This window comes from Collinsella sp. AM43-1 (genome assembly GCF_003467925.1).
Lineage (GTDB): Bacteria > Actinomycetota > Coriobacteriia > Coriobacteriales > Coriobacteriaceae > Collinsella.
Map to the genome: position 1 here is coordinate 1 of NZ_QSFR01000013.1, position 51,862 is coordinate 51,862.

The window sequence follows — 51,862 nt, forward strand, 5'->3', positions numbered from 1 at the left end:
GATGAATATGGGAGGTGTTCGGATGAAGTTGCCAATCAAGGGAATTTTGAAAAGAGTTTTTCGAGACCATTTCGAGCATTTCCCACCGGTTTCATAGGAGTAAACTTGCCCCACTGCAAATGCTCGAAAGGACCGGCATGAAAGAACTCTCCAACCGCACGGCAACGTTTACCGATTCCGTCATCCGTCGCATGACGCGCATCTCCAACAAGTATGGCGCCGTCAACCTGTCACAGGGCTTCCCCGACTTTGATCCCCCGGCGCAGCTGCTCGATAGCCTCAGCACCATCGCCACCGATCCCAAGCCGCTCTACCACCAGTACTCCATCACCTGGGGCTCTCAGGCCATGCGCGAGGCGCTTGCCGCCAAGCAGGAGCACTTTATGGGCATGCCGATCAACCCCAACGAGAATATTGTAGTCACCTGCGGCTCCACCGAGGCCATGATGGCCGCCATGATGACGGTCACGAACCCCGGCGACAAGGTCGTCATTTTCTCGCCGTTCTACGAGAACTACGGCGCTGACACCATTCTCTCGGGCGCCGAGCCCATCTATGTGCCGCTCAACCCGCCCATCTTTGACTTCGACCGTGAGGTCCTCGAGGCGGCCTTCCGCGACAACGATCCCAAGGCGATCGTCCTATGCAACCCGTCCAACCCCTGTGGCAAGGTCTTTACGCGCGAGGAGCTCACTTTTATTGCCGACCTGTGCAAGAAGTACGACGCCTACTGCATCACCGACGAGGTGTACGAGCACATCGTCTACGCTCCCCACGAGCACGTCTATATGGCCACGCTGCCCGGCATGTTCGAGCGAACCATCAGCTGCAGCTCGCTGTCTAAGACGTACTCCATCACCGGCTGGCGCCTGGGCTACACCATTGCCCCAGCCCAGATCACCGAGCGTATCAAAAAGGTCCACGACTTCCTCACCGTCGGCGCCGCCGCGCCCCTGCAGGAAGCCGTCGTCACTGCCCTCAATTTCGACGACAGTTATTACCAGGAGGTCCTCGACCTCTACACCGCCAAGCGCGACCTATTCTGTCAGGGACTCGACAGCATCGGCCTCACGCACAACGTGCCGCAGGGCGCGTACTACGTGATGATGGACATCTCTGAGTTTGGCTATGACAGCGACCTCGACTTCTGCGAGGATCTGGCCTCCAAGGTGGGCGTGGGCTCCGTTCCGGGCTCCAGCTTCTTCCGCGAGCCCGTCAACCACCTCATCCGCTTCCACTTTGCCAAGCGAGACGAGACGCTCAACGCAGCACTGGAGAACCTCAAGTTCCTGCGTGATAAAATCAAACCGCGCGGGTAAGGACGGCCCGGCACTAAATGCACCCCGAGGCCGGCCACATCCTGGTCACGCGCGACCCGCGCGACACCATTGGCGAGCACAGCGGCTGCCCCTTCCACGACAACTGCCTCGAGGGCCTCATCGCCGGCCCCGGCGTTAAAAAGCGCTGGGGTGGCAAGAGCGCCGGAGAGATGGCCGATGACCCGGAGGCCATGGACCTGCTCGCCGGCTATCTTGCGCAGGCGCTCATGACCTACATCCTGTGCTACGCACCGCAGAAGATCGTCATCGGTGGCGGCGTGGCCGACCACACCCCCATCGCGCCGCTCGCACGCAAGAAGTGCGCCGAGATGCTCAACGGCTACATCGTCACGCCCGAGATGGCCGACATCGATAGCTACATCGTCAACAACAGCCTCGAGGGCAAGCAGGGCATCATGGGCTGCCTGGCCCTAGGCGCACAGGCGCTTCAGTAACAGACGCACCCACAGGGCGTGGCGCACCCGGCAAATCCGACCTATGGAACGACGCCGCCACACCTCATATAAGCCCTCCAATAAAAAAGGCCGCCTAGGACCAAACAATGCGTCCTTAGGCGGCCTTTTTGGCGCACATCAGCGACCGTAAGAGATATCGGAGCACAACGCCCGTTGCCGCTCCACAGCAGTCGATCATCACATCAGTGATCATGCCGGCGCGTCCCGGCACAAAGAGCTGAATCGTCTCGTCGATCGAGGGAATCAGCAGCAGGAACACTGCCGTGGGCAGCAGCACGTCAAAGGTGCGTCGGCCCTCAAAATCAAAGGCGTGCGTTGCCAGGATGCCGAGCACCAAATACTCGGTAAAATGCGCGCACTTACGAACAACAAAGTTGGTCACCCATTCATATGGAAGTCCCACGCCGTGCAGAAAACCGCGGATAGCTTCCATGACCGTTAGGCTCAGTGAGCCCGACCCCGAGCCGGGAACCAGCGAATTGCCCCAGATCAAGAGCGCCATCAGGCAGGTTACGACCGCCCATTTTCGATTGATCTTAACCATGCAGAAGTTATGCCTCCGCACGGAGCGGCGCGAAGCTGGCGGTACCGCCCTCGATAACGCTCAGATAAGCACGGCCCGTACGCTTGGCGGTAGAGGACTGAAGACGCTCGATCTCTTCCTCGAGGATCTGATTGACGCGCTCGTGACGACGATTTTCCATAATGCCGGCGGCAATAGCCTCGGCCCGCTCGATGCTCTCACGCGAGATACGGGCAGTATCCTCGGGGAACACAGCGCTGTGACGGCCGACATAGGCGGGGGCAGCAGGCTGAGGGGCAGCGACGGGAGCGGGGGCTGAAACAGGAGCAGGCTCGTCAATCTCATCCAGAATCGCGGTGGCGGCGGCCCACATACCCTCGTGGCCCGAGTAATCGGCCATGGGGACATCAACCTCGAGCGAGGCGTCCGGAAGGTCGCCGGTGTCGATGCGATCTTGGGCATCAATCGATGCGGTGATGGCTGCAGGCTCATCGAGGTCATCGAGATCGATGCCCGCGGCACCGGAGATGATAGGCATGCTGGCGAGGTTTGCATTGTACGGCGCAGCCTCGGCCGCCTGCTGCTGGGCAGGAGCGCCCCACAGCGAGCTTTCGGCGGCACGGCGGGCGGCAACGGCCTCCTCGTCCGCAGCCATGGCTTCATCAACGTACGAATTGTCGGCAGAAGCGTTCGCGTCCGCCGAGGTAGCGTTGTAGGCGTTATTGGCTGCCGCGTTGGCGACGAGTGCCACGAAAGCCGCCGTGCTGCCCGCAGGGGCGGCCTGGGAGCCAGACACGGCGCGTGCCGCGGCGGCGATGTCGTCGCGATTGAAGGAGCCGGTCTGCCCGCCGTTGGTGAGCTCGTCGATGGCGACTTGATAGACGTCGCGCGAGTGTGCAGGGTCGCAGCTCACCGGCGAATCGTCGTCGAGCATACTGTCGATCATGGACCAAGCCTCGTCCTCGTCCATAGCATCTGCGGCTCGAGCGATGGTAGGGACACCATCATCGGCATGACGGCGCTGGAACGCACCGGTCAGGCCGGAAAGGAATGCCGAGGTAGACTGCTCCGCCTGAGCCTGAGAAGCAGAAGCCGCAGCGTAAGGAGTCGCATCCTGCTGCTGAGCTGGAATCGAGGCGGTCTTGAACTCGCTTTGATGCTGATTGAGATTGGCGGCACCGCCCATGGCATCGGGCTGGAACAGACGCTCTTCACGCTGCGCACGATACTCGGAGATACCCAGCGAGGCGGCATAGATACCCACGCCCGCCACCGCGCCTACGGCGAAGGGAACCGCACCCGCCACGACCGTCTCGTTCACAGACGAAAACGGTAGCGTCGCGGCATACATAACCACGGGAGCGGCAAGGCCGATCCCGCACGAAAGTCCGGCAAGGACTGCTCGTTGTGTTGCATCAGAAGAAGCCATGAGCTCTCCCCATCTTCCAGCACCCAAATCGCATCATTCAGTTGGCTGCGCGAGAGAAGATGAAGCGGGGCTATGCCCCAAAGCAACGGTATATGGTTCGTTTCATCTGCGTTTTCCGTCGCGAAGCTTAAAAGCTATTATGCGAAACCGCCCCGTCGATTGCAAGCGACGATGTCGGATTGAAACGGGAAACCTGCTGCTCGTCGGTCTTATGGTTAAAAATAAGCGCGGAGCGGCGATATGGAAAAGGGCCGAGGCTCAAAGCCCCGACCCTTTATCGCATTGATGACTATCGCTGCGTGTGGATGACAACCTAGAACGTCTGCTCGTAGTCGCTGTGTTTTTTGGCCGAACGCACCAAGAATTCCTGGTTGGTGTTGGTGCCCTTAAGACCCTTGATAAACGATGCGGCTGCGCGCTCGGTGTTGTTCATGCCGGCAAGAATGCGACGCAGACCAAAGACAAACGGACGCATCTGCTCGTCGACCAACAGGTCCTCGTTACGCGTACCGGAGGCAACGGGGTCGATAGCCGGGAAGATGCGGCGGTCGGCCAGGTCGCGGTCGAGCTTAAGCTCCATGTTGCCGGTGCCCTTGAACTCCTCAAAGATGACCTCGTCCATCTTGGAACCGGTGTCGATGAGGGCAGAGGCCAGGATGGTGAGCGAGCCACCGTTCTCGATATTACGGGCTGCGCCCAGGAAGCGCTTGGGAGGATACAGTGCCGCCGAATCGACGCCGCCCGAAAGGATGCGGCCTGAGGCGGGCGCCGCCAAGTTGTAGGCGCGGGCAAGACGCGTGATGGAGTCGAGCACCACCACAACATCGCCGCCCAGCTCCACGATGCGCTTGGCGCGCTCGATAACGAGCTCTGCCACGCGAGTGTGGTTGTCGGCGGGCATATCGAAGGTCGACGCCACAACCTCGCCCTTGATGGAACGCTGCATATCGGTGACCTCTTCGGGGCGCTCGTCGACGAGCAGGCAGATGAGGTGCACCTCGGGGTTGTTAATCGAGATGGACTGGCAGATCTTCTTGAGGATCGTGGTCTTGCCGGCCTTGGGCGGGGACACGATCAGGCCACGCTGGCCCTTGCCGATCGGCGACACGATGTCGATGGCGCGACCGGTAATGGAGTCCTTGCCGTGCTCCATGCGCAGCGGCTCGTTGGGATAGACCGGGGTGAGGTCGCCGAACTTGGGGCGGTTGCGAATCTGCTCGGGGTCCAGACCGTTGACGGTCGTGATTTTGGCGAGGCCGGCGCGCTTGTCGCCGCCGCGCGAAGGACGCAGCGAGCCCTCGATGACGTCGCCCGTGCGCAGGCGCGCGGAGCGGATGAGGTAGGCGGGCACGAAGGCGTCGTCGTTGGACTTCATGTAGCCATGGGCGTGGATGATGCCGGAGCTGTCCGGGCGAATCTGCAGAATGCCCTTGATGTCGCGGAAGCCCTCGGCCTTCGCAGCGGTGACGTAGATTTCCTCGACGAGCTCGGCCTTCTTCTTGCCGGTCGTCTCGATCTCGAACTCCTTAGCCTTCTCGCGCAGCTCAGCGACCTTCATGGCCGCGAGTTCCTCGCGCGAAAGCGTGGGCTCGGTGGGAGCGGCATTACGCTCCTTGTTGCGCTGTTTGCGATCGCGCTGGCGGTTGCGACGGTCGTTGTTGCGGTCGTCCTTACGCTCGTTGCGCTCGTCGTTGCGCTTGTGCTGGCGACGGTTGGGACGAGTGCCGTCTTCGCCCTCAGCGGGGGCGGCACCATCGGTTGCGGCGGTGCCAACATTGGCCGCGGCGGCGTCATTGGCCTCGGCGCCAGAATCAACCTGCGCTTCGACATCCTGCTGCTCGGACGCCTTGGCCTTAACGGACTTCTTACGACCGCGCTTGGGCTTCTCGGATGCAGGCTGTTCGACGTCCTGGGCCTTGGCGACATCAGTCGACGCATCGGCGGTCGTCTCGGCAGAATCCTCGGACGCACCCTTCTTGGCAGCCTTGGCCTTGGACGTGCGCTTAGCAGCAGTACGACGGCTGCGACCGGGACGGACGTCGGCGGGCTCGGCATCGGCGGGAGCGGCCTCGGAAGTCGTAGCATCCTGGACGGGTGCATCGGCAGCGGTTGCAGACTCGGCGGTCGCCGCAGCATCCCGAGCGGCGGCGGCTGCTGCTGCGGCCTTCTCTGCCTCGACAAAGGCCTTGGGCTTGCGACCGCGACGGTGCGGGCGCAAAGCCGGATCGACAACGGGAACTTCGTTGGCCTCGACAGGCGCAGCGGGCTCAACAGGCAATGTGCCCTCCCCTGCCGCGGAACGGACCGAAGCCTCAGTGAGCTCGGGGGCTACCTGTTCCGCAACTTGCTCGGCCTTAGCAGCCGTGCGGCGGCGTGTGCGCGGTGCCGGCTTCTCGGTCGGCAGGTCGGCGGCAGGGGTCTCGATGGCGGCAGGCGTCTCGGGCACAGACGGAGCTGCAAGCTCGGTCAGAGCCGCGGCCTCGCGCTCGGCAGCACGACGGCGGGCGCGCACCACCTGAGCCTCGCTAATCTGCGCCAACGCACGTGCCTGCGCGACCTCATCGGAAATCGGCACCGAGGAGTCAGCTGCAACGGTGCGCTTGGCGCGCGTCGTGCGCGTGGTACGGCGCTTGGGCTTGGTGACCTCCTCGCCGTCAGCGGCAGGCTTGGCCGTGCGGCGCGCGAGCCTGGGCTTTGCCGGAGCAGCCTCCTCACCAGTTGCAGGCACGGCCTTCTCAGCCGCCACAGGCATAGGCGTCGAAGCAGCCTTAGGCGTCTCAGGAGCCGAGGCTTGCGCGGGCGCCGCGACCTGGTCCGACGCAACCGGTGCAGCGGGAGCGGCCTGCGTCGTCGTTATTTCGTTTTCTTGCTGTTGATCAGACACAGTGTTTGCTCAACTTTCTTTTCAAGCCCTGTAATCACATGCTCCCTGCATAAACCTTCAGGGCGGCTAAACAGTCTAGTTCCGTTCAAAACGACGGATATCATTGATCTGTATCGAGATGATTGCGTCATATATGCAGCGTTAGTGTAACACAACCGCAACCACCTGCAACTTAGTCATTGGACGTTCTTAAACGCCCAGTCATCAGGGACACTCCTCCTCAAAAGCGCCTTGAAATGTCGCGCCAGAGGAGTGAAGCCGTGGCACCCGGAATAGCCGCGCCACGAATCGCGCCCATCTACTACGTTTGCACCCGAGCCCCTGACCATACCCTTGTTTTTTTCATAAACAACGAGTCTGCTACCTGCGGTTTTAATATCGTACTTTTCGGCATGGTTCGGGATATGCGTCCAAACGTAGGAGATGAGCACGATTCGCGGCGGACGGTATCCCGCCACCCCTCCGCGAGACAAAAATGATCCATTTTCCTCCGTCCCCAAGGGACAATTTTCAAAACTACGCCGGATTACGGGGCCAGAATGCTGCAAGCCAACCATACCCTGCATTTTCAAGAAACAATAAACCGTCTAGCTGCGGTTTTATTTTCACTGCTGTCGCTATGGTCGCCAGGCAGCGATTCAGCCCCGTAAACCGGTATAGTTGCGATTTGGTAGCATTTTCCAACACGCCTAAAAGCCCCGCCAAACGAAAAAAGCCCGACCTCCGCATGGAGATCGGGCTTATAGGGTTCAGCAAAGCCGAACCTACACGGTCAAATGACCCGCAGATTACATCTGCTCGGGCGCGGAAACGCCAACGAGGGTAAGCACCAGGGCGAGCGTCACGCGGACGGCGTCGCAGGCGGCCAGACGGGCGCGCGAGAGCTCGGGGTCGACGGGACGGCCCTCGCTCGGCAGAACCTGGCAGGCGGCGTAGAAGCTGTGGAAGTCGCCGGCGAGCTCCTCGGCAAAGTGCGTCAGGCGGAACGGGGCGCGATCGCGAGCGCAGCTGGCAATCAGGTCGGTGAGCTCGTTGAGCTTACGCGACAGGGCGAGCTCGGTCGGGTCGGTCAGCAGCGAGTAATCGACGTTCTCACCGATGGCCTTGGCGGCGACGGCCTTCATGCCCATCTCGGCGGCCTGCTCGGCAGTAACGTCGGCGGCACGGCGCAGGATGGAGCACACGCGAGCGTGAGCGTACTGCACGTAGTACACCGGGTTGGAGTTGTCGCGCTTCTTGACGGCCTCGATGTCGAAGTCGACCATCTGGTTGGAGCTCTTGGAGATGAGCGTGTAGCGAGCGGCGTCGGAGCCGACCTCGTCGACGAGTTCCTGCAGGGTCACCATGGTGCCCTTGCGCTTGGACATACGGACGGGCTTGCCGTTGCGCAGCAGGTTGACGAGCTGGCCCAGCAGAACCTCAAACTTGCCGGGATAGCCAAGAGCGTCACAGACGCAGCGGACGCGCTCGATGTAGCCGTGGTGGTCGGCGCCCCAGATGTCGATGACGTGGTCGACGCGCTGGAACTTATCCCAGTGATAGGCAACATCGGAGGCGAAGTAGGTGTACTCGCCATCGGACTTGATCAGGACGCGGTCCTTGTCATCGCCCAGGTCGGTGGAGCGGAACCACAGGGCGCCGTCCTTGGTGTAGAGGTAGCCCATCTTGTCGAGCTTCTCAAAAGCGCGGTCGACGGCAGAGGTACCGGCGGTCTCGCCCTCGGTGTCCTTCACGTACAGCGAACGCTCGGAGTACCAACGATCGAAGTCGCAGTTGACGGCGTGGCAGAGGTCGCGCATGTTGTCGACCATCTTTACGTAGCCGCGCTCGCGGAAGCTCTCCATGCGCTCCTGCGGATCGGCGTCGACCCACTTGTCGCCGTCGGTGCGCCAGAACTCGGCGGCCTCGTCGATGATGTAGTCGCCGCCGTAGGAGTCCTTGCCCAGGGTCTCGGCAAAGTTGTCCTGATACGGATGGGTCTCGGGGTGCTCGTCGTTCTCGTCGGCAACAAAGGCGTCGCGGTCGGCAATCAGCAGCTTGTGAGCCTCGTCGATATCCACGCCCTGCTTGGCGATGATGTCGGCAAGCTGCATATAGCGCGTGCTGATGGAGTTGCCGAAGGTGTTCATCTGAGAGCCGTGGTCGTTGATGTAGAACTCACGCTGGATGTCGTAACCGGCGTGGTCCATAACACGGCAGAGCGAATCGCCCAGCGCGGCCCAGCGGCCGTGACCGATGTGCATGGGGCCGACGGGGTTGGCGGAAACGAACTCGACCTGGGTCTTCAGGCCACCACCGACGTTGGACTTAGCGAAGTCCATGCCCTTCTCGCGAGCCTCGCCAAAGATGGCATTCTTGACGGCAACGGAGAGGTAGAAGTTGATGAAGCCGGGGCCTGCGATCTCAACCTTCTCAATCGCGGGGTCCTCGGGCATATGGGCAACGATGGCCTCGGCGATCTTGCGCGGGGCGCAGTGAGCCAGCTTGGCGGACTTCAGGGCCATGGTGGAGGTCCACTCGCCATGAGAAGTGTCAGCCGGTCGCTCGATAGCGCAATCGTCAAGTTCAAATGCGGAAAGGTCGCCGGCCTCCTGGGCCGCAGCAAGCGCAGCGCGTACCAGCTCTTCAATCTTCTCGGGCATAGATCCTCCTTGTGTTAAAGCCCCCGAGCTCTTGGTCACTCGTAGGGCAAAAGCCAGAGTTTGTAGCACTCTATCACAAGCGACGGGCACTGTCGCAGGGTAAAGCTAATAGATATTGCATATGCACAAAAATGACTACAGCTTGCATGGAGTCACTCAAAGATGCCGGTCTGCCTGCAGATTATGCAGGCGTTGAAAATGCATAAAGGTGTGAATGAGCTGCGTCTGTTATCGAATACTCTTACCTATCAGAATTGTGTGCTTTTCCTGCATAAAGTAAGGGTTTGCGCACGTCAGCGTGTTATTCTAGACATACGTAAATTCGTATAAGTTGGAGGTAGCATGTTCTCAATCGGTCAACACGTCATTCATCCGGGTCAGGGAGTCTGCACCGTCGTCGGTTTTAGGGACGACACGCCGCAGCCCATGCTGTTGCTCGAGACCAAGCAGGGACATGCGCAGACGATCCTCATGTACCCCGTGGCGCAGGCCGATCGTTTGCATGCCGCCATCTCCCAGCAAGATGCCGAGCACCTGCTGAGCCACTATGACGAGCTGGAGTGCGACACCTTTACCGAGCGTAACAGCTCGCTTGAGGAGACGCACTTTAAGCAGCAGCTCAAGCTGGGCGCGCCCGAGACGGTCCGCGTGGCAAAGACCATGATGCACCGCATTCGCCAGGCCGAGGAAGCTGATAAAAAGCCCAGCTCTTACTACATGCGCGTACTCAAGGAGGCCAAGCGCCGCTCCATTGAGGAGTTCGCCGTGGCCCTGGGCGTCACCGAAGAGGACGCCGAAGCCCGCCTAGCCCAAGCCGCCCTCAACTAACCTGCCAAAAAGGGACAGGTTTATTTTGGCAGGTTCTATCTGGCCAAACATCAACAAACAATCAGTAAATGGTCGGGTGCTCCGTTTTGTTTAAGAGCGCCCGACCATTTTTCTATCGCCGCAAAAATGCGTGAAGCCCATTTGCGATGACATCACGCGAGGGCCGTCCAGATCGACGTAACCAACGCCCGCATCCACAACAAGCGCGCCCGTCTTACTCAATTACCATTAAAAAGCATCAATTTGAAAACGCAATTATATTTCGGCAGGTAGCAGCTATAGTCGGTGAACTGAATCTCGACAACCGAAGCCCCCGAATGAGGTATCTTCAGCCCATCCAAGCTAAAGGAGGGGCCATGCCGAGAAAACCTCGTTCAAAGTCACCAACCGGTTATTTCCACATCACGTTGCGTGGAAACGGAGGGCAATTGCTGTTTGACGATGCCGAGGACCGAATCGCCATGCTTCAGATCCTCGATGCGATCCTCCCCAAACACAATATCGAGCTTATCGCTTGGTGCCTTATGGGAAACCACATTCATCTGCTCATCGACGATCCGGACGACCGCAAGAGCGACGCGATGCATGCGATAGCCGTATCGTATGCGGGCAGGTACAATGCGCGGACGGGGCATATCGGCCACGTGTTTCAGGAGCGGTTTTGGGATTCGCCCATTAAGTCAGAAGTATATTTACTCGAGGCAATTCGATACATTCATTTGAATCCACAAAAAGCGGGACTGGCAGCATACGACGAATATCCCTGGAGCAGCCATCGCGAGTATCTCATGAGTGCCAGGTCACGGCCGCATGTTACCGGCAGCGTTGTCGGTGTTATATTCCCAACACCTCGCTCATACCTTCGGCTCATGGAAAGTACGCCGTCGCTTCCCTATCGCCCCAGCGCAACAGCCAAGGTTCGCGAGGAAGATCTATGCGAATTTGGCACGGCAATCGTGCAGAGTGTCGCAGGATGTGCTCCGACGGAACTCAAATCCGCCTCCAAGCCACTTCGCAATGAGGCGATTCTCGCGCTTCGAAAACAAGGGCTAACGATTAAGCAGGTTCAGCTGCTGACCGGACTGGGAACATGGATTATCAAGAACGCGTCGTAGCGTCGCGTTTGCCGAGTTACGGATACGGCGAAGCGCAGCTGTCTGCCGCGAGGCGCCGCCATTCGCCAGCTTCACCATGTCAAACAGAAAACGCTTCCGCTGAATAACATCCAACGGAAGCGTTTTCCCAGATAAAACCTACCAAAATAAACCTGTCCCTTTTTGGCAGGTTAGGCCTGGAAGGTGTCGCGGTCGGGCGCGAAGGACTGCATGGCCGCGATGGTGCGGTCAAAGAGCTCGGGGAGCTCCCAGCCGAGCATCAGGGCGCCCTGCGAAATCACGTCGCGCGAGCAGCCGGCGGCAAAGCGCTTGTCCTTGAACTTCTTCTTGAGCGACTTGGTCGTAAAGTCCATAACGCTCTTGCTCGGGCGCATGATGACGGCGGCGCCGATCAGGCCGGTGAGCTCATCGCAGGCAAACAGGATCTTTTCCATCTGCAGCTCGGGTTTGGGCAGCGAGGTGTTGAAGTCCGACGTGTGCGTCTGGATGGCGCGAATGAGCTCGGGAGACGCACCTTCACCCTTAAGAATCTCGGCAGTATAGATGGTGTGGTTCATGGGGTCGTCCTCATGCTCCTCCCAATCCAAGTCGTGCAGCAGGCCGACGATGCCCCAAAACTCCTCGTTCTCGGGGTCGAACTCGCGCGCAAAGTAGCGCATGGTGCCCTCAACCGTCTCGCCATGGGTAATGTGAAACGGGTCCTTGTTGTGCTCGTTGAGCAGTTCGAATGCGCGGTCGCGGGTGATTCCGGCGGTGAGCGTCTGGGACATGGCAATACCTCCAGGTGAGTCGATGTTAGGACACGGTGTCACTATCGTATATCGCCGCGGCTCAAGCCGAAAGGCAAAAAAGTTATGCGGAGAAAAAAGCCGGGCGAACGTGTCGCCCGGCAAAACCGCAGATAAAACCTGCCAAAATAAACCTGTCCCTTTTTGGTAGGTTTAGGGGCGGACCTGACCGGTGCCGCGAAGCTTGTATTTGTAGGTGGTGAGGGCCTCGGCGGCAAAGGGTCCGCGGGCGTGGAGCTTTTGGGTCGAGATGCCAATTTCGGCGCCCAGGCCAAACTCGCCGCCGTCGGTAAAGCGCGTGCTAGCGTTAGCGTACACGGCCGAGGCATCGACCTCATCCAAGAAGCGCTCGCAGGCGTCTGCGTCCTCGGCGATGATGGCCTCGGAATGCATGGTGCCATAGCGGTTGATGTGCGCGATGGCCTCTTCCTCGTTCGCCACGACCTTCACGCTCATCTCGAGGGCCAGATACTCGCGGCCCCAGTCCTCCTCGGTTGCGGCAATGTAAGCATCGCCCTCGGCAAGACCGGCGGCAACGCAAGCGGCACACGTGGCCTCATCGCCGTGAATCAGCACATCGTGGTCGTGCAGCACGGCAACGACCGCAGGCAAAAACACATTGGCCACAGCATGGTCGACCAGCAGCGACTCGGCGGCATTGCACACGCCTACACGCTGGGTCTTGGCATTAACGATAATGTTGAGCGCCTTATCAAAGTCGGCGGACTCATGCACGTAGATGTGACAGTTGCCCGTGCCCGTCTCGATCACCGGAACGAGCGACTCGCGCACGCAGCGCTGGATCAGGCCCGCACCGCCACGCGGAATGAGCACATCGACGACGCCGCGGAGCTTCATGAGCTCGCCGGTGGCCTCGCGGTCGGTAGACTCGATCATCGACACGGCCTCGCGCGGGAAGCCCTTGGCCTCGAGCGCATCGGCCAGCAGTTCGGCAATCATGGCACACGAGTGATAGGCCAGCGAGCCGCCGCGCAGAATGCAGGCGTTGCCGGTGCGGATGCAGATGCCCGCGGCGTCGGCCGTCACGTTGGGGCGCGCCTCGTACACCATGGCGACCAGGCCCAACGGCACGCTCACGCGGGTGAGGTCCACGCCGCTTGCGAGCACGCGGTGGTCGAGCACACGGCCGACAGGATCGGGCAGCTCGGCGAGCTTCTCCAGGCCGACGGCCATGCCCTCAACGCGCTCGGGCGTCAGCAGCAGACGATCGAGCAGTCCGGCCGAGGTACCCGCATCGCGCGCGGCGGACATATCGAGCTCGTTGGCGGCAACGATGGAGTCGATACCGTTGCGCAGCGCTGCGGCCATGGCGCGCACGGCCTCCTGGCGCTGTTCATCGCTCGCCGTGGCAAGCGAGGCCGACGCCGCCTTGGCGGCAACGGCAAGATCGTGGACATACGTGGCTATATCGACCGACATGGGCGGCCCTTTCTCCTAGAAGTTTGCAACCATGGTAGCCGATTTGCGCATGGCCTCGCCCACGGCGGTAGAATTGGTCAACCCGAAACACCGCAACGAACGGAAGACTCACATGGCCCTCATCACTTCGTACCACGTCCCCGGCCTTTACGTCGAGGACCACAGCATCGACGTCCCCCTTGACTGGCGCGGCCTGGAGCCGATGCTCCTGGCCGTCGGCAGCACCATGCGCCGCGGCGCCATGCCAGCGCCCATCGCCGGCGCGCCCGAGAGCATCAAGCTCTTCTACCGCGTGGTCTGCGCGCCCGACCGCATCAACGACGATCTGCCGCTGCTCCTGTTTTTGCAGGGTGGCCCCGGTGGCGAGAGCCCGCGTCCGCTGTCGCCCACGAGCGACGGCTGGATTGAGGAGGCCGTCAAGCACTTCCGCGTGGTCCTTCCCGACCAGCGCGGCACCGGACGCAGCAGCTGCGTGGACGGACGCACGATCGCGGCCTTGGGCGAGCGCGCCGAGGCAGCCGGCGCCGATGCGGCCCGCTCGCAGGCGGACTTCCTCAAGCGTCACCTCGCCAGCTCTATCGTGCGCGATTTTGAGTACCTGCGCCTGGTAGGCTTTGGCGGCAGGCCCTGGGTCACACTCGGGCAGAGCTACGGCGGCTTTTTGACGCTGAGCTATCTGTCGCTCTTCCCCGAGGGCGTGGCGGCAAGCTTTACCTGCGGCGGCATCCCCCACGTGCCGGCGAGCGCAAGCGAAGTCTACGCGCACACCTTCCCGCGCATGGTCGCCAAAACGCAGCAGTATTACGACCGCTACCCTGCCGACGTCGAGCGCGTGGCAGCCCTGGCCGATGCGCTCGAGGCTCAGAAGCCCGTGCTGCCCGACGGCTCGCCGATGACGGTCGAGCGCCTACAGCTCATGGGCAGCGACTTTGGCATGAAGCCGAGCTTTGAGCGCATGCATTGGATTATCGATCACGCTTTTGTTGACGGCGACGGTACGCTGAGCTGCGGCTCCTCAGTATCCGACAGCTTTTTGATGCGCGCCTTCGAGCGCACCAACACGCGCACGAATCCGCTGTACTGGACGCTGCAGGAGTTCATATACGCCGACGGTGACACCATGCCCATTGGCTGGACCGCGGCTGAAGAGAAGGCACACCGCGCCGAGTTTGACACCCTCGCGCGCCCGCTCATGTTTACCGGCGAGGCCATGTTCCCGTGGATGTTCGAGCAGATGCCCGAGCTCAAGCCCTTCAAGCCCGCCATGGACCTGCTGATGGAAGACACCAGCTGGGACAAGATCTACGACCCGCAGCGACTGGCGTGCAACGAGGTGCCCCTGCAGGCCGCGGTGTATTTCGACGACATGTACGTCGATTCGGGCATGCAGCTCGATACGCTCAGCCGCGTGGGTAACTCGCATGCCTGGGTGACCAACGAGTTCGAGCACGACGGTCTACACGGTAGCGTGGTGTTCAAGCACCTCTTCAACGAAGCCCTCAACCGCGGAGACCTGCGCCAAATCTTCTAGCAAAGGAGCGTCCCCACCTGCCGGCACAAAAGGAACGTCCCCAAGTGCCGGCACGAGAAAGACAGCGCCACGGGAAACGATCCGCAGCGCTGTCTTTCTTTATGCAAATACGATCAAGTTATCCCTGTGTATCGCGGGCTTCTCGGCCAGGTCTGCGAGCAGGCGGTTGCTGGCGATCTGGTCCTGGCGGCGACCGGCAGCAAGCTCCAGCACGTCCGAATCGGCCTCGGCGATACCGCGGGCGACGACCATACCGCTCGGATCGCACACATCGAGCACATCGCCCTCGGCAAACTGGCCATCGACCTCGCGAATACCCACCGCAAGCAGGGAAGAGCCACGGCTGACCAGCGCCTTCGCAGCACCATCATCGACCGTCACCGAGCCATGTGCCTTGTCGCCCAGCGCGATCCACAGCTTGCGGGGTGCGATGTCCAGACGCTCCGCCGGCGGATCGAACAGCGTGCCCACGCTCTCGCCGCGGGCGAGACGCACGAGCGCATCGGGCTCCTCGCCCGAGCAAATCACGCTCTGAATGCCCGCCGTCATCAGGATGCGGCTCGCGCGGATCTTGGTAATCATGCCGCCCGTGCCCACCGATGTGGAAGAATCGCCCGCCGAGGCAATAATCTTGGCATCGATCTTATGCACGACAGGAACAAACTCGGCCGTGGGGTCTTCATGCGGATTGGCAGTATAGAGACCATCGATGTCCGAGAGCGTCACGCACAGATCGGCAGAAACCAGGCAGCTCACAAGCGCCGCCAGCGTGTCGTTGTCGCCAAACTTGATCTCATCGACGGTGACGGTATCGTTCTCGTTGACGACCGGCACCACACCCAGCTCCACAAGGCGAAGCAGGGCGTCGCGCGCGTGCAGGTAGGACGTGCGGCGCGCCGTGTCGTGACGCGTGAGCAGCACGAGCGAGGTGAGCAGGTCGCGCGCATGGAACTCCTCGTCGTAGGCCGACGAGATGATGCACTGACCGGCCGAGGCGCAGGCCTGCAGGCTCGGCAGGTCGCCGACCGGCTTACGGTCGAAGCCCAGCACGGGATAGCCGCAGGCAATGGCGCCCGAGCTCACCACGATCAGGCGCCAGCCAAGCTCGCGCAGCGCTGCGGCCTGGTCGGCAAGCCCGCCGATAAAGGCGCGGTTGACCTTGCCGTCGGCGCCCACCACCGTGGACGAACCGATCTTTACCACCATCGTTTTATAAGAAGTCGTCATACGTCAAACCAATCAACTGTTCAGCGAACGGCCGAGGCGGTGGCCAGGGAAGCGTGACTCGCCCCTACCGCCCAAGGAATTAGTGAGCCCAGGGAAAGGCAGAGGCCGCGGCCATGTTCTTGCGCACGAGCTCGTCGCGCACCTGAGCCAGGCCCTGCTCCATACCCACCACATAGGTCTGCGGGTACAGGAAGCGCTTGAAAGCTGCGTCCAGATGGTCGAGCGCCCAAGCACAGCGCTCGCGCGCGTCCTGGATGCTCTCACGCGGAGCCACCGCACTGCCATCGCGCACGATCGGCACCAGCAGCTCGCGATACTCGAGTTCGGACACGTCGGTCACCAGGGCGGCATCGTTCACGGCCACAAGGGTATTGCCGCGCGCGGCGCCCTCCCCTGCCAGATGATCCTCGTCATAAATCATGTCGCAAACCGGGCCGCCAAAGCCGTCGTAATAGCGTCGTACGCGCTGCACGCCGGGGATCGTGCGCTTGTAGGGCTGCTCGGAAAGCTTCACCACCGGCGTCCACGGCTCCGCGTCGCTCGCACGACGGGCCGAAAGCTTGTACACGCCGCCCAGCGCAGGCTGATCGTAGCAGGTCGCGAGTTTGGTGCCCACGCCAAAGCTGTCGATGGGCGCGCCCTGGTCGAGCAGGGACTGAATCGTGTACTCATCCAAATCGTTAGAAACCGAGATCCCCACATAGGGCAGGCCCTCGGCATCAAAACGGCCGCGCACATACTTTGAGAGCTTGGCGAGGTCGCCGGAGTCGATGCGAATGGCCGACAGGCGCTCGCCCACCGCTTCCATCTCCTTGGCAACCGTAATGGCATGTTCACAGCCCTCGCGCACGTCATAGGTGTCGATGAGCAGCGTACAGTTCTTGGGGCTCGACTTGGCAAAGGCGCGGAAGGCCTCGAGCTCGGAATCGAAGCTCATCACCCAGCTGTGCGCATGCGTGCCAAAGACGGGAATACCGTAGCGGCGGCCGGCGAGCACATTGGACGTAGAGGAGCAGCCGGCAACGTAGCTCGCGCGCGCGACGGCCAAGCCGCCATCGGGACCCTGAGCGCGGCGCAGGCCAAACTCGGCAACGGGACGGCCGTCCGCCGCCAGCACCACGCGCGCCGTCTTGGTGGCGACAAGCGTCTGGAACCCAACGATGTTGAGCAGCGCCGTCTCGAGCAGCTGGCACTCCAGCGCGGGGCCGGTGACGCGAACCATGGGCTCGCGCGGAAAGACGAGCTCGCCCTCGGGCACGGCGTCGATGTTTACATGCGCACGAAAATCGCGCAGGTAGTCGAGGAATCCAGGCTTGAACATCGCGCCGCCGGCCGGGGCCTGGAGCGAGGCGAGGTAGTCGATGTCCTCGGGCGTAAAGCGCAGGTTCTCGACCAGCTCGGGCAGCTCGGCGGTACCGCACATGACGGCATAGGCGCTACCAAAGGGATGGTCGCGGTAAAACGCGGTAAAACAACCCTGCTCATTGGCCTTGCCGCTCTCCCACAGGCCCTGGGCCATAGTGAGCTCGTACAGATCGGTAAGCATTGCGATGTCGGTGGGATGAGAGATATCGGTCAAAGCCATGGGGCGACCTTTCGGATGCGTTGTGCAGAGGTTGAGGGTTGGACAAGGGCAGAGTGTTCGGACATGACGCCCGATGTAAATCGGTTAGAGCAGGCCCATGCTGGTCAGGATCGTGTAGCCCATAAAGATGACAAACGCGATGAGGGCAAGGACAATGATGATTTTTTGAGCCGGCGCCATGCCAGGGATCTCGTTCTCGCCCGTAGGCTCCTTGGAGGTAACCATGCGCTGGGCAAAGGTCATCTCGTCACGGCTCGGCTTGGGCTCGACGGACTTGGAACGAGCGGCCTTTTTAGGCTGAGGTTTGGGCGCGGCAGGTGCAGGCTTCGCGGCAGCGGGCTTGGGCGCGGGCGCCGGTGCGGGTGCGGCGTTCGCGGCGACCTCCTCGGCCTTCGCACGCTCGGCACGCAGGGCAGCCAGCTCCTCACGCTCGCGACGGGCCTCTTCCCGAGCCTCGCGGCGTGCCTTCTCAGCGCGGAGCTCTTCCAACTCAGCGCGCTCCTCGTCGGACAATGGTTGGGACTCAAGCTCGGCCATGGTACAGCCCTTTCTTTTAAAAAAAGCCGCCGACACAATGTCAGCGGCTTATCAAATCCAAGGGTGGAGACGAAGGGAGTCGAACCCTCGGCCTCTGCCATGCGACGGCAGCGCTCTCCCAACTGAGCTACGTCCCCAGGACAAGTCGATATTTTACCTACGGCTCGCCAACTGTCAACGCCCAATAACCAGTCTTTTTGGGGCGGGGCTATTTTAGCTACTTTCAGATGCCGGCTCGACCCCTGCCGAGAGTAGTCTTTTTGGGACGGGGCTTTTTAGCTGCCCCTGCCGTTAATCGGCCAAAACGTGTGCGCTCTCTGCTGGGGCTAAAAAAGCCCCGTCCCAAAAAGACTACTCAGCAGAGCTACTTTGCGCTGGTAAGAACACCGGTGGTGTCAAACGCCGGGGTAAAGCTCTCGTCTACCGCGCCGCCCTCTTGCCAAAACATCGTCGTAAAGCCCAGGTCGTCGGCATGGTCGAGCACCTGCTCGTACTCCTCGCGCGTTACGGCACGGGCCAACTCGCCGCCCTGCTCGCGCATGAGTGCATTGGGCGTGTACTGGTTCATAACCGAAATCGGCACGTCGCCCACCGTCTGCCACACCAGGTCCAGCACGCGGCACGAATCGTCCGCATGCCCCGGCAGCACCAGGTGGCGCACGATGATACCGCGCTTCATGAGCCCGTCCTCGTCCACCAGCTCTCCCCCGCGGCGCTCGATCTCGCACGCCATCTGTGCCAGGCCCGACACGGCCACGCGCGGGTAATCCTTAATATGAGAAAGCGACTGCGCAAGCCCGGCATCGGCATATTTAAAGTCGGTGAGCCACACATCGACCAGGTCACCCAGGGCAGCTACGGCACTCGCCCGCTCATAGCCGCTCGTGTTGTAAACGATCGGGATGTCCAGCCCGCGCTCCCTCGCTGCGGCAATCGCGGCCGGCAGCAGGTGAGCATAATGCGTCGCAGTCACCAGGTTGATGTTGTTGGCTCCCTGGTCCTGCAGTTCCAGCATAATCTCGACCAGACGCTCAGGCGAAATCTCAAGGCCAAAATTGCCGGTCGAGATCTCGTGGTTCTGGCAGTAGATACATTTAAGCGAGCAGCCGCTAAAGAAGATCGTGCCCGAACCGGCCTCGCCCGAGATAGGCGGCTCCTCCCACATATGAAGCGCCGCGCGGGCCACCCTGAGCGTGTCGTTAGCACCGCATACGCCGCGCACGCCCTCATCGCGCGCCGCACCGCAACGGCGGGGACACAAATGGCAGGCGGGCGAAAAAAGTTCGGTCAACGACGTCGGCATAAAAACATGCTCCAAAACAACGATTCAGCAGCTCAAACGTAAAGGGCCAGGCCGCGTAGACGGCTCGAGCCCCAAGGCGCCGTAATCGTCCGACACGATTTTTGTAATGTCAAGACTGGAATCGATAAAGTGCCGCTTTATGATGTAGGTATTCCGCCCCCCGCGGAGCAACTGGGTGAACCGTCGCGTTTATTTAGGGAGCCCACACAGTCGTACCTAGTACAGGTATCCTTCGTTGTTAAGGACGCTGGAACAGTCGATGAGGGCACCCACCTGTTTTAGGTGGGTTCATTTTCGTAACGTGGGGGGTGGTTTTCTTTTGCCGAAAATCACCATCACGGTTCATATGGATCCCCGTCGGCATCCCGACAAGCCATCGACAACATCCCAATATCTGGTAAGCGCGTGATTATCGCTGCGTGCAATTACATGCACCCCCCTTGGTCGAGTATTATGGTTCGGCTATGCCCTTTGCGCATGGCGTTCTTCTGACCTTTTCCTTCGACGCTTGGCGGTTTTTAGATTCATGGCTTCATCCCCGAGCTACATACCGTACCTATGCGTGGCAGCGGCGGCCTTTATCACGACCTTCCTCGCGGTGCCCCTGGTCAAGCGCTTGGCAATTAAGCTCGATGCCGTCGACTATCCTTCTAAGCGCCGCATCAACACAAAGCCCATCCCGCGTTTGGGCGGAACGGCGGTGTTTTTGGGCCTGGTCGTTGCCTGCATTGTGCAAATCCTAGGCACCTGGCACCTAGGCTGGCCACCCGTCCTGGTGCCGCACCCGCGCCTTCACATTAGCTATCCCATGCTGGCGCTCTCCTTTACCGTCATCTTTGCGACCGGCGCTATCGATGACGTCTTCCAACTCAAGCCCAAGCAAAAGCTGGCCGGGCAGGTCCTCGCCGCGCTCATCGCCTGTATCGGCGGCCTGCGGATCGGCGTCATCGTCAACCCGTTTGCCCCCGGCGAAATCATGCTCGGGTGGCTCGCCTACCCCATCACCGTAATCTATCTGGTGGCATTCACCAACATCATTAACCTCATCGACGGCCTCGACGGCTTGGCCACGGGCATCTGCGGCATCGCCTCGTTCACCATGTTTTCGATGGCCGTTCTCTCGGGCCGCATCGACGCCGCCGCGCTCTCCATTGCGCTCTTTGGCGCCTGCCTGGCCTTTTTGCGCTACAACTTCAACCCCGCGAGCATCTTCTTGGGCGACTCGGGGTCGCTGCTTCTGGGCTTTGCACTGGGCTCCATCTCGCTGCTCAACGTGAGCCGCACCGCCGCGCTCACCTCGCTTATCATCCCGCTCATCGTTGCCGGCGTGCCCATCATCGACACGTTTAGCGCCATCGTGCGCCGCAGGCGCGCCCACATTAGCATTGGGCAGGCCGACAAGGGCCACATCCACCACCGCCTAATCCAAGAAGGCTACAACCAAAAACAGGCCGTGCTGCTCATCTATGCCTGGTGCATCATGCTTTCGGCCGGCGCCGCCGCGATTAACCAGGTCGAAGTGCCCATGCGTGTGCTCATCTTTACCGTGCTCGCCATTGGCTCGGCGGCCTTCGCCAAGCACCTGCACCTGTTTGAACCCGTGCTACGCCACCATTACAACAAGCGCACGCACGAGGACGAGCTCGTCACCCCCGACGACCCCGCCTTTAAGCAGGAGGAGCAGGCAGCCGAGGAGCGCAAAGAAGAGCGCCACCACAAGCTCTAGGGCAAGCTGCCGAGGATGTGCCAAGGCACCGTTGGCCAAGCGCGGCCGCGCCGCGCCCATCGCACAAGCCGCACCACGCGCGTCCCTCTCCCGCCCTCGCCTACTTACGCACCGCCCCTCCAATAAACGCGTTATCATCTTGACCCATGAACATACGTTAGGAGCAATCATGCCAAACGAGAACAGCTACGAAGTCGCGCTGCAAAAGAGCAACGCCATTCGCGAGGGCCTGACCAAAACGCCCGAGAAGTTCACCATGCTCACCGGCGACCGCCCCACCGGCCGTCTGCACCTGGGCCACTACTTCGGTACCCTCAAGGGCCGTGTTGAGCTGCAGAACATGGGCGCCAAGACCAACGTGCTCATCGCCGACTACCAGGTCATCACTGACCGCGACACGACCGAGCACATCCAGGACAACGTGTACAACATGGTCATGGACTACCTTGCCTGCGGCATCGATCCCGACAAGACCATGATCTACGCGCACTCCGCCGTGCCCGCCGCCAACCAGCTCATGCTGCCGTTCCTGTCGCTGGTCTCCGAGGCCGAGCTGGCGCGCAACCCCACCGTCAAGGCCGAGATGGAGGCCTCGGGCCACGAGCTCACCGGCCTTCTGCTCACCTACCCGGTGCATCAGGCCTGCGACATCCTGTTCTGCAAGGGCAACGTCGTGCCCGTCGGCCGCGACCAGCTGCCGCACATCGAGCTCACCCGCACCATCGCCCGCCGCTTTAACAACCGCTACGGCAAGGTGTTCCCCGAGGTCGACGCGCTGCTGTCCGAGACCCCGCTGCTGCCGGGCCTGGACGGTCGCAAGATGAGCAAGAGCTACGGCAACGCCATCAACATCTCGATGACCGCCGAGGAAACGGCCAAACGCATCAAGAAGAGCCAGACCGACTCCGAGCGCATGATCACGTTCGATCCCGAGAACCGCCCCGGCGTGTCTGGCCTGCTTTCAACAGCCGCCATCTGCACCGGCCGTTCCGAAGTCGAGATTGCCGAGGAGATTGGCATGGGCGGCTCCGGCCAGCTCAAGAAGTACGTGACCGAGGCCGTCAACGAGTACTTCGCACCTATCCGCGAGCGTCGCCAGCGCTACGAGAACGATCTGGACTATGTGAAGGACGTCCTGCATGAGGGCAACCGTCGCGCCAATGAGATCGCCGAGCAGACCCTGGCCGAGGTTCAGGACGCCATGGGCATGGTGTACTAGACCGATTTGCTGGCTTGAGCTTTCGATTGCTTTAGGGCGGGCGCTACGGCGTCCGCCTTTTTTGGAGCCGGACCGCTTCAGCTCCATCCATCACACTCTCCCGACAAACAGGAACAGGCCCGCCGGCAGTTAGCTGCCAGCGGGCCTGTTCCCGAAGTACACCGTTGAATCGCACAGAGGGGAGGGATGCGAATCAAACTCAACAGGGCAGGCTTTTTCATCGCCTATTGCCTGCTCCGTTGCTGAAACCAATATAGTTCACCGTGGCTTACTTTCTAGCGTCAAACTACCCCAACATACCTTCTCCATAAGTTAGCCCAGGTAAACCTGCAACGGAAAGCCACCACAAAGGGGACAGGCACCTTTGTGGTGGCTTTGACCACGGCAGAGCTGTTAGAGTCCAGCAGGCCAACGACAGGCGGCCAGATCAACATGCATGGGATCGGCAAACGTCACGCCCTCCCCCATTAAGAGCTCGCGCTGAGCATCGGGGCCGCCAAAGGCAAAGCCCTCACAGATACGGCCGTCGGCAAACACCACGCGATGACAGGGAATTTGGCCAGGGCGCGGATTACTATGAAGGGCATACCCCACGTACCGCGCACTTCGTGGACGACCGGCAAGCAGTGCCACCTGACCATACGTGGCGACCATCCCCTCGGGGATCTGCTCGACCACCCCGTACACCCGATCAAAAAAGCCCTCAGACGCCATTGCTCGCTCCCTTCCACCCGGAAAAGCATAAACCATCACAAAGGGGACAGGCACCTTTGTGATGGTTTATGGCAGGTCGGTTAGTTGGCGGGCTGGAAGAAGGCTACTGCCACGGCGCCGGGGCCAACGTGGGTTCCGATGGTGGCGCCGATGGTGTGAACGGGCAGTTCGCCCTCGGTGTGACCAGCCCACAGTGCCGCGCTGTCCTCGATATACTTCTTGAGCACCGCATCCGAAAGGCCCGTATAGCCGAGCGCCAGCGGCATGGAAAAGTCGATGCCGCCCGCCTTTTCGACCTTTTGGTTCAGCAGGTTGCGGCCGTTCTTGGAACCGCGCGCCTTGCCCAGCTGCACGATCAGACCGTCCTCGACAGCCACCACGGGCTTCACGTTGAGCAGCGTGCCCACGGCGCCGGCCGCAGCAGACAGACGACCGCCGCGCACCAGGTACTCCAGCGTCTCGAGCAGGCCGATAACCACCACACGGTCGCGCACGGCCTCGACAGCCGCCGCGATCTGAGATGCACTGCGGCCCTCGTCCACCAAGCGCAGCGCATACTCGACCAGGACGCGCTCGCCCAGGGTGACGTTGTTGCTGTCTACCACGAACACGTCGCCACCTGGCGCCTCGGCAAGTGCGGTACGGGCACTCTGATTGGTGCCTGATAGCTTAGCGCCCACGGTAATAATCACTGCCTCGTCGCCGGCCTCACGTGCTTCGGCAATCGCCTGCGAAAACGCGTACGGGTTGACCTGGCCGGTCTTGGGCAGCTCGTCGCGCTCCACAAGCATCTCGTAAAAGCGCTGGTGATCGATGTCGACGCCATCCATATACACATCGGTGCCAAAGGTGACGGACAGCGGCAGAACACGCAGAGCGGGGTGCTCCGCCGGCGACATATCGCTGGCGGAATCGGTAATAATGCGGACGGACATAGCGAATCCTTTCTTGCGCAGGTCTCGCGCAGGGAATTTTGACAGCAATGTCCCGGCACGGCGTACGCGCTCAAACGGGACGATGCAGTTCTTGGCTGAAAGCTAGCTCCAGCGCGGCTCTAGATCTCGCGCAAGGTGTTGAGAATCGTGCGCAGCGACGCATACATCTGCTCGCGCTGCTCCACACCCATAGCCTTACCGGTGGTATCGAGCACCTCGCGAATGATGCGGTCCGCCTCGCTCATGCTCTCGCCGCCTAGAGCGGTCAGGCGCACCGGAGCACGATACTTAACGGCGGCATCGCCCGAATCATCGACCTCAACGTAGCCGCCCTCCTCCAGATGTGCCAGTGTGCGCGAAACGGCGGCACGGGTAACGCCGGCCATGCGGGCGAGGTCGGCGCCAGTCAGGCCGTCCTTGCTGCGCTCAAGATAGTACAGGCACATAACGTCGGAGCCCTTGAGGCCCAGCCTTGCGCCTTCGGACGTCTTGATACGCTGAATCTCCTTGTAGAGCCCGCTGATCAGTCCAACAAAGTCCTCGAAACGTGTCTCGTCGTTCTGCTGCATGGGAGACGACCGCCTTTCGCTTGCATAATGCTTACGGGTAAACATCTTAGTCGCATAAGCCGACACCCGTACCCAAATATCCCATTTGTTAACCCATCAACATAAAAACCACCACAAAGGGGACAGGCACCTTTGTGGTGGTTTGGGGCATCGAGTTTGATCCGCAGACTTCGCTACAGCCCCACGCAAGGATTGTCGCGGGTCACAAGCGTTTTAACGACAACCGTCGCTCCCAGATAGCGCTCGAGCAGCTCGGCTAAGCGATCGATCGCGGCCTGGCAATCCCCCATCCGCTCGGGCTCCACGCACTCAATCGCCAGGAAAGCATCGGCCGAATCATCGGACAACGCCGTTCGAACGCCATCGCGCCAGTTCCAGCAGCGGCATACGGCGCCCGCATCATCGATGTAGGCGAGCTCGCCGGGCAGCGTCGGGTCATCTGTCTCCTCGCCAAGCGGCAGAAATGAATCGCCACCGTCGGTCACCTTCAGGCAAAGGTCTCCCTCAATCGCGTGCAAATCCTCGCCGCCTACGGGCAGCGCGTAGGACAGCGACACCGTGTTGTAGATGTCCACCGCGGGCGTAATGTGGCCCACCGGCTTTCCTTTGAGCACGCGCTTGAGCAGGTTCTCAATTGAGCAACGCGTGCCCTTCTTGGTCTTGAATAGGCGATATGCCTCGCGCCATGCCTTAACCGGCGCATTCTCGCTGATGGTATCACTCGTCAGGTGACGCTCCGCATCGATATTGGCGCGGTCGAGCAACGCGGCAATCGCATCAACGTCCTCTTGAGGAATCTGAGCCGCGGGCTTCATGCCCTTTACGACCACAACACCGACAGCCGCCTGCGGAAATAGCTCCCAAAACGAATCCTCGGCAACGAAACTCTTCATGTGCTCTCCCTTCATAGCATGCGCCCGAGCCCGGGTGCCTAAACAAAAAGCGCCCTTACGACGGCCACCTTCAAAGTCCTACGGTGCCGCCACAAGAGCGCTTACGCTGCCCCCATCCGGAGAAGGGGGCGATATGTCAGGCGTATTGTAACCCGAGTCATTCGCCCAAGCAAAACCGCCACAAAGGTGCCTGTCCCCTTTGTGGCGGATATGGACTCGCGGCGACGCTAGTGTCGGAGTCCCAGCAGGCCGCGGCCGCGATGACGGGCGTCGGCGTGCACCTGAGCGTGCGGACCGGCGGCCTTCACGGACTCGGGCAGGTGCGAGTACTTCTTCTCGAAGTTCTCCTCGAACATCACGGCCAAGTTGTGCGCCGCCTCGTCGTAGCGCGCGGTGCTCTGCCAGTACTGGCGCGGCACCAGGATGCCGTCGGGCACGCCGTGGCACGTGGTGGGAATGTCAACGTTAAAGATATCGTCATGCACGAATTCGCTGTCCTCGATGGTACCGTCGAGGGCGCGGGCCACCAGGGCGCGCGTGTAGGCAAGCTCGATGCGATGGCCCACGCCGTAGCCGCCGCCAATCCAGCCGGTGTTGACCAGGTACACACGCGTGCGGCCGTCGGCGATGCGCTCACCGAGCATCTTGGCATAGACCATGGGGTCGAGCGGCATAAACGGCTCGCCAAACAGCGAAGAGAACGTGGGCGTGGGCTCGGTGACGCCGACCTCGGTGCCGGGGATCTTGGCCGTAAAGCCCGTCACAAAGTGATACATGGCGGCGTCGGCCGTCAGGCGCGAGATGGGCGGCAGCACGCCAAAGGCGTCGCAGGTCAAAAACAGCACGACGCTCGGAGTGGTGCCCATGCCCTTGGTCCACGCGTTGGGAATGTGCTCCACAGGGTAGGCCACGCGCGTGTTGTGCGTGACCGAGACGTCATCGTAGTTGGGCTTGCGGCTCTCGTCGAGCACCACGTTTTCGCAGATCGCGCCAAAGCGGACGGCGTTGAAGATCTCAGGCTCGTGGAACGCGTCCAGGCCCTCGCATTTGGCGTAGCAGCCACCCTCGATGTTGAAGATGCCCATGTCGGACCAACCGTGCTCGTCGTCGCCGATCAGCAGCCGCGTGGGGTTGGCCGAAAGCGTGGTCTTGCCGGTGCCCGACAGGCCAAAGAACACCGCGGTCTCGTGCGTGACGGGATCCATACTGGCCGAGCAATGCATGGGCAGCACGTCGTCCTCGACGGGCAGCAGGTAATTCATGACGCTGAAGATGGACTTTTTGATCTCGCCGGAGTAGCCGGTACCCGCGACCAAAATCACGCGCTCCTGGAAGTTGATGACCACGGCGGCGCTGGAGTTGAGGCCCTTGATGGCGGGATCGCACTGGTAGCCCGGCGCGGCGAGCACACAGAAGTCCGGCTCGCCGGTGCGCGCGATTTCGCGGGCAAGCGGGCGGGCGAGCATCTGCTTAATGAAGAGTGCCTGGCTGGCGCGCTCGCAGGCGACGAGCAGTCGGCGCGTGTGGTTGCGGTCGGCGCCGGCCATGCCGCGGGTGACGAACACGTCGCGCTCGTTGAGGTAGTCGACGATGCCGGCCTTGATGGTCTCGTAGCTCTCGATCGAAAGCGGTCGGTTGACGGCGCCCCAGGCGATCTTGTCGTGCACGTCGGGCGTGTCAACGATAAAGCGGTCATTGGGGGAACGACCAGTGCGCTCCCCCGTCTCGATCACCAGCGCGCCGTTGGATGCCATGCGGCCTTCTTCGCGGCGGATAGCGTGCTCGACGAGCTCCGCGGCGGGTAGATCGACCAGCAGACGGGGCTGATTCTCGGCGGGATCTTCGACCAGCGTAATACCAAAGTTGGACAAAACATCTGCAGGGGTAACACCAGGCATGGGGCCTCCTTTAAAAACGCGACACGAGGACACGACGCGCACTTTACTCACGTAAAGCCCGTTGTACCCGATATGCAAAAACGTTTTTGCGGCAAGGGCGGCAAGCCCGCCCAACGGTCAAAAATCGCAGGCAAGCGGCCTAGTCATTGGGGACGTTTTTAAACGACTAATCGTTGGGGACACTCTTGAACAGGCAACAACCAAGGAGCGTCCCCGGATGCCGGCACTCGGGGACGTTCCTAAAGTGCCGGCACATAAGGAACGTCCCCGAGTGCCGGCTACTGAATGGCGCCGCCGAAATTATCGAACAACCTGTTCAAAAACACGAACGAACACCGTCGCGTCTATACTAGAGCGCAGCAATAGAAAGGACTCCGCTTTGAGCATCACGCCCATCGATAGCATTCGCCGCGCCATCGCCCGCCGCAATGGCGTCGCCGACCCCACCGTATCGGACGGGGCGCACGGGCAGGGCGGACGCATCGAGAACGGCCTGTTCCCCGCATCGCACACCGCCGAGGAGCTCGCACGAATCCAAGAGCTAAGCCAGCGTAACGCCGGCGGTCCCGACAGCAGCCAGGCCACACGCCGTCGCCGCGAGCGCGATCGCCAGCCCGGCCCCATCCACCGCATGGTCAATGCCTGGTGGAACCGCCTGCTCGGAGCCGTCTACGGCGGCGGCTTCTCCACGCAAGAAGCCGAGTACGAAGATCACGCCACCCGTCGCGACTACCTTTGGAATACCCTGGGCACCGCCGTATGGGGCATGGCGTTTCCGTTGCTCACCATCGTGTCCACACAGCTCGTGGGCGCCGAGGAGGCTGGCAAATTCTCCATCGCCTTTGTCACCGGCACGCTCATCATGATCGCGTGCAACTACGGCGTGCGCAATTTCCAGGTCTCGGATATCGACGAAAAGACGTCCTTTGCCTCTTACCAGCTCAACCGCTGGATCTGCGGAGCGCTCGCGCTGGCATGCGGCCTGGTATACAGCAGCGCCCGCGGCTACGATGCGCAGATGGCCACAATCGGCCTGGGCGTCTACCTGTATAAGGTGATCGACGGCATTGCCGACGTGTACGAGGGCCGCCTGCAGCAGGCCGACAAACTCTACCTGGCCGGCATGAGCCAAACGCTACGATCCGTCGGCGTCATCGCGGTCTTTAGCGTGGCACTGTTCCTCACGCGCAGCATGCCCATCGCCGCCATGGCCATGGGTGTTACCGCGATCGCCTCGCTCGTGCTGGTCACCGCGCCGCTCGCCCTGCTCGAAACCGAAAAATCGCGCCGCGTGAGCCTGCGCGAGGTCGGTCACCTGTTTATCCAGTGCGCCCCGCTTTTTAGCGCGCTGTTCCTGTTCAACCTTATCGAGAGCATGCCCAAGTTCGTGATGGAAGGCACGCTGGCCTACAAGTATCAGCTGTACTTTAATGCCCTGTTCTTTCCAGCGCAGGCCATTTTGTTGAGCATCGGATTTGTCTATAAACCGCAGCTTCTGCGTCTGTCGAGCATTTGGACGAATCCGCGCAAGCGTCGCCGCTTTGACTTGATTATTATTGCCGTTATGGCACTGATCGTGGTCATCACCAGCGTGTGCGCCGCATTTATGGCAGGTCCCGGTATTCCCCTCATGAGCTTCATGTACGGCCTCAATTTTGAGCGCTACCGCACGCTGGCACCGCTGATGGTTGTCGCCGGCGGCGTCACCGCGGCCATCGACTTTATCTACGCCATCATCACGGTGCTGCGCCATGCCGGCGACGTCACCAAAATCTACCTGATCTGCTTCGCCGTAAGCGTAGTGCTGCCGGTGATCCTGATCAACCTGCTGGGTCTGATGGGCGCCGTGGTGAGCTACCTAGCCATCATGGCCCTACTCCTGGTGCTGCTGATTATCGAATACGCCCACATCCGCCAACGTATCGAACGCGACCGCAATCCGTACGGTGCCTAACCGGTGCAATGGGGGGTCTCGTTGCGGACGATTTGCGACACGCAAAACTAAGTGAGTAGACTTTTGCCGAATCCCTGACCACACCGGCAAAACACAAGTCAGTGACCTGCGGTTTTGTTGAGGCAAATTTGCCGGCTGCTCGGCATTTCCAAAAAAGTCTACTCACTTAGCCAGCGGGCAGTCAAAAAAGCTCCGTCCCAAATTAGCTACCCTTTGCACCGATTATTCGCCCGGGTTGATGTTCGCATAGAACTCGGCCCCGTCATCCAGGCGCAGGATGCCGACGCGGCCGAACTCGGAGCCGGTGGCGGCGGCGCAGTCGATATCGATGCGATCGGGCACGCCGGCGGTATCCTCGCCACCCAGGCGCACAATCTGCCCGCGGCCCGACTCCTCATCAAGCCCCGCCAGGCCGCCAACCTCGCAATAGCGCCCAAGCGACACCGTGGGCGTGTGGCCGCTCACCACGACCGGACCCTCGCCCTCGGCAGAAAGCAGTCCCGTCGGCGCATCCCAATAGCCGTGACGAATCCACAGCAGGTCATCGGACGACTGCACCGCGAGCATCTGCTGCAGCAGCTCGCGATCGGCACCCACCGCTCCGACGCCATCGGCACAATCGACGCCATGCTCAAGTAAAAACGCGCGCGCCGCCTTCATCTCGATTCCAGCATGTACCAGCAGATACGGGCGCTCCTCGGTCTCGGCCACCGCGTAGAGCGGCAGCGCGGCCATCCATCGCACGAGCTCCTCGTATGCCTCAAATTCCATGTCGTTGAGCTGCTCGCGCGTCGTCCAGCCACCGTTGATATCCCAGGTCTCGGCATCGAGCGGATCCTGGCCAATGATGGCATCGAGCATGATCTGCTCGTGATTGCCCTTGAGAACGCGGGCGTTAGGCAGCGAGCGCACGAGCTTAATAACGCCGACCGGATCGGGCCCGCGATCGATCATGTCGCCCAGCACGTACAGCGTGTCGTCGGACGTCAACGAGATCTTAGACAGGGCCTCGTCAAGCGCATGCACGTGTCCGTGAGCATCAGATGTCACATAGATCGCCATGGAACGCCTTTCCCTACCTTGCGACCGAAGCCCGGAACCGCAACTAAAACTTCAAGTTGAACTTAAACGTTACCCATTGTACTCCGTTGCAATAAAGCTGGAAAGGGTTTCCGAGCAGAGGCAAAGACGGCAGCCGTCTATGACGATATCGCGCACGCCCGCAATCTAACCCCATAAACCCACCATCTTTGGGTACAAATAACCGCAGGCAACTGACCGTGCCACGCCAACCACCCAGGAGCGGACACCATCCATGAACCAGATCCTTCTCTTTATCGGCCTCGTCATTATTCTGTGTCTGACCATCAAACCCGTCGGCAAAAAGCTCCCCTTCCCCACCCTGCTCATCTTTATCGCACTCGGCATGCTGCTGGGCGTCAACGGTCCGGCGCACATCGACTTTAGCGACTATGCGCTCACCGAAACCGTCTGCAGCACGGCGCTGCTGTTCATCATGTTCTACGGCGGCTTTAACACCAATATCGACCGTGCCAAACCCGTTGCCGTGCCCGCGGTACTGCTGAGCACGCTCGGCGTCGTCATCACTGCCGGCATTACGGGTGCGTTTGCGCACTTCGTGCTGGGTTTTGACTGGATTGGTGGCCTGCTGTTGGGATCGGTCGTGGCATCCACCGACGCGGCCAGCGTCTTTAGCGTGCTGCGCGAGCACAGCCTGTCGCTGAGGGGCGGCACCGACTCGCTGCTCGAGGTCGAATCGGGCTCCAACGACCCCGTCGCCTACATGCTCACCGCCGTGCTCGCCACACTCGCGGCCGGCGGCGACATTAACATCCCCGTGCTGCTGGCCAAGCAGATCATCCTAGGCGTGGGGTTGGGTCTTGCCATCGGCTGGGCATCCAGCCGCCTGATAGAGCGCGCACGCGCAACGGCCGAGGGCGCGCAGACCATCTTCTTGTTCGCGGTGGCCATCGTGGCCTACGCGCTGCCGAGTTACCTGGGCGGCAATGGCTTTTTGGCCGTGTACCTGGCCGGTATTGTGCTGGGAGCCAGCGACATTACCGGCAAGGTCGAGATGGCGCACTTCTTCGATACCCTCACCGAAATGGCCGAGATGACCATCTTCTTCTTGCTGGGCCTGCTCGTGACGCCCGCACGCCTGCCGCAAATGCTGCTACCGGGTCTGGCGCTCATGGCGTTTATGCTCTTCGTGAGCCGCCCCATCGCCGTTGGCGTGCTGCTGGCGCCCTTTAAGACGAACCCTCGCCAGGTAGCGCTCATAAGCTGGGCGGGTCTGCGCGGCGCGGCTTCGGTCGTATTTAGCCTCTTTGCCGTGGTGACCGGTATTCCCGGCGGTCACGACCTATTTGACCTGGTGTTTGTGATTGCTGTGTCGAGCATTGTGGTGCAGGGCTCGCTGCTGCCGGCGGTGGCAAAGAAGCTCGACATGATCGACGCGGAAGGCGATGTGCGCCGCACCTTTAACGATTACCGCGACGAGAACGGCATGTCGTTTGTCAAGCTCAAGGTGGGCGCGGGCCATCCATTTGCCGGACGCTCGCTCGCGGACATTGGCAGCGCGACGGACATGCTCGTGGTCCTGGTGCTGCGCGACGGGGCGCATCCGGTACTGCCCAATGGCGACACCGTGATCCAGGAAGGCGATCTGCTGGTGATGGCCGCCCCAACGTTCGAAGAGCGTGCCGAGGTTACGCTGCGCGAGATCACCGTGACTCCCCACGGTCGCCTGGCTGGTCAGCGCCTGCGCGATGTGCCGCAAGGCAAGCATCCGTTTATTGTAGTGATGCTCAAGCGCGACGGCCAAACGATCATTCCCGATGGCAACACCCTAATATACGCCGGCGACGAAGCCGTCATCGCCACGCTGGCATCGTAGCCATCCCCACCCATAAGTTGCGGTGAAATAGGGATTGAATAGGCCTCTGAACAGCCATTTCAGTCCCTATTTCACCGCAACTTATTAAGGGGATGGGGTTGAAGCTCAATCGCGGCTACCAGTCCTCATCCGTGTCACAGCCGTCGCCCTCATCGTCGACGGCAAAGTCGCGGAGGTCGAGGCCTTCGCGTTCGGCTCGGGCTAGGAGCTCTTGGGGCGACTCGTCCTCGATATCCATCACGTCGAGCATGGCAGCGGGAAAGCCCACGCCAGCCGCGCTCCCCGCGTAGTCGAGCAAGCCCTCGCGCAGCTGGTCTACATCAACTTCAATCTTCACGGTGAATCCTCCTACCGGGCAATCGCGACCGGACAAACCGCACGTCCCAACTGATGTGCAATAAACTCCAGATACGGCCATAATAAAATAATGAACATCAGGGAGGTTACGGACAATGGACAAGCTCACTGCCATGACGGAACAAGTCAGAGATTTTTGTGATGCGCGCGATTGGCGCAAATATCACACTCCAAAGGAACTTGCCATCGGCATAGCGACAGAGTCCTCCGAACTCCTTCAGCTTTTCCGCTTTATGAGCGACGAGCACATTGCAGAAATGTTCGATAACCCTGATCAGCGCCAAGCCATCGAAGACGAAGTCGCTGACACGCTCCTCTTTCTCCTGCGTTTCGCCGATCTAAACGGAATCGACCTCCCAAAGGCGCTCTCGTCCAAACTCAAACGCAACGGCGAGCGCTATCCCGTCGACACCAGCTCCAGCGAATACAGAAAGGCGGACCACCATGAGTAACGAGTTCGCCCTTCGGCAATACACGCTTCCCCTGCCCCAGCCCTTCGAGACAAGCGAATCGCTGCAAGACTTTGGCACACCAAATCCAGGGTCGCACCACGACGAAAGCTGGCCTGTTCTCTACATCCTGACCAACAGCAAAAACAAAACGGCGTACATCGGTCAAACGACCAATTATCGACGCCGCATGAAGCAACACGCCGCAAACGTGGACAAAGACTTCGACCGGACCCTTCTGATTGACAATCCGACCTTCAATCAGTCAGCAACATTTGAGTTTGAGAATCGACTTATCGAGCTGTTCTGCGCTGACGAAAAATACCAGGTAACCAATGCCAACAATGGCTATGCCCAGTTCGATTATTTTGAGCGACCCCAGTATCGCCAGAAGTTCAGAGACCTCTGGTCGAAACTTCGCGAAGAGAACTATGCGATCCACCCCATCGAAGAGCTCGAGAACACTGACCTGTTCAAATTCTCGCCCTTCAAAACGCTCACGCCCGATCAATACGAAACGATTGAGGCGATTTACAGGCGGCTCGAGCAAGAGCATGAAGACATTAAACACGGCGGGCCCAAGAAAGAGCGCATAACCGTCGTGAACGGCGCGCCAGGAACAGGCAAAACAATCCTCGCCATCAGTCTCATGTTCAAAATCAAAAATGAGCCGAACCTTTCCGGCCTGCGGGTCGGCTTTGTCACCCCCATGGATTCCCTAAAGAAGACCCTCAGGAAACTCACGCATTTCCTTCCAGGGTTAAAGCCTGGCGATATCTTGAGCCCCAGTGACGTCACAAAAAATGATCGTTATGACATCCTACTTGTCGACGAAGCACATCGACTGGGTAATTATCTAAGTATGGGCTCCGGCATCAAGGCCTTCTATAACACCTGCGATCGCCTCGGCCTTCCGCACACGAGCAACCAGGTTGACTGGATATACAAATGCTGCGACAAGGCGTACCTGTTCTATGACCCCAAGCAGCAAGTCAGGGCATCCGGCCTCAATCGAGACGGTCTTGAGCGGCGACTTAACCAACTCGAAGAAGCGAAAATTGAAACCGAAGAATTCAACTTGAGCACCCAAATGCGAGTACGCGGCGGCGATGAGTATCTCGACTTTGTATATGATCTACTCGACAACAAGGCATACATGCATGCCGGCATGAAGTTCGAAGAACTCTTTTCATCGGAGCCTTACGATTCGCGGGCCGGGGATCCGAACAGTGATGCTCCCAGATACCAGTTTGGAATCATCGACCGATTTGAGGAATTCTGTTCCCTGCAGCAAGCCAAGGAAGAAGAAGTTGGTCTATCCCGCATGACGGCAGGTTTTGCGTGGAAGTGGGAAACGAAGAAACACAAAGACGCGTTTGACATCGTCATCGAGGGTATCCCCAAACGTTGGAACTCGAGTCAAAAGGATTGGGTCAACTCCCCCAACGCCGTCAATGAGGTCGGATGCATCCACACGGTACAGGGCTACGACCTCAACTACGGCTTCGTCATTCTGGGACCAGACATTTACTACGACGCCGAAAAAGGAGCTGTCTGCGTTAACAAAGCGAATTTCAAAGATGCCGTCGCAAAGAAACAGGCAAGCGACGACGACCTACGAAAGATCATCGTCAACGCCTACTATGTCCTCATGACGCGTGGCATGCTGGGAACGTTTCTTTATGTATGTGACCCGGCGCTCAAGGAGTATTTGTCACGGTATATCCCGGTGATTTAGCTGCTGCCCGCGCATGGCATGAATAGCAACGGAAGCAGCAGCGAAGCTCCTAGGAAACAATCTCGGATTCACAAAGGGCGGCGGGGCGCGCTGGCGCCCTATCCAACCAATACTGCCCCCAGAACATTTGCGAGCTTCTTGGCGGGGCGCCTATTCGCTTTTTCGCCCATCGCCACGAGCGCGTGGTTGCAGGCGTCCTCATTCATGTCGCAAACAATTCTAAGCTCATGCCGCACCCTTGAAGCAGCCGTATAAAACAAAGTCCCAGGCTCTGGCATGTAGCTCATGGACGGCTGTTCCCATAAGGCTTGATCAACATCAATCAAAATTACCGCAGCAGCCTCCATCCCCTTGAACTTCCTCACCGTATGGACGGGAATCTTCTGACCTTTCCACCTCTTTAAGCTCTGATCGCCAGTGAAACAGCCCGACAGCTTAGAATTTTCCAGTGTCTTGCATGTGATAATCACAATGTCATTAATACCGGCACTCTTGAGTAGAGTAATATGCTTATCCACATATGCCTCTTGCGCGGCGGCGTCACAATCAATCATAAGCAATGGAGGCTTGCCAAGCTTAGCCATAACCTGTGTTCTAAAACCGTGCGCTTCACCAAGAGCACTCAGGGAAGACTTCTCGATAGCCTCCGTATTCCGGCAGTTTACATAAAGCGTTAGCTTGCAATCGGCATCCATAAGGAAGCTGGGCATAGTTGAGCCTTGGACAAACTGCCTTTTGTCGTAAAAGAGATACATGGTGCTCTCCGGCTTTGAATCCACAATAGAACGTAGCGTTTCGAGCACCATCGCGTCCTCGATAGCCTTGAGGCCAAAATCTTGGCCTTCGTCTATTACGATGTGCTGATAGGGAAACGAGTCAGGGTGCTCCATGAGCTCTTCGGTCAGGCTGGCATAGTTTGGCTCGAGAGAATTGCAGACCTTGCAGGCGTAGCCCGGAATTGTATAGACGTCGATTTCCGGAACATCCTTGCACCTTCTAGCAATCTCTTCCTTCAAAAGCGAATTAAAGCACAAAAAGAGAACCCTGCCCGTACAGGCGGCCTGCCTAGCCCTCTCAATTGCAATGAGGGTTTTACCAGTTCCTGCCGCCCCATTAATTACCGCCGTCTTCTGATCCTTGATGAAATTCAACACGCGAGCCTGCGAGTCCAGCAGCCTTGCGAACACGAAATCGTTATATCGATAGTCTACCGAATTCGTCGGGACGATATCGAACTCCGGCAAGAGCACTTTATGCAAAACCTCTTGAGCCTCGGTCTTGGAGAGTCTCGTCTCCCTTCCCCCGACTTCCATACTCATGATGCGAACTATTTGAGCAGTTGGATCCCCAAGGTCTGTCTTGCACAGAGTAATATCGCGAGAAGCCTCAGGAGAGTAGTCAATAAAACCAAGCTCGTGGGCGCCCAAGGACGGAAGCCAAACCGCATGAGTAACCTTGCACCTATCGCACAGCTCCCTCAACCCTACATCTTCAAATCGATTAATGAGCTTCCATTTAATGCTATCCGCCTGCCGATAAGGCCCTCCATGCCTCCGCATCGATATGCCGCTACCGTATAGCCACTCGCCGTTTTCGCAGCGGATCTTTCCCGCCTTCGCCTCGATGACAAGGATACCGAGTCTGCGATTAAACACGACGAAATCGGCTTCCCTCTGCTCAATAGCGTTTCCATCCACAACATCCAACATCTTGTATGAATGGATAACCGTAAAATCATCGGGAAGCTTACTCAGTGCGTAATAAATCTCCCCCTCACGGCTCCGATCGTCGTATTCAGCTGGGCCAAGGCTCGGTATCATTCTTGCAGCCATGGCTATGCCTCTTTATCGATCTCTCTCATTACATCTTCAGCGGAGCACTCGCCGGCAACAAACAGACTCCAGCCTGACGCAAATCGCCAAGCGGAGCCGAAGGCATTGTCAAAATCGCCCGCCGCTTCCTCGTCAAGAAGAATGACCTTGGACTTGCGCCAAACAAGCGTGGCATAAGCGCTGTCGTCGCCAGCATCAGATAGCTCCACATCTATGCCCGGAGTCTCCCAGCGCAGATGCGAGTCGTAGCTCGTCATTTCACGAATCAACTCGATCCACTCCTCCGAAGAATCAGATCGGATTGACAGCTTCATCGCTTCGGCCAACGATAGCGCCTTGTTGTTTGCGCCATCATCAGAGGCATATAGCTCAAACCCAGCAACCGAGTCCGAGGCATCCAGCTCGCAATCGAGTTCTTTATCCTCATCGGAATTGCCGGCAGAACAAACGGAAGGCGATACAGCAAGAAGAGTCCCCAAAATTCGCTTTGCAGCGCCTCGAGAAAGGTTCGCCTGCACAGCTTGGTTGTAATAATTTGCAATACAACCGTAGCAGCAAGTTTCTTCACCGCATCCACAATGACCGTCTACGACCTTATAAGCCTCTTCAATTAGCTCCGCCACCTCTTTGCTGAGCTGGCGCACATGACCGGCTCCTCCAGGCACGTCATCATAGATGAGTATTGAAAAGCTGCCTGCATCATTTTTGTATGTAGTCCCTCCGAGTTCGGTCTCGGGAACCTCAAGGATTTTAGCCGCAGCGGTAAACAGCGCCCACATCACAGCTTCCCAGTCGCCATCGCAGCAAACCGTCGCCGCATCAAAATCAAATACGAGCTCGAGAACGTCGCTCACAAATGCCGTACCCAGTGCGCTGAACCTATTAATCTTTGGAGCAGTGCCGCTCTTCTCGCACCAGTAGGTATGTTGGATCTTCTCTCCACCAACAGCAGCGCGATTGCAGTAAGAGCAGACTTGGAAGCCCTTAGCAGGGCTATTGAGCACACAAAGTTGCCCGTTCTCGGCATATTTTACTTTCACCGCACCGCCAGGAAAACAAAACTCTCCGGTCGCAGTCTCGTTAGGCCAGTGCTGGCTAAAGTGCACCGATGCATACCCCTTTGGCCTCGGCCTTCTAAGCCCGATGCCTTTTTTGTTTTCCGTGCCGACAAAACCATAGGAAGGTATGAGCATATTCTTTTCGAGAGCAAACTCGGTATGGCAAACGGGACACTCGCCTTTATCACTGTAGTTTTCAATAGGCCATACAAATGTTTCGCAATTTGGACACTTTCCATACCTGCGCTTTCGCAACTCTTGTCCTTTCGGCTTTCTGAGTCCAACGGACTTCCAAAGCGTCTTGCCGGCAACGATTTCCGCCCCCGGTGCATATTCCCTAATGGCTTGACGCATACCCCTAGAAAGCTCGAGCCTGTTCTCACCTACAGAATTCTCGATATCAAGAAGATGGAGCTCTACGAGATCAGTCGGAAACCCGTACTTAGGCAATACTCCGTTCTCGGCAAGAATTGCGATAGTTCTCTCCTTCTTGAGCGCATCCCTGGACTTTAGAAGCTTGGATGCGAGAATGTCGTTGACGCCCATATTCAGCTCAATACCATCCTGAACACGCTCAAAATCAGCATGCTTAAGGCTATGTGCAAGGAGAAGCCTGCCACCGCCTCCATTCTCAGCCGAATCGATTGGCCCAACGAGCTTTGCTATCCACCCCCACTCGTTTACGCCAACTTCTTCCGCCACGGGCATGCCTTGCGGAACAACGCGGACGAGCTGTTCATAGACACTCTTTGGCCGCGATGCAAGGAAGCTGCGAAGATCTTCGAGGCCTTCCGGCTCCGATTTAGAAAGATCCATAAAGTCGTTGTATCCATGAGAGTAGTCTTTGCCCAAGCTCCGGCTCGCGTAGCGAAAGAACTCAGACATAGCGACAGCGAAAACATGCCGTATCGCAATGGCATCGTTATTCAGATAACACATTGGCACTCTCGTGTTGCCGCCAATTATCTTGGCTGGGTCCTCAAAGTACGCGACATCATGGGGCCGCAAGCGAGCAAACGTGATGGCATATCCAGGCTTGCCAGCGCGGCGTCCAACGCGACCGGCTCGTTGCGTATAATTCGCGGTACTAGGTGGAACGTTTCTCATAAAAATGGCCCTCAAATCGCCAACGTCCACACCCAGCTCAAACGTGGTCGTGCAACTCAAAACATTAACGTTGCCTTTGATAAATTCGCTCTGTATTTCTCTAGCCTTTTTGGATGACAGCTGTGCAGTATGTTCCTCGATGTCGAGGGGAAGCGCCTCATCTTGATATACGGTTTTATAGAAGCGGTCTTTGTCTCTTGCCTCTGCGAAGCTCATTTTCGCCATCGTGCCGTTGCATTTCGTTGTCATGCAAACGCCATGCGTGTCCAGATGAGTCTCACATCCACATGCATCGCAACGATAGACAATATCATCGTTGGAATGCGGATACATAGTCCAAATATCTCTGCCAAGCCTAAAGTGTTCACGCGAATCGATCAAATATCCTTCGCCCCTAAATAGCTTGCAACTTAGATACTCCCCCATAAACTGGAATAGACTTTGCAGAATCGGGCGAACGTCCTCACGGGTCAGCTCGATACCGTGGACCCTTTTGACGTACTTGCGAATAAAGGCACTGCGCTTATTTTCTGTACCACGTACCGCATCTCCCGCAAACTGAACAATATCCTTTGACGCAGAGCCGCCTCCCTCAAGCACGACAAGGTTACCGCGCTTCTCATGATTGTTTCTTAGCTCAGGGACCCCTTCAGGAACCTCGATAACGTTTTTCTCTCGGAGCAGTTCAAGACAGGTCCTTGCAAACAAAATGTAGTCTTCGAATGAAAGCCAGGCTGCCCCATCGGCATTAAGTCTATCCACCTGTCTTTCGACAAGTTTTTTCGCCCCAGGATGGGAAAACCCCTTGTTAAATTCAGTAGGCTCGATCCTTACAACGCCAAGGCCTTCAAGGCTGTTCCGCGAATCCTCAGCCGCAAGCTCATCGAGAATCCAGGCCGTCGCCTGGCCCCTCTTGTTGGAACCCAAGACCCCCGGATATCGCCTCTTTGCAACACTTGTTATCCAATCAATAACTGAGCTCGGCTTACAACCCTCACCGTCGCGAGACAGGGTTTCCACCGCTTCTCTTATCAGCTGACGACGTGTGATGTTCCCATAAGTTCTATCCATTGCGGGCGCGAAGAAAGCCGCGTCCTGGCGCTTATCCGAGAAGCAAATAATACTTCCTGCCCTGCGCTCCTCATCGAGGTCTGCGAACAAATCATCCTCGTCAGCTTCTTCCTCATCAAAAGGCGGAATATCCCTGACCAGGTCGTAACAGACGACACTGCCTGCAGCTTCAGGCGAAACGCGCATTGGCTGAATTGCCACAACGGACTGATATCCGCAATGACGACAACGCGCCTCTGCTTCATCTGATTGTTTTTTCTCGTTTTGGTTGAGCGCAATTGGGATGCGCGCAACAATCTCATGCTCGAAACGATGAACACCACCCTCGGCTTCATGATACAAAGACCCGCATATCGGGCACAGCCATTGGATCTTTTCATCGGGATCCCTCTCCGATTCGTCAGAGAGAAGACGGTAGTAGACTCTCGGAAGAAACTCGTCGTCGGAATCCGTTCCTTCATGTCGAGGACTTAGCCACGCAGTCTTCACCTCGGGATCAGAGCTCTCCTCACCAAGGATGTATGCCTGCCCACAATGGCGACAGACCGACACCTCATATACAGGAGTATCGTTTTCATCGTCATAATGCTCCGCAATCGTTTTGTGAGGAGTCAGCTTACGTGTATGCAGATTTAAATAGATGCCCTCAGGAGCACGCAAGAAAGAATGGTAGCGACTCGTAAGAATGGGAACATCCTTGGAGCGCTGTGCAGAGGAAAGCACCTCAACCATGGCAGTGAGGATTTCCACACCCCGCTTATCTCCCGTGAGCCCTTCGATCTCAAGCTCCTCAATGGTGTCAAGATCAGTGAGGTCGAAAAGACGCTCACAGCGTCTCACCAGTTTTGTCGCAGACGATTCACCCAGAAGGATCTTTCCTAGTCCCATTAGGGGGGACTCGCCGTCTAGTCTCGCTACAACCTCTTCAGGAGCTCCACCAGATGCGAGTGCGCTGCGAATGTCTTCTACGTTTGCGTTTTCGGGATAGGAAAGTTCCCTGCGAAGTTCCGCCCAAGTGTCTAGAGAAAGCGCGCCCCAAGGCTTTTCATCAAGAGCATCTTGGGGCTGATCTTTCTCGCTCGTGATGACATCGAGATCCGCGGGATCACCCGAGAAAGGCTCGCCAAAAAGATCCCGAGCAAATTTAGCCACCTTCGGCATATCTTCTTCTGAGCCGATTGTTGCGGAAGTTGCGTAACAATGAAGCTTGGGCAGCTCCCCCGTTTCCGATTCGATACGAGCCTTTACTCGACGCAGCAAATATGCGATTTCGGTGCCAAGCGCGCCTGAATAAACGTGCGCCTCATCGATGGCGATATGCCGCCAGTTTGCACCAAATGCTCCTTCGAACAGCGGCGCATCCTCCGGACGTAGAAGGAGATACTCAAGCATAGAGTAGTTTGTAAGCAAAATGTTGGGTGGGTTCTCACGTATTTTCTCGCGAGAGATGATTTCATTTGGCAGTCTAGTTTGATCCGGGTTTTCGTCTTTCCACTTACGGAGAGCCACGGACTCTTTCTCCTCAGTATCTCCGGTATAACGCCCGAAGGAGATATCGGTCCCCTTCAGCAACAGTCGCAATCGTTTAAGCTGATCGTTTGCGAGAGCATTCATCGGGTAAAGTATCATGGCACGGACGCCAGCGGAGGGCCCGCTCTTTTCGAATTCTGAGAGGATGTCATTCAGAATCGGAAGCAAAAAGCACTCAGTCTTACCCGAACCCGTGCCCGTAACGACTGCGTAATTACGCCTGGCAACGCTCTTTTCAATAGCCTTAACTTGATGCACATATAAGGGGCGATAGGGGTCAAAATTACGCTCTTCTCCGCCGCCTAAACTCATCATGCCCTTGCAGAGAAGCCCCTCGTCCACCAGGTCTGCCACAGTTTTATCCTTGCGGTACGGAGGCGCCGCCTCAAGAAACGGTCCCTTTGCAAGATATCCCGGCTCGCAGAGAATCGTCTCAAGCTGCTTCTGCAAATCCGCGTCATCAAAGTGAATAGTAGTGGCAATGTACTCGCGATAAGAGTCCTCCACTTTGCGCGCAGTCTCAATGGGGTTGAATTCTTTTGCATCCATCATTATCTGCTCCTGCTATTTAAGAATGATACTGGTCGCGTATTCTCGCCGAGGGTCTCCAAAGAAGTCGCTCGGTGACATTTCAACTGCAACCTCTCTCTTATTGCTCAGCTGCCTCACCACGCTTAATGGAAGAGTAACCTCCGCAGAGCCCTTTTCCGCAAAGGCCGTAGCAATCGGCTTTTCGTCTCTTTCCTTATACTTGGAACGCCTAAAGAACCTGAAATGAATGTCGCACAAGGGCTTGCCTTCAAACCGAAGAACATATCCAAGGGATTCTCCCGGCGATAGCTTCCAGCCGTTAATACCGAGCCCCTCGGCACAATCAAGCATTTGAACATCGGTCCAAGCTGGAATCAGTTCTCCAGTTGATACGTCATCGCCATAGCACAGGGACAGCCTCAGAGGAAGACGGCTGGATGCCCTATAGTCAGTCTGTTGAAAGAGGCTTGCATGTCTAAATAGATTAAATCCGTATTCGCCAGGCTGTTTGAGGTTCTTGAAGAATAGGGGTTTTGAACCGAGCATCACCAGCGCAGCCCTGTTGTACCTCCAACCATAGGAGATAATCTTAAAGTTTGCCGCACTGGGGCCGAGTTCCAACGCATCTGCCAAACAGATTGGACGCTCCTTGGATAGATTTGCAAGTCTTTCTGGTATGTCAACGCCTATTGCAGCAAGAGCAAGTTTGGCATCGGTTTCTTTGCCGCTCTCCCTCGAACGAATACGGAGATGCAAGAACTCATCCTTCAGGAGGGCCTTCGCTTCATACCGCTCCCAAGCATTGAGGGAATTAAGCCTGTCGCATTCGCCTTCCGCATCGGCTTCTTCATAAATACGCACAACATCAATGGGAAGACACGCCTGGAAGCCATATTCGGCTACAGCACGCCCGTGATCAATGCTGATGGACAGAGGCCTAAATTCTTGTATGGGCACCACTGCGAATCGGTAGCGGAAAACAACCTTACCACCGGCAGATTTCTGCCTCGCCTCCAGGACGCACTCTTCGATATGCCAACTGAATTGACTCGTTTTTGAGGGATTGAATTCTATTCTTGCAATACCTGAATTTTCAGTATCGTCCTCATATATGGCGCAACGAGGCATCGACACCAGCTCGCCATCGCAGCAGCACATGATGTCCAAGTCTTTTAGGGCGCTCGCGCCATCAAGCGCTTCAATGCTCACAGAGGGCAGGCCGTCGCTGGTATTGAGTTCGTTCGGAACGCACCCATACAAGTCAACGCCGTCGCTCGTTTCTCCGATAATGCGATGCTTATCAACCTTTGCGACATAACGTTCTTGCCAAACGGCAACTTCCTCGCCCGTAAGCTCGTCAACAACCGAACCTGCCGAACCGGGCTCAACATCGTAGATAAAAATCTGGTTATCGTTCCAATCGCCAGAAGCCTCATACTCCGAAACGGCTTTCATGCCTTGCCCGGGAACAATCTTGTATCCGTCTTTAACAATGTATGCGATACGACGCTTTTTCGTTAACCGCTCGTTCTTGCCACGCAAGCGGTAGAAGCCCTTAGCGTCCTTTATAAATTCAAAACAACCGGGCTTGTTCCTACTGAACGACTGGCTCAAAGAACTAAGCTCGATGTAGTCACCCGCTCGCTCATCTTTCTGCATGAGCTTCAATTCCACGTCGTAACGAGCCCGAGGGTTAACGGCAATACCGACGGCATTCAAAATGCATTTTCCGACACTCATATCGAATTCAGAGCTTGCCTTTAGCTCGCCGTCAACATAATAGTCAATCTTGTCACCAGCAAAATGCAGCGGGAACTGTTGGCGCGGCCAGCGCATGGTCACAACACCCTCAGATAAATCCAGCTGCAAACTGGCAATCGGAAGATAGATCAATCGGTGGGTGCCACTTCTCCGCTCTTGCGTCTCAGCAGCAGCCCTTCCTCCGGTCGCCAAGGGCGGCACACGCTCTTGGTTGTCACGAAGGGCCTGCATTGCGGCTTCAGGCAGACCGAAACTAGATAGCATCGTGTAGCGGCTTCCAGCCCTATTCGAGTCAACAATTTGCGCCGCCACGCGCATGGACGCCTCAAATAATGGAGCAATGGTTGAATCGGGCGCTTTCTCAAGAATGTTAAGGACTGCCTTTTCGGGAGCATACCGACTCTCAGGGTTCTTTAGCTCCCTAAGAACGGAGCGCCCGTCCATCTCTCCGCCAAAACCTAGACTGCCTTTAGAAACTTCTTTCGCAAGCGGAAGTAATTTCTCCCACAGGTTTGACCAAGAATCTTCCGATAAGCCTCCGTGGAGAAGAGCAGTGTAGTAGTAGTGATTAACTTCCTCATCGCGACCATACAAAGGCATTCCACGCTCTTCAACATGTTTTATAAAAATGTGCTTTACTATCCCCTGCACACTACCGTCACGAATGCCAAGACTGGCAAAAAAGTTGCCCCACAGGTTATGGCCATTGAATACCCTGCGCGCTTTGTCGGCAACATAGACCATAAAAGCGTTCGGCAAACACCTATCAATCAGCATCAGAACAATGCGAGGTTTTGTCGGGTAACGCTTTATGAGTTCTTCAAAAGCAGTGCTGAGCCCATCAAGGTCTACCGAGAATTCCTCAAACGCTTGATAAACCATGACGTTTTCAGACCTTGAGCCAAGGTCGTCAAAGGCACCCCGAGCTCTTTCTTCAAATTCCTCCAATTTTGCCGAAAACAGCCCATGGGAGCGCGTGAGCGGAAAATGGCTCAAGTCGTATTCATATTGCTCTATCGAAGACGCTGTCTCGATATTTGACTCGTGAGGAGGTCGGCTTTTCGGCGAGGCTTTCACGTTCGTCGGATTCTCGACCATCTTGGGCTGAAGCATGGATGCCGCGAAGGCTTCAGGAACTGCGCGGTATTTCTTTCGCATCTTAATGATTGAATCGGCATATCTGCCATCAAAACGAGCGTCTATCTCTTGATCGGTAAGAGACAAAAGATCGGGCAAGTAGCAGAAACCAGCATTCTGGATTAAACGCCTTAGCCCCACATCATCAAAACTAAGCTCCGAGATGGGCGCTTTCTTCAGCCTCTCCAAGTAGTTCGCTTCGCTCATCAGCATCCCCTATGCCGTAATTGCATTCGATGCCGCCATTTCTGACCTTTTATTGACACCGGTCTGACACGACGCGCTTTTAATCATACCGTGAGGGACTTGCGCAACTCGAAGAACAAAGATGTCCAATGGAACCGTTTCCGCAGACGGTCACTATCACCCGGCGAACAGTTCCCTAAAAGGTCGACCATGGTTCAAGCACGCTTGATTGCGCAACAAAACTACCGCCAAAATGATTCAATTGTGAACATAGATGCACGGATCAGCCGGCTGGGGGTCCAAGTTTTTCCTACCGCCCATCGCTTTGCCCCAATCCTGCAAGGCGCCCGCACGCTATCATCGATATAGATTGAATGGGCAAGCAATACAGGGGGCTCTGCATGCCAATTGAAAAAGTTCCATTCTTGCAAAACACTTCAGGCTCGGTAATTGACAACCGCCACGAAGCTTATATGGCTGCCCAGCAATCCATCGCCCGCGGCTACGATGACCTCGTAAACGACCGCGTGCGTCCCTGGAAACAAGCGAAGACCGAGGCGGATCGGATGCGAGCCATCAGGTAAGGTCGCCCCTCCCCCATGTAACCATCCTGTAAATCATAGCGGCACACTCGAGTTTTACCGTGATGCGGTCGCGCCAGGCGCTCCACTGTGCTAAAGTATCCCGAACGTTCAAACGACTACGAGGGGAACTAGAAGATGGCACGTGTGCACAACTTCTCAGCTGGCCCGGCCGCGCTACCTACAAGCGTGCTCGCCGAGATCGCCGACGAGATGATGGACTACCGCGGTTGCGGCATGTCCGTGCTCGAGATGAGCCATCGATCTAGCATGTACCAGCAGATCATCGACGACGCCGAGGCAACTCTGCGCCGCCTGCTGAGCATCCCCGACAACTACCGTGTCCTGTTTTTGCAGGGCGGTGCCACGCTGCAGTTTGCGGGCATCCCCATGAACCTCATGCGCCGCGGCCGCGCCGGCTTTGTCGTGACTGGCAACTTTGCCAACAAGGCGCACCAAGAGGCCGCCAAGTATGGTGAGGCCGTGCTGCTCGCGAGCTCCGAGGACACCAATTTTGACCGCATCCCCGACATGGCCGACATCAACGCGCGCATTGCCGCCGAGGCCGCGGGCGACGGGCTCGACTACGTCTACATCTGCCAGAACAACACCATCTTTGGCACCATGTTCCACGAGCTGCCCGATTGCGGCAATGTGCCGCTGGTCGCCGATGTCTCGAGCTGCTTTCTGTCGCAGCCGCTCGACGTCGAGCGCTACGGACTCATCTACGCCGGCGCGCAGAAAAACGCCGGCGCCGCGGGCGTGACCGTGGTCATCGTGCGCGACGACCTCATCGCCAAAGGCCCTGCCTTTGCGCAGACGCCGCAGTACATGGACCTTAAGACCCAGGCCGCCAAGGGTTCCATGCTCAACACGCCCAACACCTTTGGCATCTACGTATGCGGCAAGGTGTTCCGTTGGGTGGAGCAAACCGGCGGACTTGCCGCCATGGCCGAGCGCAACTGGGCTAAGGCCAATCTGCTCTATGACCTGCTCGAGCACAGCGAGCTGTTCCATGGCGCCACGCAGGCCGACAGCCGCTCCATCGCCAACGTCACCTTCCGCACCGGCGACGCCGAGCTCGACGCGGCCTTTGTCGCAGGCGCGGCCAAGCACCAGATTCAAAACGTCAAGGGCCATCGCCTGGTGGGCGGCATGCGCGCCAGCGTCTACAACGCCGTAACCATGGAAGACGTGCAGGCACTTGCCTCGTACATGAAGGACTTCGAAGCGCAGCATAGTTTGAGTCCGCGATCTAACTAGCCCGCAACGCGCGGGCCGACCAGCCATCTCAAACCACCCTGTTTAGATCAAAACCTGCTAAGGAGTTTTTCCATGCGTAAGATTAAGACCATCGACGACATCACCAAAGACGGCAAAGTCGAGTTTGGCGAGGGCTACGAGTTTGTGGGCACCGCCGAGGAGGCCGACGCCATCCTGATGCGCTCCACCGACCTGCACGGCTACGAGCTGCCCGAGGGCATCCGCGCCATCGCCCGCTGCGGCGCCGGCGTCAACAACATCCCCGTCGAGGAGTACGCCAAGAAGGGCGTCGTCGTCTTTAACTCCCCCGGTGCCAACAGCAACGCCGTCAAGGAGCTCGTCCTGGGCATGCTGGTGCTTTCGAGCCGCGGCGTCGTGCAGTCGATGAACTGGGTGCGCAACAACGCCGACGACCCCGAGATTCAGGTCGATGCCGAAAAGGCCAAGAAGGCCTTTGTGGGCCGCGAGCTCAAGGGCAAGCGCATCGGCGTCATCGGCCTGGGCAACGTGGGCTCCAAGGTCGCCAACGCCTGCGTCGATTTGGGCATGGACGCCTACGGCTACGATCCGTTCATTTCCGTTGAGCACGCGTGGGTGCTGAGCCGCGAGGTGCAGCGCGTGGGCACACTCGAGGATCTGTGCCGCGGCTGCGACTACCTCACCGTGCACGTGCCCAGCAAGGCAGACACCATCGGCATGATCAGCACCGAGCAGATTAACCTGCTGGCACCCAACGCCGTCCTCATCAACTACGCGCGCGAAACCATCATTGACGAGGACGCCGTCGACGCTGCCCTGCGCGAGGGCAAGCTGAGCTGGTTTAGCTGCGACTTTGCCACGCCCAAGACCGTCAAGATGCCCAACACGTTTGTCACCACGCACTCGGGCGCCGGCACTGGCGAGGCCGAGGCCAACTGCGCCGATATGGCCATTAGCGAGCTCAAGGATTACCTGGAGAACGGCAACATCGCGCACAGCGTCAACTACCCCGCCTGCAGCATGGGCAAGGCGCGCGCCGCAAGCCGCATCGCCTGCCTGCACGCCAACGTGCCCAACATGATTGGCCAGATCACGGCAATCCTTGCTAAGGACAACGCCAACGTGCAGCGCATGACCAACGAGTCCGCCGGCGAGAACGCCTACACCATGTTCGACACCGACGAGCACCTGGACAGCAGCACCATCGAGGCGCTCAAGCAGATTCCGTCGATGTATCGCGTGCGCGTGATTAAGTAGCGCCGGCGCCAAACCTGCCAGACAGACCACGAAGCCCATTCGCCCCCCGTTTTCACGAAACGGGGGGCGATTTTGTTGCTCCGGATGACTTTAAAATGATACCCAGAACAAGTTTTTTCAGATAATCGATAGTGAGGCTCCAGTCGCTAAGCACACCCGCTTTGATAAACAGCTTTATCAGGGACTTTAGTAGGTAAAAATCGGTCTCTATGTGCCGAATGTAAGTTGACTGTCCATTTTCCGAAACAACTTATTCTAGGTAGCATTTTTAAGGCCCGTCCAAGGCAAAATATAAGTATTTTGCGACCAAAACTCTAGTCCGCGCGACCATTTTCCGCCCGCGCGGCTACATTCCCGCCCAATCGATAAAAATCTCCTCACGAAGCCGCCGTTCGAGCTCCTGCTGCCGCGGCGTCTTGTCTTTCAGCGGCACATCGAGATAGGACATGATGAGCTCCATCACCACGCGGAAGGCATCGGAATCGGCCAGCTGACCATAGGTCATCAGAACGACGGGATATCCCATGGCTTGCAAAGCCGTCGTTCGATCGGAGTCCGAGATCTTGGATTCTATGGATCCGTGTATGGCTTTACCTTGGCATTCAACCAGGCACTCTCGGCTGCCGTCCTTATTTGCCAGCAGAATATCGGCATAGCGCCTATCAAGCCCCGAAATCAGGCGGGCACTGCGCGTCAAGCGAATCTCGACGTTATTGGTAAGGCGCAGCCCTTCGCCGCCGCGCAACCTCGTAAGGCCAAACAGCATCGAAGCCTGGACCTCGAGCGGCGATGCCGCCACCCCCGTAATGCATTTCGCGGCACGCGTGAACGATTTAGCGCCGCGGAGCCCCGGGATCTTATCGACGTACTCGGTAAGCTCAGAGAGCTCGATCAAGGGAGGTCGTTTCCACAAGTCCGTTGGATTCCCCGAGACATCCTTTACGTTTTCCCAGCCCGACCGTGCGTCACCCCACCGGTCCCCGTATGCCTGCTCAAGTGCCGACTTTACCTGAGGTGCAATCTTGCACACGGCAAAGGTGCCGCACATCTCATACATGCACATGATTAGACGCTCGTTTGAGACCGAGGAAGCCAGGGTCAGCAGGGTAAAGAGTGGGGACGCAACATCGAGGCCAAACTCCGTCTGCCGCACGGAATCAAACGGCCTCTCCCCGTTCCAAACATGCCTGACAATGCGATCGCCCTTACGTCCGCAGCTGCCCTGCGCCAACACGTGTAACGGGGTGCCCAGGAAATGCGTGACGAGCGGATGCTCACATAGGTGCTCCCTGCGCGGATCGTCCGCAGAATCGGGCAGGTCCGGCATTATTGCCAAGACCTGTGGAGGTATCCGGTGATACCGAAAGGCAGATATGTCGCACAGCATGTCGTCCATGAAGGGTACGTACCCGCTGCGTCGCTTGTGAACCCGCTCGGACGGCAAACGCGCTGGCTCGGCCTGCGAACGGTAAATACTGCCACGCCCACGTCGCGGATCTCTCAGGAGGCTTACAATCGGTTTGGAAAGCAAACTGATTGTGAGGTTGCATATGGTTGATGAGGACTTTGCCTGGCGGCTTACGCAAGGACTCGTGCGGATCGACAGCTCAGACCCGGGCGCGTATGAGGATGAAATTGAGCGCTTCATTAAGAGGCTCATTGAGCAGCAGCTGGCACAACTTGATAGTTCTGCGCTCGATGCCGTGCAGATTGAGGAGCTCGAAGTGCTGCCCGGGCGCCGCAACCTTAAAGTCACCGTGCCGGGCCAAAGCGACGAGCCGCGGCTGGTCTATATCTGCCACATGGATACCGTCACCTTGGGCGATGGCTGGGACGCAGACATCGCACCGCTTGGGGCGGTTGTGCGCGACGATAAACTCTATGGCCGCGGTGCCTGCGATATGAAGGGTGGCCTGGCCTGCGCCATTGCCGCACTGGTCCATACGCTCGAGCGCGTGGCGGCGGATGGCGCGCTGCCACGCCGCGGCTTTTCGCTCATCTGCTCGGTCGACGAGGAAGACTTTATGCGCGGCTCCGAGGCGGCCATCAATGCCGGCTGGGTCGGCTCGCGCGAATGGGTGCTGGACACCGAGCCCACCGACGGGCAGATCCAGGTGGCGCACAAGGGGCGTACGTGGTTCGAGATTGAAATGGCTGGCGTGACGGCGCATGCAAGCCAGCCTTGGAAGGGCGCCGACGCCGTCGCCGCCATAGCCGAGGTCGCGTGCTCGCTTCGTCGCACGTTTGCGACGCTACCTTTACATGAGGAGCTGGGGCCATCGACCATCACGTTTGGACAGATCGAGGGTGGCTACCGTCCCTATGTCGTGCCCGACCACGCTAAGGTCTGGGTCGATATGCGCCTGACCCCGCCGACTGATACGGCCGCCGCGACGCGCATGGTAGAGCAGGCCATCGCCGTCGCCGAAGCCGCCGTTCCCGGTTGCCATGGCAGCTACACCGTGACGGGCGACCGCCCCGCCATCGAGCGCGACCCGAACTCTCCCCTTCTAGCAGCGCTCAAGCGTGCCGCCGATGACGTGACGGACGCGGACACGACCGTCGGCTTCTTTACCGGCTACACCGACACCGCCGTCATTGCCGGCAAGACAGGCAACCGCAATTGTATGAGCTACGGCCCCGGCTCGTTGGCGCTCGCACACAAGCCCGACGAGTATGTGCCCCATGCCGATATCGTTCGCTGCCAAAACGTGCTCATCGTGCTTGCCGATAACACGCTCTGGGACGCAAGCGGCCAAGTTGGGGCATAATAAGCCGCGAATAAACCGACTCGCGCGTTAGGACCGCCCATGAAAGCACTTCCGTTTCCCTGCATCCGCCCGGCTCAGGACCGTGTGCTCGAGGCGCTGCCTGCGATGGGCGGTATCCTGAGCGGCAACGACGCCCTGCGCGGCGCCATTGCTGACGGCCTAATGCTCAAGGACCCGGGTGCGGCGTATTACGTGTACGAATGCTCGGGCGAGCCGGGACGTGCGACGGGCGTCGTGGCGATTTGCCCGGTTAACGTGCTGACGGGCGGCGACGAGACTGCCGCCGAGAGCATCGACGCACTCGCCACCGCGCGCGCGATCGCCGAGCTCAAGGTGCAGCCGCGCCCCGTGTCGCTCGCCTACGAGGCGTCGCCCGTCATGGATATCATTTTGAGCGCTGCCAAAGAGGGCGCATCGCTCTACGCCGTCACCGATCCCGCGGGCGTCACACATCGCGTGTGGGAGGTCAAGCGCGAGGACGCCGTTGCCGCCATCCGTGCCATGCTCGATCAGGCGCCCGACCCGGTGTTCGCCGGTGACTCCGCCTATGTCGCCGCACTGGCTGGGGCATCGCAGATTCTGGCCGACGAGGCCCGCGCTGCCGGCGCCTACTCTGGCAAAGAGCCGTTCAACTTTGCTGTAGCCGTGCTGTTCCCCGCCGCGCAGGTCAGCGGCAGCGCGCCGCAGGTTCCGACGGGTCTGCTCACTCACCAGGTCTCACGGTTCTAGCGAACTCAAACGCTAAGCTGGAAAACCCAGCATCCAAACAAACAAGGGGCGGGGGGGGGATTCCATTGCAGAG

Annotated in this window: 37 protein-coding genes and 1 tRNA gene; 16 read left to right on the top strand and 22 right to left on the bottom strand. The window is 58.7% G+C overall.

Annotated elements, in window-relative coordinates; translation table 11 throughout:
• Positions 1 to 137: 137 nt before the first annotated feature.
• Together DW925_RS07225 and DW925_RS07230 are read left to right on the top strand one after the other, a co-directional pair.
• Positions 138 to 1,319, top strand: a complete 1,182-nt coding sequence (locus tag DW925_RS07225; RefSeq protein WP_117790700.1) for a pyridoxal phosphate-dependent aminotransferase — start codon at positions 138 to 140, stop codon at positions 1,317 to 1,319.
• 17 nt (positions 1,320 to 1,336) lie between these two features.
• Positions 1,337 to 1,774: an ROK family protein gene (locus DW925_RS07230; protein WP_233540256.1), complete on the top strand. Its 438-nt coding sequence runs from the start codon at positions 1,337 to 1,339 to the stop codon at positions 1,772 to 1,774.
• Between the two features lie 115 nt (positions 1,775 to 1,889).
• Here DW925_RS07230 and DW925_RS07235 read toward each other — a convergent pair whose 3' ends face one another.
• The 4 genes from DW925_RS07235 to argS all read right to left on the bottom strand — a co-directional run bounded on the left by DW925_RS07235 (position 1,890) and on the right by argS (position 9,273).
• A complete protein-coding gene (locus tag DW925_RS07235; protein ID WP_117583742.1) occupies positions 1,890 to 2,339 on the bottom strand; it encodes a VanZ family protein in 450 nt (149 codons plus the stop codon).
• 7 nt (positions 2,340 to 2,346) lie between these two features.
• Positions 2,347 to 3,747 (bottom strand): hypothetical protein, encoded by a 1,401-nt coding sequence (locus DW925_RS07240; protein ID WP_117790701.1) that lies wholly within the window; start codon positions 3,745 to 3,747, stop codon positions 2,347 to 2,349.
• Positions 3,748 to 4,060: 313 nt separating this feature from the next.
• Positions 4,061 to 6,631, bottom strand: a complete 2,571-nt coding sequence (rho, locus tag DW925_RS07245) for a transcription termination factor Rho (protein WP_369831925.1) — start codon at positions 6,629 to 6,631, stop codon at positions 4,061 to 4,063.
• A gap of 788 nt (positions 6,632 to 7,419) precedes the next feature.
• Complete coding sequence (gene argS / locus DW925_RS07250; protein WP_117716824.1) at positions 7,420 to 9,273, bottom strand: arginine--tRNA ligase; 1,854 nt, start codon at positions 9,271 to 9,273, stop codon at positions 7,420 to 7,422.
• Positions 9,274 to 9,615: 342 nt separating this feature from the next.
• Between argS and DW925_RS07255 the strand changes: the two genes are divergently transcribed.
• Together DW925_RS07255 and DW925_RS07260 are read left to right on the top strand one after the other, a co-directional pair.
• Positions 9,616 to 10,101 (top strand): CarD family transcriptional regulator, encoded by a 486-nt coding sequence (locus DW925_RS07255; RefSeq protein WP_022094807.1) that lies wholly within the window; start codon positions 9,616 to 9,618, stop codon positions 10,099 to 10,101.
• Positions 10,102 to 10,457: 356 nt separating this feature from the next.
• Positions 10,458 to 11,216, top strand: coding sequence for a transposase (locus DW925_RS07260; protein WP_158552035.1), 759 nt, complete (start codon positions 10,458 to 10,460; stop codon positions 11,214 to 11,216).
• Between the two features lie 170 nt (positions 11,217 to 11,386).
• On the opposite strand, the gene DW925_RS07265 is transcribed toward DW925_RS07260, so the two are convergent.
• Entirely contained in the window at positions 11,387 to 11,986 is a 600-nt protein-coding gene (locus DW925_RS07265) for an HD domain-containing protein (protein ID WP_117583747.1), read from the bottom strand.
• A gap of 171 nt (positions 11,987 to 12,157) precedes the next feature.
• Positions 12,158 to 13,444: a glutamate-5-semialdehyde dehydrogenase gene (locus DW925_RS07270; RefSeq protein ID WP_117790703.1), complete on the bottom strand. Its 1,287-nt coding sequence runs from the start codon at positions 13,442 to 13,444 to the stop codon at positions 12,158 to 12,160.
• A gap of 112 nt (positions 13,445 to 13,556) precedes the next feature.
• On the opposite strand from DW925_RS07270, the gene DW925_RS07275 reads away from it, so the two are divergent.
• Positions 13,557 to 14,975, top strand: a complete 1,419-nt coding sequence (locus tag DW925_RS07275; protein ID WP_117790704.1) for an alpha/beta fold hydrolase — start codon at positions 13,557 to 13,559, stop codon at positions 14,973 to 14,975.
• A 99-nt stretch (positions 14,976 to 15,074) separates the two neighbouring features.
• Here DW925_RS07275 and proB read toward each other — a convergent pair whose 3' ends face one another.
• The 5 genes from proB to DW925_RS07300 form a co-directional block, all read right to left on the bottom strand.
• The gene (gene proB / locus DW925_RS07280; protein ID WP_117790705.1) at positions 15,075 to 16,202 is read right to left on the bottom strand and encodes a glutamate 5-kinase; all 1,128 of its coding nucleotides are present in this window, start codon (positions 16,200 to 16,202) and stop codon (positions 15,075 to 15,077) included.
• Between the two features lie 79 nt (positions 16,203 to 16,281).
• Positions 16,282 to 17,787: a nicotinate phosphoribosyltransferase gene (locus DW925_RS07285; protein WP_117757741.1), complete on the bottom strand. Its 1,506-nt coding sequence runs from the start codon at positions 17,785 to 17,787 to the stop codon at positions 16,282 to 16,284.
• Positions 17,788 to 17,871: 84 nt separating this feature from the next.
• A complete protein-coding gene (locus DW925_RS07290) occupies positions 17,872 to 18,324 on the bottom strand; it encodes a hypothetical protein (protein ID WP_117716822.1) in 453 nt (150 codons plus the stop codon).
• Between the two features lie 64 nt (positions 18,325 to 18,388).
• Positions 18,389 to 18,461 (bottom strand) — tRNA-Ala (locus tag DW925_RS07295).
• Positions 18,462 to 18,688: 227 nt separating this feature from the next.
• On the bottom strand, positions 18,689 to 19,627 hold the full coding sequence (locus DW925_RS07300) for a radical SAM protein (protein ID WP_117716821.1): 939 nt from the start codon (positions 19,625 to 19,627) through the stop codon (positions 18,689 to 18,691).
• 526 nt (positions 19,628 to 20,153) lie between these two features.
• Between DW925_RS07300 and DW925_RS07305 the strand changes: the two genes are divergently transcribed.
• Positions 20,154 to 21,353: an MraY family glycosyltransferase gene (locus DW925_RS07305; RefSeq protein WP_117716820.1), complete on the top strand. Its 1,200-nt coding sequence runs from the start codon at positions 20,154 to 20,156 to the stop codon at positions 21,351 to 21,353.
• Between the two features lie 169 nt (positions 21,354 to 21,522).
• Complete coding sequence (gene trpS / locus DW925_RS07310; RefSeq protein WP_117716819.1) at positions 21,523 to 22,572, top strand: tryptophan--tRNA ligase; 1,050 nt, start codon at positions 21,523 to 21,525, stop codon at positions 22,570 to 22,572.
• 393 nt (positions 22,573 to 22,965) lie between these two features.
• Here trpS and DW925_RS07315 read toward each other — a convergent pair whose 3' ends face one another.
• From DW925_RS07315 to pckA, 5 genes are all read right to left on the bottom strand, one after another.
• On the bottom strand, positions 22,966 to 23,286 hold the full coding sequence (locus tag DW925_RS07315) for an MGMT family protein (protein WP_117716818.1): 321 nt from the start codon (positions 23,284 to 23,286) through the stop codon (positions 22,966 to 22,968).
• Between the two features lie 80 nt (positions 23,287 to 23,366).
• The gene (locus DW925_RS07320) at positions 23,367 to 24,221 is read right to left on the bottom strand and encodes a DegV family protein (protein WP_117716817.1); all 855 of its coding nucleotides are present in this window, start codon (positions 24,219 to 24,221) and stop codon (positions 23,367 to 23,369) included.
• Positions 24,222 to 24,340: 119 nt separating this feature from the next.
• The gene (locus DW925_RS07325; RefSeq protein WP_022093866.1) at positions 24,341 to 24,790 is read right to left on the bottom strand and encodes a MarR family winged helix-turn-helix transcriptional regulator; all 450 of its coding nucleotides are present in this window, start codon (positions 24,788 to 24,790) and stop codon (positions 24,341 to 24,343) included.
• 173 nt (positions 24,791 to 24,963) lie between these two features.
• A complete protein-coding gene (locus tag DW925_RS07330) occupies positions 24,964 to 25,683 on the bottom strand; it encodes a B3/4 domain-containing protein (RefSeq protein WP_117790706.1) in 720 nt (239 codons plus the stop codon).
• A 227-nt stretch (positions 25,684 to 25,910) separates the two neighbouring features.
• The gene (pckA, locus tag DW925_RS07335; RefSeq protein WP_199577059.1) at positions 25,911 to 27,581 is read right to left on the bottom strand and encodes a phosphoenolpyruvate carboxykinase (ATP); all 1,671 of its coding nucleotides are present in this window, start codon (positions 27,579 to 27,581) and stop codon (positions 25,911 to 25,913) included.
• Between the two features lie 379 nt (positions 27,582 to 27,960).
• Here pckA and DW925_RS07340 point away from each other — a divergent pair, with 379 nt between their 5' ends.
• Entirely contained in the window at positions 27,961 to 29,535 is a 1,575-nt protein-coding gene (locus DW925_RS07340) for a lipopolysaccharide biosynthesis protein (RefSeq protein WP_233540257.1), read from the top strand.
• Between the two features lie 222 nt (positions 29,536 to 29,757).
• Here the strand turns inward: DW925_RS07340 and DW925_RS07345 are convergent, their stop codons facing one another.
• Positions 29,758 to 30,597: a metallophosphoesterase family protein gene (locus DW925_RS07345; protein ID WP_117790707.1), complete on the bottom strand. Its 840-nt coding sequence runs from the start codon at positions 30,595 to 30,597 to the stop codon at positions 29,758 to 29,760.
• A gap of 253 nt (positions 30,598 to 30,850) precedes the next feature.
• Between DW925_RS07345 and DW925_RS07350 the strand changes: the two genes are divergently transcribed.
• Positions 30,851 to 32,452, top strand: coding sequence for a potassium/proton antiporter (locus DW925_RS07350; RefSeq protein ID WP_117790708.1), 1,602 nt, complete (start codon positions 30,851 to 30,853; stop codon positions 32,450 to 32,452).
• A 115-nt stretch (positions 32,453 to 32,567) separates the two neighbouring features.
• Here the strand turns inward: DW925_RS07350 and DW925_RS07355 are convergent, their stop codons facing one another.
• Entirely contained in the window at positions 32,568 to 32,789 is a 222-nt protein-coding gene (locus tag DW925_RS07355; RefSeq protein WP_117790709.1) for a hypothetical protein, read from the bottom strand.
• Between the two features lie 115 nt (positions 32,790 to 32,904).
• On the opposite strand from DW925_RS07355, the gene DW925_RS07360 reads away from it, so the two are divergent.
• Positions 32,905 to 33,261 (top strand): nucleotide pyrophosphohydrolase, encoded by a 357-nt coding sequence (locus tag DW925_RS07360; RefSeq protein ID WP_117790710.1) that lies wholly within the window; start codon positions 32,905 to 32,907, stop codon positions 33,259 to 33,261.
• Positions 33,254 to 34,996, top strand: coding sequence for a DUF2075 domain-containing protein (locus DW925_RS07365; RefSeq protein ID WP_117790711.1), 1,743 nt, complete (start codon positions 33,254 to 33,256; stop codon positions 34,994 to 34,996). The genes DW925_RS07360 and DW925_RS07365 overlap by 8 nt, the downstream gene beginning before the upstream one ends.
• Before the next feature lie 98 nt (positions 34,997 to 35,094).
• On the opposite strand, the gene DW925_RS07370 is transcribed toward DW925_RS07365, so the two are convergent.
• From DW925_RS07370 to DW925_RS07380, 3 genes are read right to left on the bottom strand one after another with little or no spacing between them, the layout of a single operon-like run.
• Positions 35,095 to 36,828: a DEAD/DEAH box helicase family protein gene (locus DW925_RS07370; protein ID WP_117790712.1), complete on the bottom strand. Its 1,734-nt coding sequence runs from the start codon at positions 36,826 to 36,828 to the stop codon at positions 35,095 to 35,097.
• Positions 36,829 to 36,830: 2 nt separating this feature from the next.
• A complete protein-coding gene (locus tag DW925_RS07375) occupies positions 36,831 to 42,146 on the bottom strand; it encodes a DEAD/DEAH box helicase (protein WP_117790713.1) in 5,316 nt (1,771 codons plus the stop codon).
• Positions 42,147 to 42,158: 12 nt separating this feature from the next.
• Positions 42,159 to 45,230 carry a hypothetical protein gene (locus DW925_RS07380; RefSeq protein ID WP_117790714.1) on the bottom strand — a complete coding sequence of 1,024 codons (3,072 nt, stop codon included), beginning with the start codon at positions 45,228 to 45,230 and terminating at the stop codon, positions 42,159 to 42,161.
• Positions 45,231 to 45,610: 380 nt separating this feature from the next.
• Here DW925_RS07380 and DW925_RS07385 point away from each other — a divergent pair, with 380 nt between their 5' ends.
• The 3 genes from DW925_RS07385 (at position 45,611) to DW925_RS07395 (ending at position 48,289) form a co-directional block, all read left to right on the top strand.
• A complete protein-coding gene (locus DW925_RS07385; RefSeq protein ID WP_147349526.1) occupies positions 45,611 to 45,793 on the top strand; it encodes a hypothetical protein in 183 nt (60 codons plus the stop codon).
• Between the two features lie 135 nt (positions 45,794 to 45,928).
• Positions 45,929 to 47,053, top strand: a complete 1,125-nt coding sequence (gene serC / locus DW925_RS07390) for a 3-phosphoserine/phosphohydroxythreonine transaminase (protein ID WP_117790716.1) — start codon at positions 45,929 to 45,931, stop codon at positions 47,051 to 47,053.
• Between the two features lie 72 nt (positions 47,054 to 47,125).
• On the top strand, positions 47,126 to 48,289 hold the full coding sequence (locus DW925_RS07395) for a phosphoglycerate dehydrogenase (RefSeq protein WP_117790717.1): 1,164 nt from the start codon (positions 47,126 to 47,128) through the stop codon (positions 48,287 to 48,289).
• Positions 48,290 to 48,635: 346 nt separating this feature from the next.
• Here DW925_RS07395 and DW925_RS07400 read toward each other — a convergent pair whose 3' ends face one another.
• A complete protein-coding gene (locus DW925_RS07400) occupies positions 48,636 to 49,616 on the bottom strand; it encodes a hypothetical protein (protein ID WP_147349527.1) in 981 nt (326 codons plus the stop codon).
• A 223-nt stretch (positions 49,617 to 49,839) separates the two neighbouring features.
• On the opposite strand from DW925_RS07400, the gene DW925_RS07405 reads away from it, so the two are divergent.
• Together DW925_RS07405 and DW925_RS07410 are read left to right on the top strand one after the other, a co-directional pair.
• Positions 49,840 to 51,060, top strand: a complete 1,221-nt coding sequence (locus DW925_RS07405) for a M20 family metallopeptidase (RefSeq protein ID WP_117629072.1) — start codon at positions 49,840 to 49,842, stop codon at positions 51,058 to 51,060.
• A gap of 39 nt (positions 51,061 to 51,099) precedes the next feature.
• Positions 51,100 to 51,789: a DUF1015 family protein gene (locus DW925_RS07410; RefSeq protein ID WP_117583771.1), complete on the top strand. Its 690-nt coding sequence runs from the start codon at positions 51,100 to 51,102 to the stop codon at positions 51,787 to 51,789.
• Positions 51,790 to 51,862: the final 73 nt, after the last annotated feature.

What these genes read in the sequence shown, in the direction of transcription:
- DW925_RS07225 (WP_117790700.1), top strand. Translation starts at nt 138, where the DNA reads ATGAAAGAACTCTCCAACCGCACGGCAACGTTTACCGATTCCGTCATC.
- DW925_RS07230 (WP_233540256.1), top strand. Translation starts at nt 1,337, where the DNA reads ATGCACCCCGAGGCCGGCCACATCCTGGTCACGCGCGACCCGCGCGAC.
- DW925_RS07235 (WP_117583742.1), bottom strand. Translation starts at nt 2,339, where the DNA reads ATGGTTAAGATCAATCGAAAATGGGCGGTCGTAACCTGCCTGATGGCG.
- DW925_RS07240 (WP_117790701.1), bottom strand. Translation starts at nt 3,747, where the DNA reads ATGGCTTCTTCTGATGCAACACAACGAGCAGTCCTTGCCGGACTTTCG.
- argS (WP_117716824.1), bottom strand. Translation starts at nt 9,273, where the DNA reads ATGCCCGAGAAGATTGAAGAGCTGGTACGCGCTGCGCTTGCTGCGGCC.
- DW925_RS07255 (WP_022094807.1), top strand. Translation starts at nt 9,616, where the DNA reads ATGTTCTCAATCGGTCAACACGTCATTCATCCGGGTCAGGGAGTCTGC.
- DW925_RS07260 (WP_158552035.1), top strand. Translation starts at nt 10,458, where the DNA reads ATGCCGAGAAAACCTCGTTCAAAGTCACCAACCGGTTATTTCCACATC.
- DW925_RS07265 (WP_117583747.1), bottom strand. Translation starts at nt 11,986, where the DNA reads ATGTCCCAGACGCTCACCGCCGGAATCACCCGCGACCGCGCATTCGAA.
- DW925_RS07270 (WP_117790703.1), bottom strand. Translation starts at nt 13,444, where the DNA reads ATGTCGGTCGATATAGCCACGTATGTCCACGATCTTGCCGTTGCCGCC.
- DW925_RS07275 (WP_117790704.1), top strand. Translation starts at nt 13,557, where the DNA reads ATGGCCCTCATCACTTCGTACCACGTCCCCGGCCTTTACGTCGAGGAC.
- proB (WP_117790705.1), bottom strand. Translation starts at nt 16,202, where the DNA reads ATGACGACTTCTTATAAAACGATGGTGGTAAAGATCGGTTCGTCCACG.
- DW925_RS07285 (WP_117757741.1), bottom strand. Translation starts at nt 17,787, where the DNA reads ATGGCTTTGACCGATATCTCTCATCCCACCGACATCGCAATGCTTACC.
- DW925_RS07290 (WP_117716822.1), bottom strand. Translation starts at nt 18,324, where the DNA reads ATGGCCGAGCTTGAGTCCCAACCATTGTCCGACGAGGAGCGCGCTGAG.
- DW925_RS07300 (WP_117716821.1), bottom strand. Translation starts at nt 19,627, where the DNA reads ATGCCGACGTCGTTGACCGAACTTTTTTCGCCCGCCTGCCATTTGTGT.
- DW925_RS07305 (WP_117716820.1), top strand. Translation starts at nt 20,154, where the DNA reads ATGGCTTCATCCCCGAGCTACATACCGTACCTATGCGTGGCAGCGGCG.
- trpS (WP_117716819.1), top strand. Translation starts at nt 21,523, where the DNA reads ATGCCAAACGAGAACAGCTACGAAGTCGCGCTGCAAAAGAGCAACGCC.
- DW925_RS07315 (WP_117716818.1), bottom strand. Translation starts at nt 23,286, where the DNA reads ATGGCGTCTGAGGGCTTTTTTGATCGGGTGTACGGGGTGGTCGAGCAG.
- DW925_RS07320 (WP_117716817.1), bottom strand. Translation starts at nt 24,221, where the DNA reads ATGTCCGTCCGCATTATTACCGATTCCGCCAGCGATATGTCGCCGGCG.
- DW925_RS07325 (WP_022093866.1), bottom strand. Translation starts at nt 24,790, where the DNA reads ATGCAGCAGAACGACGAGACACGTTTCGAGGACTTTGTTGGACTGATC.
- DW925_RS07330 (WP_117790706.1), bottom strand. Translation starts at nt 25,683, where the DNA reads ATGAAGAGTTTCGTTGCCGAGGATTCGTTTTGGGAGCTATTTCCGCAG.
- pckA (WP_199577059.1), bottom strand. Translation starts at nt 27,581, where the DNA reads ATGCCTGGTGTTACCCCTGCAGATGTTTTGTCCAACTTTGGTATTACG.
- DW925_RS07345 (WP_117790707.1), bottom strand. Translation starts at nt 30,597, where the DNA reads ATGGCGATCTATGTGACATCTGATGCTCACGGACACGTGCATGCGCTT.
- DW925_RS07350 (WP_117790708.1), top strand. Translation starts at nt 30,851, where the DNA reads ATGAACCAGATCCTTCTCTTTATCGGCCTCGTCATTATTCTGTGTCTG.
- DW925_RS07360 (WP_117790710.1), top strand. Translation starts at nt 32,905, where the DNA reads ATGGACAAGCTCACTGCCATGACGGAACAAGTCAGAGATTTTTGTGAT.
- DW925_RS07365 (WP_117790711.1), top strand. Translation starts at nt 33,254, where the DNA reads ATGAGTAACGAGTTCGCCCTTCGGCAATACACGCTTCCCCTGCCCCAG.
- DW925_RS07370 (WP_117790712.1), bottom strand. Translation starts at nt 36,828, where the DNA reads ATGGCTGCAAGAATGATACCGAGCCTTGGCCCAGCTGAATACGACGAT.
- DW925_RS07375 (WP_117790713.1), bottom strand. Translation starts at nt 42,146, where the DNA reads ATGATGGATGCAAAAGAATTCAACCCCATTGAGACTGCGCGCAAAGTG.
- DW925_RS07380 (WP_117790714.1), bottom strand. Translation starts at nt 45,230, where the DNA reads ATGAGCGAAGCGAACTACTTGGAGAGGCTGAAGAAAGCGCCCATCTCG.
- DW925_RS07385 (WP_147349526.1), top strand. Translation starts at nt 45,611, where the DNA reads ATGCCAATTGAAAAAGTTCCATTCTTGCAAAACACTTCAGGCTCGGTA.
- serC (WP_117790716.1), top strand. Translation starts at nt 45,929, where the DNA reads ATGGCACGTGTGCACAACTTCTCAGCTGGCCCGGCCGCGCTACCTACA.
- DW925_RS07395 (WP_117790717.1), top strand. Translation starts at nt 47,126, where the DNA reads ATGCGTAAGATTAAGACCATCGACGACATCACCAAAGACGGCAAAGTC.
- DW925_RS07400 (WP_147349527.1), bottom strand. Translation starts at nt 49,616, where the DNA reads ATGCCGGACCTGCCCGATTCTGCGGACGATCCGCGCAGGGAGCACCTA.
- DW925_RS07405 (WP_117629072.1), top strand. Translation starts at nt 49,840, where the DNA reads ATGGTTGATGAGGACTTTGCCTGGCGGCTTACGCAAGGACTCGTGCGG.
- DW925_RS07410 (WP_117583771.1), top strand. Translation starts at nt 51,100, where the DNA reads ATGAAAGCACTTCCGTTTCCCTGCATCCGCCCGGCTCAGGACCGTGTG.